The organism is Pseudomonas sp. SWRI154, from assembly GCF_014268645.1.
GTDB classification, from domain to species: domain Bacteria; phylum Pseudomonadota; class Gammaproteobacteria; order Pseudomonadales; family Pseudomonadaceae; genus Aquipseudomonas; species Aquipseudomonas marvdashtae.
Genome location: NZ_JABWQW010000005.1, coordinates 173,015 through 229,640, shown reverse-complemented (window position 1 = coordinate 229,640; position 56,626 = coordinate 173,015). Strand labels below are relative to the sequence as shown.

General features: G+C 62.6%; 52 protein-coding genes and 1 pseudogene (1 of these 53 only partly in view). 30 read left to right on the top strand and 23 right to left on the bottom strand.

What is annotated here, in order from left to right; translation table 11 throughout:
• Positions 1–355: 355 nt before the first annotated feature.
• Genes HU806_RS07135 through HU806_RS07125 form a run of 3 tightly spaced genes read left to right on the top strand, consistent with a single transcriptional unit; the run spans position 356 to position 1,787 of the window.
• Positions 356–934: a DinB family protein gene (locus tag HU806_RS07135; protein WP_186610719.1), complete on the top strand. Its 579-nt coding sequence runs from the start codon at positions 356–358 to the stop codon at positions 932–934.
• Positions 931–1,281 (top strand): DUF6152 family protein, encoded by a 351-nt coding sequence (locus tag HU806_RS07130; protein ID WP_186610718.1) that lies wholly within the window; start codon positions 931–933, stop codon positions 1,279–1,281. The genes HU806_RS07135 and HU806_RS07130 overlap by 4 nt, the downstream gene beginning before the upstream one ends.
• Entirely contained in the window at positions 1,281–1,787 is a 507-nt protein-coding gene (locus tag HU806_RS07125) for a DUF6644 family protein (protein WP_202884427.1), read from the top strand. The genes HU806_RS07130 and HU806_RS07125 overlap by 1 nt, the downstream gene beginning before the upstream one ends.
• A 64-nt stretch (positions 1,788–1,851) precedes the next feature.
• Here the strand turns inward: HU806_RS07125 and HU806_RS07120 are convergent, their stop codons facing one another.
• The 5 genes from HU806_RS07120 to HU806_RS07100 all read right to left on the bottom strand — a co-directional run bounded on the left by HU806_RS07120 (position 1,852) and on the right by HU806_RS07100 (position 7,216).
• On the bottom strand, positions 1,852–2,916 hold the full coding sequence (locus HU806_RS07120) for a 2,3-butanediol dehydrogenase (protein WP_238350131.1): 1,065 nt from the start codon (positions 2,914–2,916) through the stop codon (positions 1,852–1,854).
• Between the two features lie 84 nt (positions 2,917–3,000).
• Complete coding sequence (locus HU806_RS07115) at positions 3,001–4,113, bottom strand: acetoin dehydrogenase dihydrolipoyllysine-residue acetyltransferase subunit (protein ID WP_186610716.1); 1,113 nt, start codon at positions 4,111–4,113, stop codon at positions 3,001–3,003.
• A complete protein-coding gene (locus HU806_RS07110; RefSeq protein ID WP_186610715.1) occupies positions 4,113–5,129 on the bottom strand; it encodes an alpha-ketoacid dehydrogenase subunit beta in 1,017 nt (338 codons plus the stop codon). Before HU806_RS07110 ends, HU806_RS07115 begins: the two co-directional genes overlap by 1 nt.
• A 33-nt stretch (positions 5,130–5,162) precedes the next feature.
• On the bottom strand, positions 5,163–6,140 hold the full coding sequence (locus HU806_RS07105) for a thiamine pyrophosphate-dependent dehydrogenase E1 component subunit alpha (RefSeq protein WP_186610714.1): 978 nt from the start codon (positions 6,138–6,140) through the stop codon (positions 5,163–5,165).
• 2 nt (positions 6,141–6,142) lie between these two features.
• Positions 6,143–7,216, bottom strand: coding sequence for an ATP-NAD kinase family protein (locus tag HU806_RS07100; RefSeq protein WP_186610713.1), 1,074 nt, complete (start codon positions 7,214–7,216; stop codon positions 6,143–6,145).
• 342 nt (positions 7,217–7,558) lie between these two features.
• On the opposite strand from HU806_RS07100, the gene HU806_RS07095 reads away from it, so the two are divergent.
• Complete coding sequence (locus tag HU806_RS07095; protein ID WP_186610712.1) at positions 7,559–9,424, top strand: sigma-54-dependent Fis family transcriptional regulator; 1,866 nt, start codon at positions 7,559–7,561, stop codon at positions 9,422–9,424.
• A gap of 4 nt (positions 9,425–9,428) precedes the next feature.
• Here HU806_RS07095 and HU806_RS07090 read toward each other — a convergent pair whose 3' ends face one another.
• The 3 genes from HU806_RS07090 to HU806_RS07080 form a co-directional block, all read right to left on the bottom strand.
• A complete protein-coding gene (locus HU806_RS07090; RefSeq protein WP_186610711.1) occupies positions 9,429–9,758 on the bottom strand; it encodes a hypothetical protein in 330 nt (109 codons plus the stop codon).
• 250 nt (positions 9,759–10,008) lie between these two features.
• Positions 10,009–11,220: a cytochrome c biogenesis protein DipZ gene (locus HU806_RS07085; protein WP_186610710.1), complete on the bottom strand. Its 1,212-nt coding sequence runs from the start codon at positions 11,218–11,220 to the stop codon at positions 10,009–10,011.
• 70 nt (positions 11,221–11,290) lie between these two features.
• Positions 11,291–11,554: a DUF2790 domain-containing protein gene (locus tag HU806_RS07080; protein ID WP_186610709.1), complete on the bottom strand. Its 264-nt coding sequence runs from the start codon at positions 11,552–11,554 to the stop codon at positions 11,291–11,293.
• Between the two features lie 224 nt (positions 11,555–11,778).
• On the opposite strand from HU806_RS07080, the gene HU806_RS07075 reads away from it, so the two are divergent.
• From HU806_RS07075 to HU806_RS07045, 7 genes are all read left to right on the top strand, one after another.
• Positions 11,779–12,519, top strand: coding sequence for a response regulator (locus HU806_RS07075; RefSeq protein ID WP_186610708.1), 741 nt, complete (start codon positions 11,779–11,781; stop codon positions 12,517–12,519).
• Positions 12,516–13,838 carry an ATP-binding protein gene (locus tag HU806_RS07070; protein ID WP_186610707.1) on the top strand — a complete coding sequence of 441 codons (1,323 nt, stop codon included), beginning with the start codon at positions 12,516–12,518 and terminating at the stop codon, positions 13,836–13,838. Before HU806_RS07075 ends, HU806_RS07070 begins: the two co-directional genes overlap by 4 nt.
• A gap of 166 nt (positions 13,839–14,004) precedes the next feature.
• Complete coding sequence (locus HU806_RS07065; protein WP_186610706.1) at positions 14,005–14,643, top strand: ferric reductase-like transmembrane domain-containing protein; 639 nt, start codon at positions 14,005–14,007, stop codon at positions 14,641–14,643.
• Between the two features lie 16 nt (positions 14,644–14,659).
• Positions 14,660–15,163: an HvfX family Cu-binding RiPP maturation protein gene (locus HU806_RS07060; RefSeq protein ID WP_186610705.1), complete on the top strand. Its 504-nt coding sequence runs from the start codon at positions 14,660–14,662 to the stop codon at positions 15,161–15,163.
• 128 nt (positions 15,164–15,291) lie between these two features.
• Entirely contained in the window at positions 15,292–17,091 is a 1,800-nt protein-coding gene (locus tag HU806_RS07055) for a thiamine pyrophosphate-requiring protein (RefSeq protein ID WP_186610704.1), read from the top strand.
• Between the two features lie 2 nt (positions 17,092–17,093).
• Positions 17,094–17,768: a DUF2238 domain-containing protein gene (locus HU806_RS07050; protein ID WP_186610703.1), complete on the top strand. Its 675-nt coding sequence runs from the start codon at positions 17,094–17,096 to the stop codon at positions 17,766–17,768.
• A 128-nt stretch (positions 17,769–17,896) separates the two neighbouring features.
• Positions 17,897–20,470 carry a bifunctional diguanylate cyclase/phosphodiesterase gene (locus HU806_RS07045; protein WP_186610702.1) on the top strand — a complete coding sequence of 858 codons (2,574 nt, stop codon included), beginning with the start codon at positions 17,897–17,899 and terminating at the stop codon, positions 20,468–20,470.
• A 396-nt stretch (positions 20,471–20,866) separates the two neighbouring features.
• Here the strand turns inward: HU806_RS07045 and HU806_RS07040 are convergent, their stop codons facing one another.
• Entirely contained in the window at positions 20,867–21,307 is a 441-nt protein-coding gene (locus HU806_RS07040) for a carboxymuconolactone decarboxylase family protein (protein ID WP_186610701.1), read from the bottom strand.
• A gap of 409 nt (positions 21,308–21,716) precedes the next feature.
• Between HU806_RS07040 and pdxR the strand changes: the two genes are divergently transcribed.
• The 3 genes from pdxR to HU806_RS07025 all read left to right on the top strand — a co-directional run bounded on the left by pdxR (position 21,717) and on the right by HU806_RS07025 (position 24,101).
• Positions 21,717–23,150 (top strand): MocR-like pyridoxine biosynthesis transcription factor PdxR, encoded by a 1,434-nt coding sequence (pdxR, locus tag HU806_RS07035; protein WP_186610700.1) that lies wholly within the window; start codon positions 21,717–21,719, stop codon positions 23,148–23,150.
• Positions 23,151–23,273: 123 nt separating this feature from the next.
• Positions 23,274–23,567, top strand: a complete 294-nt coding sequence (locus HU806_RS07030) for a putative quinol monooxygenase (protein WP_186610699.1) — start codon at positions 23,274–23,276, stop codon at positions 23,565–23,567.
• A 129-nt stretch (positions 23,568–23,696) separates the two neighbouring features.
• A complete protein-coding gene (locus tag HU806_RS07025; protein WP_186610698.1) occupies positions 23,697–24,101 on the top strand; it encodes a cupin domain-containing protein in 405 nt (134 codons plus the stop codon).
• A gap of 22 nt (positions 24,102–24,123) precedes the next feature.
• Here HU806_RS07025 and HU806_RS07020 read toward each other — a convergent pair whose 3' ends face one another.
• Positions 24,124–25,125 (bottom strand): ABC transporter substrate-binding protein, encoded by a 1,002-nt coding sequence (locus tag HU806_RS07020; RefSeq protein ID WP_186610697.1) that lies wholly within the window; start codon positions 25,123–25,125, stop codon positions 24,124–24,126.
• Between the two features lie 230 nt (positions 25,126–25,355).
• On the opposite strand from HU806_RS07020, the gene HU806_RS07015 reads away from it, so the two are divergent.
• Complete coding sequence (locus HU806_RS07015; protein WP_238350129.1) at positions 25,356–26,369, top strand: GlxA family transcriptional regulator; 1,014 nt, start codon at positions 25,356–25,358, stop codon at positions 26,367–26,369.
• Positions 26,370–26,388: 19 nt separating this feature from the next.
• On the opposite strand, the gene HU806_RS07010 is transcribed toward HU806_RS07015, so the two are convergent.
• Positions 26,389–27,330 carry a LysR family transcriptional regulator gene (locus tag HU806_RS07010; RefSeq protein WP_273018673.1) on the bottom strand — a complete coding sequence of 314 codons (942 nt, stop codon included), beginning with the start codon at positions 27,328–27,330 and terminating at the stop codon, positions 26,389–26,391.
• A 404-nt stretch (positions 27,331–27,734) separates the two neighbouring features.
• On the opposite strand from HU806_RS07010, the gene HU806_RS07005 reads away from it, so the two are divergent.
• The 5 genes from HU806_RS07005 (at position 27,735) to HU806_RS06985 (ending at position 32,456) form a co-directional block, all read left to right on the top strand.
• Positions 27,735–28,808, top strand: a complete 1,074-nt coding sequence (locus HU806_RS07005; RefSeq protein WP_186610734.1) for a sensor histidine kinase — start codon at positions 27,735–27,737, stop codon at positions 28,806–28,808.
• A gap of 18 nt (positions 28,809–28,826) precedes the next feature.
• Entirely contained in the window at positions 28,827–29,477 is a 651-nt protein-coding gene (locus tag HU806_RS07000; RefSeq protein ID WP_186610696.1) for a response regulator transcription factor, read from the top strand.
• Between the two features lie 100 nt (positions 29,478–29,577).
• A complete protein-coding gene (locus HU806_RS06995) occupies positions 29,578–29,952 on the top strand; it encodes a response regulator transcription factor (protein ID WP_186610695.1) in 375 nt (124 codons plus the stop codon).
• A gap of 183 nt (positions 29,953–30,135) precedes the next feature.
• The gene (locus tag HU806_RS06990; RefSeq protein WP_186610694.1) at positions 30,136–31,338 is read left to right on the top strand and encodes an NAD(P)/FAD-dependent oxidoreductase; all 1,203 of its coding nucleotides are present in this window, start codon (positions 30,136–30,138) and stop codon (positions 31,336–31,338) included.
• Positions 31,339–31,544: 206 nt separating this feature from the next.
• Positions 31,545–32,456 (top strand): LysR family transcriptional regulator, encoded by a 912-nt coding sequence (locus tag HU806_RS06985; protein WP_186610693.1) that lies wholly within the window; start codon positions 31,545–31,547, stop codon positions 32,454–32,456.
• Between the two features lie 418 nt (positions 32,457–32,874).
• Here HU806_RS06985 and HU806_RS06980 read toward each other — a convergent pair whose 3' ends face one another.
• The 9 genes and pseudogenes from HU806_RS06980 to HU806_RS06940 form a co-directional block, all read right to left on the bottom strand.
• Entirely contained in the window at positions 32,875–33,915 is a 1,041-nt protein-coding gene (locus tag HU806_RS06980) for a gamma-aminobutyric acid-binding protein (protein WP_186610692.1), read from the bottom strand.
• A 51-nt stretch (positions 33,916–33,966) separates the two neighbouring features.
• Positions 33,967–35,349, bottom strand: coding sequence for an aspartate aminotransferase family protein (locus HU806_RS06975; RefSeq protein WP_186610691.1), 1,383 nt, complete (start codon positions 35,347–35,349; stop codon positions 33,967–33,969).
• On the bottom strand, positions 35,349–36,785 hold the full coding sequence (locus tag HU806_RS06970) for an APC family permease (protein ID WP_186610690.1): 1,437 nt from the start codon (positions 36,783–36,785) through the stop codon (positions 35,349–35,351). Before HU806_RS06970 ends, HU806_RS06975 begins: the two co-directional genes overlap by 1 nt.
• Positions 36,786–36,849: 64 nt before the next feature.
• On the bottom strand, positions 36,850–38,343 hold the full coding sequence (locus tag HU806_RS06965) for an aldehyde dehydrogenase family protein (protein WP_186610689.1): 1,494 nt from the start codon (positions 38,341–38,343) through the stop codon (positions 36,850–36,852).
• A gap of 15 nt (positions 38,344–38,358) precedes the next feature.
• Positions 38,359–39,528 carry an acetylornithine deacetylase gene (gene argE / locus HU806_RS06960; protein WP_186610688.1) on the bottom strand — a complete coding sequence of 390 codons (1,170 nt, stop codon included), beginning with the start codon at positions 39,526–39,528 and terminating at the stop codon, positions 38,359–38,361.
• Positions 39,521–40,195: a DUF1028 domain-containing protein gene (locus HU806_RS06955; RefSeq protein ID WP_186610687.1), complete on the bottom strand. Its 675-nt coding sequence runs from the start codon at positions 40,193–40,195 to the stop codon at positions 39,521–39,523. Before HU806_RS06955 ends, argE begins: the two co-directional genes overlap by 8 nt.
• Positions 40,196–40,205: 10 nt before the next feature.
• Entirely contained in the window at positions 40,206–40,616 is a 411-nt protein-coding gene (locus HU806_RS06950) for a RidA family protein (protein ID WP_003201555.1), read from the bottom strand.
• Positions 40,616–41,976: pseudogene (locus tag HU806_RS06945) on the bottom strand (flavin-containing monooxygenase). The gene HU806_RS06950 and the pseudogene HU806_RS06945 overlap by 1 nt, the downstream one beginning before the upstream one ends.
• A 307-nt stretch (positions 41,977–42,283) precedes the next feature.
• Positions 42,284–43,339 carry a LacI family DNA-binding transcriptional regulator gene (locus HU806_RS06940; protein ID WP_186610685.1) on the bottom strand — a complete coding sequence of 352 codons (1,056 nt, stop codon included), beginning with the start codon at positions 43,337–43,339 and terminating at the stop codon, positions 42,284–42,286.
• Between the two features lie 126 nt (positions 43,340–43,465).
• On the opposite strand from HU806_RS06940, the gene HU806_RS06935 reads away from it, so the two are divergent.
• From HU806_RS06935 to HU806_RS06925, 3 genes are read left to right on the top strand one after another with little or no spacing between them, the layout of a single operon-like run.
• Complete coding sequence (locus HU806_RS06935; RefSeq protein WP_186610684.1) at positions 43,466–44,389, top strand: TIM barrel protein; 924 nt, start codon at positions 43,466–43,468, stop codon at positions 44,387–44,389.
• Positions 44,390–44,409: 20 nt separating this feature from the next.
• Positions 44,410–45,579: a Gfo/Idh/MocA family protein gene (locus tag HU806_RS06930; protein WP_186610683.1), complete on the top strand. Its 1,170-nt coding sequence runs from the start codon at positions 44,410–44,412 to the stop codon at positions 45,577–45,579.
• 39 nt (positions 45,580–45,618) lie between these two features.
• On the top strand, positions 45,619–46,521 hold the full coding sequence (locus tag HU806_RS06925; RefSeq protein ID WP_186610682.1) for a sugar phosphate isomerase/epimerase family protein: 903 nt from the start codon (positions 45,619–45,621) through the stop codon (positions 46,519–46,521).
• Between the two features lie 9 nt (positions 46,522–46,530).
• Here HU806_RS06925 and HU806_RS06920 read toward each other — a convergent pair whose 3' ends face one another.
• On the bottom strand, positions 46,531–46,989 hold the full coding sequence (locus HU806_RS06920) for a metallophosphoesterase family protein (RefSeq protein WP_186610681.1): 459 nt from the start codon (positions 46,987–46,989) through the stop codon (positions 46,531–46,533).
• Between the two features lie 127 nt (positions 46,990–47,116).
• Here HU806_RS06920 and HU806_RS06915 point away from each other — a divergent pair, with 127 nt between their 5' ends.
• The 3 genes from HU806_RS06915 to HU806_RS06905 all read left to right on the top strand — a co-directional run bounded on the left by HU806_RS06915 (position 47,117) and on the right by HU806_RS06905 (position 52,735).
• On the top strand, positions 47,117–48,685 hold the full coding sequence (locus HU806_RS06915; RefSeq protein ID WP_186610680.1) for a sensor domain-containing diguanylate cyclase: 1,569 nt from the start codon (positions 47,117–47,119) through the stop codon (positions 48,683–48,685).
• Between the two features lie 119 nt (positions 48,686–48,804).
• Entirely contained in the window at positions 48,805–50,808 is a 2,004-nt protein-coding gene (locus HU806_RS06910; protein WP_186610679.1) for a peptidase U32 family protein, read from the top strand.
• Positions 50,809–50,995: 187 nt separating this feature from the next.
• On the top strand, positions 50,996–52,735 hold the full coding sequence (locus HU806_RS06905; RefSeq protein ID WP_186610678.1) for a dipeptidase: 1,740 nt from the start codon (positions 50,996–50,998) through the stop codon (positions 52,733–52,735).
• Between the two features lie 226 nt (positions 52,736–52,961).
• On the opposite strand, the gene HU806_RS06900 is transcribed toward HU806_RS06905, so the two are convergent.
• The gene (locus tag HU806_RS06900) at positions 52,962–53,198 is read right to left on the bottom strand and encodes a DUF3079 domain-containing protein (RefSeq protein ID WP_186610677.1); all 237 of its coding nucleotides are present in this window, start codon (positions 53,196–53,198) and stop codon (positions 52,962–52,964) included.
• A gap of 203 nt (positions 53,199–53,401) precedes the next feature.
• Here HU806_RS06900 and HU806_RS06895 point away from each other — a divergent pair, with 203 nt between their 5' ends.
• The 4 genes from HU806_RS06895 to HU806_RS06880 are packed head-to-tail and all read left to right on the top strand — an operon-like array spanning position 53,402 to position 56,493.
• The gene (locus HU806_RS06895) at positions 53,402–53,932 is read left to right on the top strand and encodes an iron transporter (RefSeq protein WP_186610676.1); all 531 of its coding nucleotides are present in this window, start codon (positions 53,402–53,404) and stop codon (positions 53,930–53,932) included.
• Positions 53,933–53,934: 2 nt separating this feature from the next.
• On the top strand, positions 53,935–54,264 hold the full coding sequence (locus HU806_RS06890) for a cupredoxin domain-containing protein (protein WP_186610675.1): 330 nt from the start codon (positions 53,935–53,937) through the stop codon (positions 54,262–54,264).
• A 19-nt stretch (positions 54,265–54,283) separates the two neighbouring features.
• Positions 54,284–55,138, top strand: a complete 855-nt coding sequence (locus HU806_RS06885; RefSeq protein ID WP_186610674.1) for an FTR1 family iron permease — start codon at positions 54,284–54,286, stop codon at positions 55,136–55,138.
• Positions 55,126–56,493 carry a 4Fe-4S binding protein gene (locus tag HU806_RS06880; protein ID WP_186610673.1) on the top strand — a complete coding sequence of 456 codons (1,368 nt, stop codon included), beginning with the start codon at positions 55,126–55,128 and terminating at the stop codon, positions 56,491–56,493. Before HU806_RS06885 ends, HU806_RS06880 begins: the two co-directional genes overlap by 13 nt.
• A gap of 29 nt (positions 56,494–56,522) precedes the next feature.
• Here the strand turns inward: HU806_RS06880 and HU806_RS26800 are convergent, their stop codons facing one another.
• A protein-coding gene (locus tag HU806_RS26800; protein ID WP_437179897.1) for a methyl-accepting chemotaxis protein crosses the window boundary here: on the bottom strand, positions 56,523–56,626 show its 3' portion. The gene runs 601 nt beyond the window's last position; only the last 104 of its 705 coding nucleotides appear in the window; its start codon lies beyond the right edge, outside the window; the stop codon is at positions 56,523–56,525.

The following is a 56,626-nucleotide window of genomic DNA, read 5'->3' as shown; positions in this document are numbered from 1 at the left end:
CCTAATTAAATCAACTCCACAGCATCAGGAGTCAACGTCGAGTTAATGTTCGCACTATTTTATCCATCTTCGATCAATAATAGTTTAACCAAACACTACGATAAGACAGTTATAGGGGGCGTTCTGGAATGGCCGGACATTTAGCGCTAACGAGCCGTCGTCACTTCATAAAAAATATATCAAAACAAACTTGGCACTCTTCACTTTTCAGCCCTCTCGCCCATCCACGACGCTTCTCGGCGGCCATTCACAAGCGGCCCGCTGCTTTCACCGACGCAGCCGACCAGCAACACCTCGCCATCGCCAGTCTTTGCTACGCTTTTGCCGGCGCTATGACGCGAACGGGAGGCGTTCCATGAACTATTTCCTGGCCCAGGCCCTCAACAACCGATGGGCCAACCATCGGCTGCTAGGCGCCTGCGCGCAGCTGAACACGGCGGAGTACGAGGCCTACCGGACCAGTTTCTTCCCCTCCATCCAAGCCACCTTGTGCCATATCCTCGAGGTAGACCGCTATTACCTCACCGCCCTGGAAGGCGATGTGGACGGCCAGAAGCACGACTTCTTCGAAACCTTGACCTTCGCCGAACTGAAGGCACAGCAGGAGCGAACCGATCATAGGCTGGTGGCGTTCTGCGAAGCCCTGCGAGAGACAGACCTGCCTCGCGCCATCGATCTGGTGCGCGCCGACGGCGAGGTGCGCGAACGGATCGACCGATTGCTCCTGCACCTGTTCGAACACCAGATCCATCACCGCGGCCAGGTCCACACCATGCTCAGCGCCACCCACGTTGATCCGCCACAACTCGATGAGTTTTTTCTCGATTGCGACCGGCGGTTTCGCGCGGATGAGGAACATCTGCTTCAACTCAGTGAACCGCGCGTCTGGCGCGAGTATCTGTTACCGACCCACCCAAAGGAGACCTCGCCATGAACATCACTCTTCGTTGCATTGGCTTGTCGTTGGCGCTGATGACTACGGCGGCATTCGCCCACCATGGCTGGAGCGAATACGACGCGAGTAATCCGCTGACGCTCGAAGGCACGATAAAGCAAGCTGGCTATTCCCATCCCCATGGCACCGTGCGCCTGCAAACCACCGACAAGACCTGGACCGTGGTGCTCGCGCCACCCTCGCGTATGGAAAGCCGCGGGCTGAGCAAAGACATGCTCAAGGCCGGTAACACCGCCACCGTGGTCGGCTATCCAAATCGCAATAAACCCGATGAGCTGCGCGCAGAACGCATCACCATCGGCGACAAGACCACCGAGTTGCGCTGATGCAGGACGCCGCTCCAGCCGCCGCCCCGCAAGGCTGGATGGACCAACTGGGCGACTCGTCCCTGGCGTTGGCCATGCGCAGCGAGCTATGGCTGTATCCGCTGGTGGAAGTGGTGCACATCATCGGTTTTTCGCTGCTGGTGGGCGCGGTGGTGATGTTCGATCTACGCGTTCTCGGGCTGTCGAAGGATATCGCCGTGACCTCACTGGCACGCCTTCTGCTGCGCTGGGCAGTGGCAGCGCTGTTGCTGATCGTGCCTGCGGGATTGATGATGTTCAGCGCTCATCCTCAGGACTTCGCCGGCAACGATGTATTCATTCTCAAGCTCTGCCTGATCGCGGCAGCCGGCATCAATGCCCTGTTGTTCCATGTTGGACCCCACCGCTCGGTCGAGCAGTGGAACACCGGCCACAAGGCACCCGGCCTGGCCAGAACCCAGGCGCTGGTGTCCGTGCTGCTATGGGTTGCAGTCATTCTCTGCGGTCGATTGCTGGCCTACACCTGAGCGACACCTGAAAAAAGGCGATGGCCGCTGCCGGCCATCGCCAAACCGCCCAGCTCAGGCGCCCTCAAAGCTGTGCGGGGGATACGATGATTTTCACGTTGTGCTCCTTGTTATTGACCAACTCCTCGAAGCCTTGCCCGACGATTTGCTCCAACTGGATGCGCCCCGTCACCAGCGGCGAAATGTCCAGGCGTCCGTCAGCGATGAAGGCAATCACGTCGGCAAATTCGCCGTTGTAGGCCAGCGCGCCAAGCACCTGTTTCTCGGTGGAGACCAGTTCGAAGAAGTTGAACTCGCTCGGTTCTTCGAAGATGCCCACCAACACACATTTGCCCGCCTTGCGGATCAGGTCGATGGCGAACTTGGCGGTGTGCTTGTTGCCGATGCATTCGAAGCTGACATCGGCGCCCAAGCCACCGGTCAAGCGGCGTACCTCGGCCAGGGCGTCACATTGGTTGGGATCGATGACATGGCTGGCGCCCACTTCCAGCGCCTTGGCCTTGCGCGCGCCGGACATTTCCAGGGCAATCACCTGGGCCGCACCGGCGGCCTTGGCGCACATGATGGTGCACAGGCCGATGGTGCCTGCGCCGACCACCACCACGTTCTGCCCCAGCAGGCTGCCGGCCTTCTTCACCGCGTGCATGCCCACCGCCAGCGGCTCGATCAACGCACCGGCCTCGGTGGGAAAATTGGCCGGCAGTTTATAGAGCAGATTAGCCGGGACATTGACCAGCTCGGCGAACGCGCCGTTGTTCATCAACCCGGTGAATGCCAGGTTCTCGCAGATGTTGTACAGCCCGTGGGTGCAGTAGTAACAGGTGCCGCAGTGCTGGCAGGCATCCGCCGCCACCGGCTCGCCGACGCTGAAGCCTTCGACGCCGTCGCCCAGTTCGACGATCTCGCCACAGAACTCATGGCCGAGGATGCACTGGCCCTTGATCCCGGTCAGCGGGTGCGGCGCGTCCACCGGGATGAACACCGGCCCGGCCACGTACTCGTGCAGGTCGGAGCCGCAGATGCCGCACCACTGCACGCGGATCTGCACCCAACCGGCGGGTGGCGAAACCGGCAGTGGCACGTCTTCGACGCGGATGTCATTGCGGCCATGCCAGACAGCGGCACGCATGCTGCGGGTCGGTTTGATTGAAACGTTCATGGCGTTACCTCCAGGATTTTTTTTTGGGCGACGATGCAATCGCCGCCCGCTTGATCAGTGCTGTCCGGTGAACTCAAGGATCAATCGATTGACCTGCTCGGCCGCTTCCATCTGCACCATGTGGCCCTGGCCGGGGAGTACTTCGACCTGCGCCGCCAGCCCTTCGACGTGAGCCGCCGGGATGATCGCGTCGTCGCTGCCCCAGATCACCAAGGTCGGGACGTGGCCGGCGTGCACCACCTCGCGCAGGTCCACCTGTTGGCGACCGTCGGCGAACAGCGTCGCTGACAGTTGCCGCAGGGCGGCGTCCACGCCTTCCAGGCGCTTGTACTTGAGCATGTCATCGAGCATCTGGCGGTTGACCAGCTCGGCATTGGAGAACAGTTGCACCAGTTGCGGCTTGAGAGCGTTGCGGTTGGCGGCGTCGACGAAACCCTGCAAGTAGCTACCGTTGATCTGCGCTCCCAGGCCGACACTGCCGATCACGGTCAGCGACCGTATCCGCTGGGGCATCAAGCGCGCGGCGTTCAGCGACACCGCTCCGCCCATGGAATGCCCCACCAAGTGCGCGGCATTGATGTCCAGGTGATCGAGCAAGGCCAGCACCACCCCGCTCAGCTCGTCCAGGTCGCCGCGTTGCAGGCACTTTGAAGACTCGCCATGGCCTGGCAGGTCCAAGGCAATTACTCGACGCCCCGCCGCCAGGGCTTCATGGTTGAACAACCAATTGTTCAAGTCGCCGCCAAAGCCGTGCACCAGCAGCAACGGCGTACCGCCCTCGCCGCGCTCGAAATAGCGGATCACCCGGCCGTCCAACTCGATTTTCTGCGGTTTCGGGCCACTGTCCTCATCAGCCGCGTCGCCCGGCACAAAGTTGGATTGAAACTGCTCGATGACTGCGTCGATCTCGGCGTCGCTGGCCTCGCCTTCGACGACGATGCCGAGCAAGGCGCCGACCGGCAGGGTTTCGTCCTGGCGGGCGACCTGTCGGCGCAGGACTCCGGAAAACGGCGCCTCGACGCTGCTGGATATCTTGTCCGTCTCGACGTCCATCACTTCATCGCCCTTGGCGATGGCCTGCCCCTCTTCCTTGAGCCAGGCATCGACCCGGCCCTCGGTCATCGACAGGCCCCACTTGGGCATGGTCAGGGTAAAAATCTGGCTCATCAGCGCTTGCTCCACTCGATCACGTTGAGCACGGCTTGTTCGATCTTCGCCGCGTCAGGGATGTACAGGTCTTCCAGGGCATCGGAGAACGGCACCGGGGTATGTGGCGCGGTGACCATTTCAATCGGCGCCTTGAGCGCGCCGAAGGCTTTTTGCGCGACCAGGGCCGAGATATCGGTGGCCATGGAGCAGCGCGGGTTGGCCTCGTCGATCACCACCAGGCGCCCAGTCTTCTCGACACTTTCCAGAATGCTGTCCTCATCCAGCGGGCTGGTGGTGCGCAGGTCGATCACTTCGCAGTCGATGCCGCGTCCCGCCAGGTTGCGCGCTGCGTCCATGGCGGTGTTGACCAGACGCCCGTAGGACACCAGGGTCACGTCCTTGCCGTCGCGCAGGAAGTTGGCCTCGCCGAACGGCACGGTGTAGAGCTCTTCCGGCACTTCGCCCTGCATGCTGTAGAGCAACTTGTGCTCGCAGAAAATTACCGGGTCGTTGTCGCGAATCGCCTGGATCAGTAGGCCCTTGGCGTCGTAGGGCGATGATGGGCAGACCACTTTGAGCCCCGGAATGTGCGTCCACAACGACGTGAGCATTTGCGAATGCTGGGCGGCGGCGCGCAGGCCGGCGCCGACCATGGTGCGGATCACCAGGGGCGTGGACGCCTTGCCGCCGAACATGTAGCGGAATTTGGCCGCCTGGTTGAGGATCTGGTCCAGACAGCACCCGGCGAAATCGACGAACATCAATTCGCACACCGGACGCACGCCGCAGGTGGCGGCCCCGACGGCCGCGCCGACGTAACCGATTTCCGAGAGTGGCGTATCCAGCACGCGCCCGGGGAACTGGTCGTAAAGGCCCTTGGTTACGCCGAGCACGCCGCCCCAGGCATCGTTTTCGCCGGGGGCGCCGGCACCACCGGCCACGTCTTCGCCCATGATGAATACGCTGGCGTCGCGGCGCATTTCCTGGGCCAGGGCTTCGTTGATTGCCTGCTGATAGCTGATTTTTCTCGCCATGATGAAATTCTCTGTTCTTGTTTTAGGGGGCGCTCAGGGATAGCTGACGTAGACGTCGGTCAGCAGGTCGGCAGCCGCGGGCTTGGGATCGGATTTGGCCTTGTACACGGCGTTTTCGATCAGCAGGTCCACTTCCTTATCGATTTGGTCCAACTGCTCGACGGTGAGCAAACCGGCCCGGGTCGTGCGCTCGCGGAACTGCATCAGGCAGTCCTGGTGCTCGCGAAAATGCTTGACCTCGTCCGGTGCGCGATAGGTCTGGGCATCGCCCTCGAAATGGCCGTAGTAGCGGGTCAGCTTGACCTCGATCAGCGACGGCCCCTCCCCGGCACGGGCGCGTTCGACGGCGGCTCCGGCGGCTTCATGCACGGCGAAGAAGTCGAAACCATCCACCGTCACCCCGGGCATCCCGAAGCCGGCCGCGCGGTCGGCGATGTGATCGCAGGCCACCGACCAGTTCGACGCCGTGGCTTCGGCGTAGCCATTGTTTTCCGCAATGAACAGGCACGGCAGGTTCCACACCGAGGCCATGTTCATGGCTTCGAACACCGCGCCCTCGTTGGAGCCGCCGTCGCCGAAAAACACCACGGCGACGCTGTCGCTGCCCTTGAGCCGCGCCGCCAAAGCCGCGCCGACCACCAGCGGCGCACCGGCGCCGACGATGCCGTTGGCGCCGAGCATGCCTTTCTCGAAATCGGCAATGTGCATCGAGCCGCCCTTACCTTGGCAGACGCCGGTTTTCTTACCGTAGATCTCCGCCATCATTCCGTAGACGTCCACGCCCTTGGCGATGCAATGGCCGTGGCCACGGTGGTTGGACGCGATGCAGTCGTCATCGCCGAGGTGGGCCATGACGCCGGCGGCCGAAGCTTCCTCACCGGCATACAAGTGGACGAAACCGGGGATCTCGCCGGTGGCGAACTCCACGTGCAGGCGCTCTTCAAAGGCGCGGATGGTGCGCATCACCTGGTAGGCGTGCAGCAACTGATCATGGGTGAGCGGTGTCGACATTTTTATTCTCCTGGAGTGTCTTCTTGAAGATTCAGAGGGTGTTGCGGGTGCTCGCGGCCAATGGCCAACAGGCGCTGTTGCGCGGCGTAGGTGAGCACCGCATTGACGTCGATGCTCAACGGACCGCCAGCATCGAGGGTGACCAAGGGCCGGTCATGGAGGTTGAATTCGATTTCCCGTTCGCCATCCAGGGCCAAGGTGCCGCTGGACAGTGACAAGCCATGGGCGACGCCGGGTTCCAAAGGGCCGGCGGCAAGCACCCCGCAGCCTTGCAGCAGGCCCGGGGCGAGCGGCACCAGCAGCGCCTCGGGGGATTGCGGGTCCAGGCGCATCCAGGCGCCGCCCGGGGCCTGGCGGGACACGGGGAACCACAGGCCGCACAGGGCCGACAGGCCAATGGATTGCGGCTCGGCAAAGGTCACGAAAACTTCGGCCAGGTCCTGTGCCCGGCTAATGGCCCGGGCGCCGACAAAGCGCAGCGGCGATACGGCGACGTCCACCAGGGCGACTTCGCGCATGCCGCGTCCGGCGTCGCAGACCAACAGGCGCTTGTTGCGGCGCAAACCGATCTCGTCCGGGATCCGGCCGCTGGCGTACAACCCACCGGCCAACCCGGCGCTGGTGGCCTCGCGCAGTTCGGGAAAGGCGTTGTTGGTGCCGGTGGACAGAGTCAGCAACGGGATGTCGCCGACTTCGGCGGCCACCGCCTTGTGGGTACCGTCACCGCCGAGTACGGCGATCAGCGCCACCTCGCGCTCGGCCATCAGGCGCGCGGCCCGGCGGGTGTCTTCGACGGTCTGGCGCAGGGTCAGGTCGAGGAATTCCAGGGCCGGCCAGTGGCTGCTGCGGGCCTGGCGGCTGTGGCTGTTCTTCAGCACGGCGGCGGCCATGCCGATCATGTCGGTGGGCATCAGCACTTGTTCGATGCCGGTGGCGCCGAACGCGGCCAGCAGCCGCTGGATCACCGAGACCTTGTCGGTGCTGGAAAACAGCCCGGCGTTGGCGGTCAGGCGCCGCACGTCACGGCCCGACGCGGGGTTGGCGATGATGCCGACAATCAGAGGATGGCGGTTCATCGCATCACCGCAAAATGGGCGGTCAGCGGGCTTGGCCTGCAAGTCATAGGCACCTCTTTTTTGTTGTTGGAGGCCCACCGATGTGGGTCCAAGGCCTAGAGCAAGGCCGGTGCCAGTTCCCCGCAAATCAATGGAGCGCCCCGAGACAGAGCGCTTGCGACGCTCCTTTGGGTGTTGCGCGGCGGCGCTGGGTGAGACGCCGCATGTCAGCCTGCACGGGTCGGCGGCGAGACGCTGAGACGTGGCGTCTCACCCGCCACCTGCGCGCCGTCGGGCTTGTCTGCATCCGGCGATCAGCGCTTAATGTGCCCACAACGACAAGAAGCTGAACCGGAGGCCCCTATGCTTTCCGCTCACTCCCGGGCGCATGTGGATTGCGTCAGCCGCGTGCTGAAGAACGCCGCTCAACTGCCGCAATTGCCCGTGCCGGACCTGACCCTCGATTCATGGCGCCGCTCCATGGAGCAGCATCACCTCGATCCTGGCTCGCTGCAGGGTCCGCGAATTCTTTCCAACGACGTGCTCAAGCAGTGTCGCGAACGCTCTGAACTGTTCCTCAACATCGCCAGCGATGAAGTGGCGCGCCTGCATGGCCGGGTACGCGATGCCGACTATTGCGTACTGCTGACCGATGCCCAGGGCCAGACCATCGATTACCGCGTCGAAACCACCCTTCGCAACGACTGCCGCAAGGCCGGGCTGTACCTAGGCACTTGTTGGTCGGAAGGGGAAGAAGGCACCTGCGGCGTGGCGGCGGTGCTCACCGCCAAGACGGCCGTGACCGTGCACAAGCGCGACCATTTCCGCGCGGCGTTCATTGGCCTGACCTGCTCCGCCGCGCCGGTCTTCGACCCGCAAGGAGCATTGCTCGGGGTGCTCGACGTTTCGGCGGTGCGTTCGCCGGATGACCGACGCTCCCAGCACCTGATCCGGCAGATGGTGGTGCAGAGCGCGCGGGAAATCGAACAGGCATTCTTCATGAGCAGTGCCCAGGGCTACTGGGTTTTACGCGCTCATGGCAACGCCGGGTACGTCGACAGCCAGCCGGATTTGCTGTTTGCCTGGGACGACGACGGCTGCCTGCAAGCGCTGAACCCGGCGGCCCGCCAGTATCTGCTACAACGCTACGGCCAGTTACCCCGACACATCAGCCAGGTCTTTGACCCACAACTGCTGCATCGCGCCCGCGACGAAAGCCTCTACCCCCTCGCGCCATCCTTGCACGGCCGCTTGAGCGCCCCACGCCGCCGGGCATCCTTGCGCCAGCGCGCCGCCATGACGCCGACCGAGCTCGATCCCCGCCTGGCGGACAGCCTGAACCTGGCGGTGCGGGTCAAGGACCGCAACCTGCCGGTGCTGATCCAGGGCGAAACCGGTTCCGGCAAGGAAGTCTTCGCCCGCCAACTGCACCAGGCCAGCCAGCGCCGGGATAGGCCCTTCGTCGCGTTGAACTGCGCGGCGATCCCAGAAAGCCTGATCGAGAGCGAGTTGTTCGGTTATGTAGCCGGAGCGTTTACCGGCGCCTCGACCAAGGGCATGCAGGGGCTCCTGCAACAGGCCGATGGCGGCACGTTGTTCCTCGACGAAATCGGTGACATGCCCCTGGCCTTGCAAACGCGGTTGTTGCGGGTGCTGGCCGAGGGCGAAGTGGCGCCGCTGGGCACATCGCGGCGCAAGGCCGTGGATATCCAGGTGATCTGCGCCACTCACCGCGACCTGGAAAGCCTCGTGGCGGCCGGCGAATTCCGCGAGGATTTGTATTTCCGTCTTGGCGGCGCCCGTTTCCAGTTGCCGCCATTGCGCGAGCGCACTGATCGACTGGCCTTGATCAACCGTATCCTGGACGAAGAGTCGGCGCTCTGCGGGGGCTCGGTGCAACTGAGCGGCGCGGCGTTGGAATGCCTGCTCGGCTACCACTGGCCAGGCAATGTGCGTCAGTTGCGGCACGTATTGCGTTATGCCTGCGCGGTCTGCGACACGAACGTCGTCCAGCTCAGCCATTTGCCTGAGTCACTGCACGGCACCCAAACCGCCGTTCGTAGCGAAGAACCCAGCGCCAGCCCGGAACGCCAGGCGCTGCTCGATGCCCTGGTGCGTCACCGCTGGAAACCTACCCCGACGGCCCGAGCCTTGGGCATTTCCCGGGCAACGCTGTATCGCCGGGTGCACCAGCACGGCATTGAAATGCCCGGCAGGAGCCCAGGCTGAAAACTTATCGCCGCGCCAGTTCGTGACGCACGCATTGTTCGTAATAGGTCTGCTTGACGGCAGCCGGCTTGAGCCGCGATGCGCTGTTGTAGGTTTGTTCGGTAATGCCCAGGGCAGTCATGCGCATCCAGGGCCGGGGGAACTTGCGCACTTGCAGCTTCTTGCGCGCGCCGTACAGGCTGACGCCAGACAGCTTCGACGCCTGCGCTCCCGCCGCAATGTCCGCTCCCCAGCGACACACCGACTGCTGGTTGGCGGTGAGGGCCTTGGCCTGGGCTTCGAGCGAGACAGCGGCCAAGACCATGGCCGCCGCGATCCAGATAGAAACACGCATAGGTTTGTCGTCCAACTTTCTGAAATAAAAGAAGTTTGACTTCACCTTGATGAGCAAGGGGCCAGCACTGTCGAAAAACTAGAAACGCTTGCAGATTAATCATTCAAATGATTGAAATATAAGTTATTTTTAACGACTCCTCGCGGTGGCGAGGGAGCTTGGGCCCTTTGGTCTGCCTGACACACCGAGGTGGTCAGTGCTTTCTTGGGGCTGCTGCGCAGCCCAGCGGGAGCAAGCTCCCTCGCCACGGTTACTGGGTTGCCTTGGCTTCTTGCAGCAGTTGCTGGATCACTTGTTCCTGCTCGCCGTACTGCCCTTCGCCAAAGTGGCTGTAGCGCACCTGTCCCTTGGCGTCGATGAAGTAATGAGCCGGCCAGTACTGGTTGTTGAAGGCGCGCCAGATTGCATATTGGTTGTCGATCGCGACCGGGTATTGGATGTCCAGCTTGCGGACTTGATCGCGCACGTTGGCGATGATCTTCTCGTAGCCGTACTCGGGGGTGTGCACACCGATCACCACCAGCCCGTCCTTCTCGTATTTCCTGGCCCAATCATTCACGTATGGCAGCGTGTGCTGGCAATTGATGCAGTCGTAGGTCCAGAAATCCACCAGCACCACCTTGCCCCGCAGCGCCTCGCGATCCAGCGGCGGTGAGTTCAGCCATTGCACTGCGCCGTCCAGTGAAGGCATGGCGCCCTGGGATTGGAGGTCCGGCATCGAGCTCGCACCGGCCTTGCTGACCACGTAGTCGATGGCCTTGGGCACGTTTTCCAACAGGCTTTTTTCCAGACTGGTCGATTGCTGGGACGAGGTGTTGGCGAGCAAGCGATCATCCACCCCGGTGCCAATCGCCACGGCCGCCAACAATACCAACGCCCCGGTGGCGCGGCGCAGCCAGGCCGTGATCGGCAGCGAGGGTTTCAGTCGACCGATCAAGCCGCGGCCAGCCAGGATCAGCGTGCCCAGCGACAAGGCACTGCCCAGGCCGTAGGCGAGCAGAAGCAGGCTGGTCTCGGCGCTGGCGCCTTGCAACATGGCCCCGGTCAGGATCACCCCAAGGATCGGCCCGGCGCAGGGAGCCCAGAGCAGCCCAGTGGCAATCCCGATCAACACTGACCCCGCAGGGCCGGCCATCCGTCCGGCACCGGCGTCAAGTCGATTGCCCAGGCTGACCAGCGGACGCGAGAGCCAGGTACCGACCCGGCTGAACATCAACGACAGGGCGAACAGCACCATCACCACCAGGGCGACTTGCCGACCGATGCTGCTGGCGTGGATCACCCATTCGCTGCTGACCACCGCCAGGCTGGAGACCAAGGCGAACGTCAGCATCATGCCGGCCAGCGTCAACAGCACCGAGCTGCGCGATTGATTGGCCCGAGCGAACAGGAATGGCACCACGGGCAGGATGCAGGGGCTGAGGATCGTCAGGATCCCGCCGAGAAAAGCGATCAGAAGCATGGGAACACCTATAAAGGCTGACGTAGAACCTGTGGCGAGGGAGCAAGCGCCCCGCCACAGGTAGAGAAGATCAGTTTTCGTTGCTGCAGTTATCGGAGAACTTGCGATAGTCCAGCGCCTGCTTATGGCCCATCGAGTCGAGGTAGGTCATGTGGGCGTTCACCACGCCACACGCCGGCTGCGGATCTTCGGTCAGGGACAACACTTTCTGAATGTCCAGATGGCTGCCGTAGGTGTAGGTTTGCGCCTGGACATTGCTTTCGGCCCGGGCCGACAAGGTGCAGATGTTCAGCGCGGCGAACAGGCAGGTGGCGTAGATGGCTTTGGTGTTCATGGCGGTTTCCTCGATTCAATGGATGTTTATCGCAGAGGCCGTGGTGTGCCTCGATGGATGCCATTGAACGCCGCCCAGGTATCACGCCTGTATCGAGCCAAGGGGCTTTTTGCAACGCTGTGTATCCGTCGCGCTCCAGATACACTGCAATACAAACCGGCGCGGGCCATGCCGGCCGGCGGCTGTAGACTGGCCAGCAACAACAGGCAAAGGGGCAGAACACCATGGATCATGTCGATCATGTGTTGATCGTGGATGACGATCGCGAGATCAGGGAACTGGTAGGCAACTACCTGAAAAAGAACGGCCTGCGCACCACCGTGGTCGCAGACGGCCGGCAAATGCGCACGTTCCTGGAAACCACCCCGGTGGACCTGATCGTGCTGGACCTCATGATGCCCGGCGACGACGGCCTGGTGCTGTGCCGGGAACTGCGGGCCGGCAAGCACAAGGCCACGCCGGTTTTGATGCTCACCGCCCGCAACGACGAAACCGACCGCATCATCGGCCTGGAAATGGGTGCCGACGACTACCTTGTCAAGCCCTTCGCCGCCCGCGAACTGCTCGCCCGGATCAACGCCGTGCTGCGCCGCACCCGCATGCTGCCGCCAAACCTGGTGGTCACCGAGAGCGGGCGTCTGTTGGCGTTCGGTCGCTGGCGCCTGGACACCACTGCCCGCCACCTGCTCGACGGCGACGGCACCATGGTCGCCCTGAGCGGTGCGGAATATCGCCTGCTGCGAGTGTTCCTCGACCATCCGCAACGGGTGCTCAATCGCGACCAGTTGCTGAACCTGACCCAGGGCCGCGATGCCGACCTGTTCGACCGCTCCATCGATTTGCTGGTCAGCCGGCTGCGCCAACGCCTGTTGGACGACGCCCGTGAGCCGGCCTACATCAAGACCGTGCGCAGCGAAGGCTATGTGTTCTCGCTGCCGGTGGAGATCCTCGAGGCCTCGGCATGAGTCTGCCGCTACGCTGGCCGCGTACCCTCGCCTCGCGCCTGTCGCTGATCTTCCTGATCGGTTTGGTCCTGGCCCAGGGCCTGTCGTTCGGCGTGCAGTACTACGAACGCTACGAGAGCGCCAAGAACACCATGCTCGGCAACCTGGAAACTGACGTTTCGACGTCAGTCGCCATTCTCGACCGCCTGCCGGCCGCCGAACGGCAGTCCTGGCTGCCGAAACTCGCCCGGCGCAACTATGACTACGTGCTCGACGAAGGCGAGCCAGGCATGCCGATGCTCCCCGACAATGCACCGGTATCGGTCAGCTCGATCCAGGAAGCCCTGGGTGAATCCTATGCGCTGACCTACAACCAAATCCCAGGGCCAACGATGCATTACCAGGCGCACTTGCGCCTGAAGGACGGCGAACCTTTGACGATCGACGTACGCCCGGCCATGGCGCCCCTTTCGCCCTGGCTCCCGGCGGTGTTGCTCGGTCAACTGGCGCTGCTGATCGGCTGCACCTGGCTGGCCGTGCGCATCGCCGTCAGCCCCCTCACCCGGTTGGCCCGGGCGGTGGAGACCCTCGACCCGAATGCCCACGGCGTGCGCCTGGACGAAAAAGGCCCAACCGAGGTGGTGCATGCGGCCAAGGCGTTCAATGCCATGCAAGACCGCATCGCCGCTTACCTCAAGGAGCGCATGCACCTGCTGGCAGCCATTTCCCATGATTTGCAGACGCCCATTACCCGCATGAAGCTGCGCGCCGAATTCATGGACGACGGCATTGAAAAGGACAAGTTGTCCAGCGACCTGAGCGAAATGGAGCATCTGGTGCGCGAAGGCGTGGCCTACGCCCGCAGCATCCACGGCGCCACCGAGGCCAGTTGCCGGATCAGCCTGGATGCGTTTCTCGACAGCCTGGTATTCGACTATCAGGACACCGGACAGGACGTGCAGTTGTCCGGCAAGAACGCCGCCGTCATCGATACCCGCCCTCATGCGCTGCGCCGGGTGCTGGTCAACCTGGTGGACAACGCCCTGAAATTTGGCGGCGCGGCACAAATCCAGGTCAAGCCTGCCGACGACGGCCAACTGGCGATCCAGGTACTGGACCGTGGCCCCGGAATCAGCGAGGAAGAACTGGCAGAAGTGCTCAAGCCGTTCTATCGGGTGGAAAGCTCGCGCAACCGGGAAACCGGCGGTACGGGCCTGGGTTTGGCCATCGCCCTACAACTGGCGAACGCCATGGGCGGGTCGCTGAGTTTGAGCAATCGCGACGGCGGCGGCTTGTGTGCTGAATTGCGCCTGGGCCGCAATACCACCGGCGAAGGTTAGCCAGATTCATCAGCGGGTTTGTATGCCAGTGTGTCAATGGGCACACGGCATACACAAACTTGCACAGGGCGCCTTTTCCAGACACACCCCGCATACAGCCACTTGAAAGACTCCTTGTGTCCCCGGCCAACGTGATGGCCGGGCCCCGACTTCCAAGGAGCTTCCCATGCCTACCACCACCGCAACGCCGCCTGCTTTCCGTTTCCAGGGTTGGTCGCTGTTCAGCCTGATTGCCGTCCTGGTGCTGCTGATGACCGCACTGACCGTGATGCTCAACCCAGACCTTACCGAAGGCGTGCGCAGTGCGATTCGCGCCACCGCCCGCTCCTCCTTCGTCCTGTTCCTGCTGGCCTTCACGGCCTCGGCGTTTGCCGTGTTGGTGCCCTCGCCCCTGAGCAAGTCCCTGGTGCGTGAGCGGCGCTTCATCGGGTTGGCCTTTGCCTTCTCCCATCTGGTCCACGCGGTCTTGATCTACACCTATGGCCAGCTCAACACCGAGTTCTGGCCCGGCCGGACCACCCTCGGCAACGTGCCTGGCAGCGTCGGTTATGTGTTCGTCCTCCTGCTGGCCCTGACCTCGTTCAAAAGCACCACGCGGCTGCTCGGCGCCAAAGCCTGGAAGCGCCTGCACACCACCGGCATGTGGGTACTGGCGGCGATTTTTGCCTACTCCAACTTCAAGCGCATTCCGATGAGCGACTGGTACGTGCTGCCCTTCGGCCTGATCTGCGCCGCCACCGCCATCCGCCTGGTGGGCAAACTGGCCCAGGCCAACAAGCGCCAACCCCTGCCACGCACGGCTTGAGCAAAGGAGATCGACCATGTATTGCATCGTATCGAAAGCCTTGAACGGCCTGCATCCGAGTCTCGATCAAGCCGGCTCATGGCTCGCACCGCTGGGGCTGCGCCTATTCCTGGCCTGGGAGTTTTTCGAATCCGGCCTGGAGAAATGGAACGGCCAGAACTGGTTCGCCGAGATCCAATCGGCCTTCCCCTTCCCTTTCAACCATGTGCCGGCCAGTTGGAATTGGGAGTTGTCGATGTGGGCGGAACTGGTCTGCGCCATCGCCTTGCTGGTTGGCCTGGGCACGCGTTTCTCGGCGCTGGTCCTGATGATCGTCACCGTGGTCGCCACCGCCGCCGTGCACTGGCCAGCGGATTGGTCGAGCCTGAGTGAACTGGCACAAGGGTATGCCATTACCAACAAGGGTCATGGCAACTTCAAACTGCCGTTGATTTACCTGGTAGCGCTGCTGCCGCTGCTCCTGCAAGGCGCCGGGAATCTGAGTACAGATGCGTTGCTCAAGACGTTGCGCCGTCGGTAGCGGCAACAAAAAAAATCGAAACCTTGGGCGGCTTGCGTCGGTCCAGTCCTGTATGAGCCAAAGCGCTGCGTACCGCTGCCACAGTGGTCGCAGCCGATCGAGACAGCCCATCGAGACGAGGAACAGACATGAGCATGACCGTCGGCGATTTTCTGGTTGAACGCCTTTATGAATGGGGGGTGCGTCGCATCTACGGCTACCCCGGCGATGGCATCAACGGCGTGTTTGGCGCCTTGAACCGAGCCAAGGGCAAGATCCAGTTCATCCAGGCACGCCATGAGGAAATGGCCGCGTTCATGGCCTGCGCCCACGCCAAGTTCACTGGCGAGTTGGGGGTGTGTATCGCCACGTCGGGGCCGGGGGCTTCGCATCTGGTCACCGGCCTGTATGACGCACGCATGGACCACATGCCGGTCCTGGCTATCTGCGGCCAACAAGCGCGCAACGCCCTCGGCGGGCATTATCAGCAGGAGTTGGACCTGGTCAGTCTGTTCAAGGACGTGGCCGGCGCGTTCGTCCAGCAAGCCAGCGCACCGGCCCAGGTGCGCCATCTGCTCGACCGCGCCGTGCGCACGGCGGTGGGCGAGCGCCGGGTTACGGCGTTGATCCTGCCTAACGACCTGCAAGAGCTGGAATACACCGCACCGCCGCACAAGCACGGCACGCTCCATTCCGGGGTCGGCTATCGCAAACCCAAGGTGGTGCCCTACGAGGAAGACCTGCGCCGGGCCGCCGATGTCCTCAACGCTGGCAAGAAAGTCGCCATCCTGGTGGGTGCCGGCGCGTTGCACGCCACTGATGAAGTGATCGCCATTGCCGATAAACTCGGCGCTGGCGTCGCCAAGGCCCTGCTCGGCAAAGCGGCGGTGCCCGACGACTTGCCGTGGGTCACAGGGTCCATCGGCCTGCTGGGCACCGAGCCCAGCGACAACCTTATGGCCAGCTGTGACACGCTGCTGATGATCGGTTCCGGCTTCCCCTACGCCGAGTTCCTGCCCGCCGAAGGCCAGGCACGCGGCGTGCAGATCGATCTCAAGCCGGACATGTTGAGCCTGCGCTACCCGATGGAAGTCAACCTGCAAGGCGATAGCACCGATACCCTGCGGGCCTTGCTGCCCCTGATCGACGAAAAGCCCGACCGCGCCTGGCGCAAGAAAATCGAACAGTGGCGAGCGGACTGGGACAAGACCCTGGAAAACCGAGCCCTGGTCACGGCCAAGCCGATCAATCCGCAACGGGTCACGTTCGAGCTGTCGCCGCGACTGCCGGACCGCGCCATCATCACTTGCGATTCGGGCTCCTGCGCCAACTGGTTTGCCCGGGACATCCAGATCCGTCGCGGCATGATGTGCTCGCTCTCCGGTGGCCTGGCCTCCATGGGCGCCGCGGTGCCTTACGCCATTGCCGCCAAGTTCAGCCATCCGGATCGGCCGGTCATCGCGCTGGTGGGCGATGGCGCGATGCAAATGAACAACATGGCCGAGCTGATCACCGTCGCCAAATACTGGCGCACCTGGACGAACAACGCCTGGATCTGCGCGGTGTTCAACAACCAGGACTTGAATCAAGTGACCTGGGAGCAGCGCGTCATGGAAGGCGACCCGAAATTCGAAGCGTCCCAGGACATTCCCGACGTGCCTTATCACTTGTTCGCCGAGTCCATCGGCCTCAAAGGCATCCTCGTCGATCAGGAAAAGGACGTCGCCACCGCGTGGGAACAAGCGCTCGCCGCCGAACGGCCGGTGCTCATCGAGTTTCGGACCGACCCCGACGTGCCGCCATTGCCGCCGCATATCAAGCTGGAACAGGCGAAGAAATTCGCTTCCACTCTGCTTCAGGGCGACCCGAACGAGCGCGGCATCGTCGTGGCGACCGCCAAACAGGTGTTGGGCGCGCTGCTGCCGGGCCACCGCAAGGACAAAGAGTGAACATGCGGACGAAAGCAAGCCGATATGAGCTGATCCTGTTGGGAAGCTTTGTCGCCCTATGGACATGGCTGGCCATTGCGCCGATGAAACGCAGCGACTGGCTCGCGGAGAACCTGCTGGTGTTTGCGCTGCTGATGGTCCTGGTGGCCGTCCACCGCAGGTTCAGCTTCTCCCGTTTGTCCGCCACCCTGGTGTTCGTGTTTCTCTGCATCCATGAGGTCGGCGCCCATTACACCTACGCGAAAGTCCCGTACAACCAGTGGTGGCAGGCCCTGTCGGGGGGGCTGCCGCTGGATCAACTGCTGGGTTTTGAGCGCAACCAATTCGATCGCCTGGTGCACTTCTGCTACGGCCTGCTGCTCGCTTACCCGGTACGCGAGGCGCTGCTGCGGGTCATTCCAGCCCGGGGGTTCAGCGGGTATTTCCTGGCCTGGAACCTGATCCTGTCGTCCTCGGCTATTTATGAGCTGATCGAATGGGTGGGTGGTGCCTACATGGGCGGTGATACCGCGAAGGCGTTTGTGGGTGCGCAACAGGATCCTTGGGACGCGCAAAAGGACATGGCGCTGGCGGCGCTGGCCGCGTGCATGACGCTGGTGGCCGCTGCCGCGGTCAATTATTTCCAGCAGCGCGATTTTGCCCTGGAATGGGCAATGCGCAACAAAGCCAGTACCTGATAGCCGGCGCCGGGAGAAAAAGTTGCTGCAGTTGGTCAGCATTTCCGGACTTTTATTAAGTTAATCAGTCAGTCAGCCGATACAAAGCTAGTGCGAGGTATCTCGCGTTTCGCTGATGGCTTGTTCTTATGATCGAAGATGCTGGCAATGGCTCCCCCGCGATAACCGGCGAGCGGCCGACCCGAAGTTTCACCCGCCGCACCTTCCCGGCCATCATGCTGTTGCTGTTCATCATGTCCGCACTGGCCATCGCGGTGCTGCTCAATATCACCCAGACCCAGGACCAACAGGCCCGAGAGCAAAGCCTGTTCTTCGCCCAACGGGCCATCGACGGTATCCGCACCGGTATCGGACGCGACCTGAGCGACTACTCCAAATGGAGCGACGCCTACCGGCACCTCCACGTGGAAGTCGACAAGGACTGGGCCTATGACCAGGAAAATGTCGGCAGCAGTGTGTTTTCGCTCTACGGCTATCAAGCCGTGTTTGTCATTTCCCCCACCGGCAAGACGGTCTATTCGGTCATCGATGGCGAGATGAGCGAGGTGGCGGCTGACACTTGGCTGAGCGGCGACCTGCGCGCCCTCGCCAGCAAAGCCAGCACCGAAGAGAACCGCGATGAGGTGATCGTCGAGTTGCTGCACCACGAAGACGCGCCGGCCTTCGTCGCCGTCTCGGCGATTACCATCGGCACGGACAACAGCGTCCCCGAAATTTCAGGCCCGCCCAGCCTGCTGTTATTCGTGAAAGTCCTGGACAGCGCGGCGTTGCAAGGCCTGTCGCGGGATTTTGCGCTGCCCGATGCGCATATCGCCTATACGCCGGGCCCCGAAGAGACTGCCCAGGTCTTGCTCAACGACCTGACCCGCGAAGCGCTCGCATGGCGCCCGGCGACGCCCGGCAAGGACCTGCGCAAAGTGCTGCTGCCGTTGCTGGCCTTGGCCTTGCTGTTTCTCGGGATCATGGCCTTGGCGGTATTGCGCCATGCGCTGCTGATGCTCCGCGCCCAGGAACGCCAGTACACCAGCCTCCTCGCGCACCGCAAAGCATTGGAGCGCAGCGAAGAGCGTTTCCGGGACATTGCCGAGGTATCGTCGGACTGGTTGTGGGAAGTCGATTCGGCCGGGACATTAACCTATCTGTCCGAACGCTTCGAACAAGTGACGGGGTTCAGTCCCGTCGAGTGGCTGGGCAAGCCGCTGCACCGGTTGCTTCATCCGCACAGCGGGTCGATCTCGATCGCGCATTGGCTGCTCGGTGGTGCCAACAGTGCCTCATCCGCCCCGCTGCTGTGCGAATACACTGCGCATAATCAACGTATTCGCACCTGCAAACTCTCGGTCCGGGCCATTGATGCCGGCAGCTTGGGCTTTCGCGGCACAGCCACTGACATCACCGATGAATTGCGCGCGCTGGCGCAGATCAAACACCTCTCGCTGCACGACCCGCTGACCGGGCTGGCCAACCGCAACCGCTTGTTCGATTGCCTCAGCGAACACCTGGACCGGGCGCAAGGGACGCCACTGGCGATACTGAACCTGGACATGGATCGATTCAAACCGGTCAATGACTCCCTGGGTCATGCAGTGGGCGACAAAGTGCTCAAGGAAGTGGCCCATATCCTTCAGCAAAACGTCCGCGGCACCGACCTGGTGGCCCGTCTCGGGGGCGATGAGTTTGTCATCGTCATGCCCAACCCCGGCGATGCGAACGATCTCGATCAACTGTGCGAGCGCCTGATCGATTGCATGCAACGGCCCATGCACCTGGACGGCAACACCTTGTACCTGGGGGTGAGTATCGGGGTTGCCTGGTCGCAGCCTCGCGATCAGCGCGCCGAAGAGTTGTTGCGCCAGGCCGACATCGCCCTGTATGCGGCCAAGGGCGCCGGCCGCAATACCTGGCGTGTCTATGAAGAGGCCATGGGCAATGTCGCCCGCGACCGCCGCCGCTACGAGCAGCAATTGCGCGATGCGATGCACCAGGACCAGCTTGAATTGCGTTACCTGCCGCGTTTCGACGTGAATGCCGAACAGCTGCATGGTTTTGAAGCCCAGGTCTTCTGGCACCATCCCGAGCGAGGCGAACTGGGTGGAGCCGATTTCATCCCCGTGGCCGAGGCGTCTGGCCAACTGGAGGAGCTGGGCACCTGGATGTTGATCAATGCCTGCGAGGAGGCGATGACCTGGCCCAACGCGCTCGCCCTGTCCGTCGCCGTTTCGCCGAGGTGGTTCAGCAGCAGTTTTCTCTTCAATCAAGTGCACAAGGCCTTGGAAACCAGCGGTTTGCCGGCGCAGCGCCTGACCCTTGAGGTGGCGGAAGGGGTGTTGCTGACCGATCACAAGACGCTCGCCAATACTTTGCACGCCCTCAAGGCGTTGGGCGTGCGGATCAATATCGATAAGTTCGGCACCAATATCGCTTCCCTGCGCGAGGTGCTTGACCAGCCGTTCGACGGTATCCGTTTCGATCGCAATATTTTGGCGCAGTTGGGGCTGGAGCACGATCAGGAAGGGGTGTTGGCGATGATTCGATTGAGTCGCAGTGTCGGGCTGATGGTGACGGCCGAGGGTATTGAGAATGCGCGGCAGTATGATCAGTTGCGCAGTGTGGCTTGCGATCATGTGCAGGGGCCGTACTTTGGCGCGGCGCTGGCTCGTTCGCAGATGGCTTCGTTTTTTACTACGCCTCGGTGGTTATAGCGGGTTGTTGACCGGGTACATATCCATTGCTGCGGTAACGGCTGCCAATGGTTTCGCTTTTACAGCGAGTCACTTTCGAAGGGCACGAAAGTAACCAAAGTGCCTTTGCCCCACCACTCGGCACCTCGCCTAGGCTCGGTGTGCCCGAACGCAGGCATTGCTCCGGGGGCCCGCCGCGAAGGCCCATCCATGGGCCAGCGCGGCTATCCCGGCATCCATGCCGGGATGCCCACTGCGCAATACCTGCGTTCGGCCAGCGTGGTTAACGGGGCGCCGAGATCAACGTCCGCCGCGAGGCGGCCTTATAGCCGACCTTGTTTTGGTTGGGACCGCGTTTCCTGTGCCAGCGAGCTTGCGATGGCGGCCTGACGGCCGCCGTGTATATGCCCACCCCACCTAGCCTCCCGGGCTCTGGCGAAAACTCACGGCCAGCCGGTTCCAGCTGTTGATGGTGCTGATCGCCAGGGTCAGGTCGACCAGTTCTTCTTCGCTGAAATTGGCGCGCGCCAGGTTGTAGACGTCTTCGGGCACTTGGCTTTCGGCCAATAGCGTGACGGCTTCGGTCCAGGCCAGTGCTGCCTGTTCGCGCGGGTTGAAGAATCCGCTGTCGCGCCACACCGTCACCGCGTAGAGGCGCCGCTCGGTCTCGCCCTGGCGGCGCGCGTCCATCGAGTGCATGTCGGTGCAGAAGGCGCAGCCGTTGAGCTGCGAGGCGCGGATTTTGATCAGATGAAGCAACGCCGGCTCGATGCTCAGGCGGCTGGTCAGCGCTTCAAGGCTGATCATTGCCCTCATCGCGCTAGGGGACGCACTGTAGTAATCCAGACGCGGGCTCATGGCGGTTTCCCTCTTGGTCGATGCGTCCACGGTAAAATCCCGTAGCCGCTCGCGACAGGTCCAATCCGCCGAAAAATGCCGGGACCAAGACGGTAGGCCAATGGCCGCAAGCGGTTCATCTAAGGAAAATGCCGACCCGTGGCGAGGGAGCTTGCTCCCGCTCGGCTGCGAAGCAGTCGTAAACCGACGGATGCGGTGTGTCTGATGTTCCGCATTTGGCAGGTTTTAGGGCCGCTTCGCGGCCCAGCGGGAGCAAGCTCCCTCGCCACGGGTTTGTCGATTGCCTTAAGTGAACAGCATTAGGCCAATGGCCGGGATTTTCGCCACGCAACTTCACTGCAATCGCTGGATGCGGGTAACCTTGGCTGCTTGACTCTTGCTGCAATCGATCATCCGGGAGCCCGCGGGTATGGAACTTCATGTTGTCATCAACGGCCGCAAGGACCTGCTGGGCCAGTTGTATCGACAATTGCGCAGCGCCATCGAGAGCGGTCGGCTGGCCGCTGGCACCCAACTGCCGCCCAGCCGCCTGTTGGCCGAGCAACTGGGTGTTTCGCGCAAGACCGTGTCCGATACCTATGCGCAACTGACCTACGAAAATTTTCTCACCGGCGTAATTGGCAAAGGCACCTATGTCAACGCCCGCCCGGCCATGATCGTGCGCAAGCAAAGCCACCGCGAGCTTGCCGGTGCTGATGTCGTCGAGGCTTGGCGCAACATGCCGGACTTGCTGCGACACCCTAACCCCGAGAGCGCGCTGCGTTATGACTTCATCGGCGGCGCCACCGGCAAGGGCCAGTTTCCGCTGGACGACTGGCGTCGCTGCACCGCCCACGCCTTGCGCCAGATTGCCAATGCCAAGGGTTTCTACAGCCAACCCGAAGGCCTGCCGGCGCTGCGTAACGCCATCGCCCAGCACATCGCGTTTTCCCGCGGGGTCAACTGCCAGGACGCTGACGTGGTGGTGTGCAACGGCGCGCAGCAGGCACTGGATCTGATTTCACGGGTGCTGACTCGCCCCGGCAGTCTGGTGGCGATGGAAGACCCTGGCTATCCACCGGCACGCCTTTTGTTTGGCTCACACGGCGCGACGGTGGCTGGGGTGCCGGTGGATGAGCAAGGCATGCGCGTGGATTTGATTCCCGACGGCACGCGGCTGATCTATGTGACGCCGTCCCACCAGTTTCCCCTGGGCATGCCCATGAGCCAGCCCCGGCGCGAGGCTCTGCTGGCGCGGGCCTATGAGCTGGGGGCGATTATCATCGAGGACGATTACGACAGCGAGTTTCGCTATGAAGGCCGACCCACCGACTCGCTGCAGAGCATGGACGAGCGCGGGATCGTGGCCTACGTCGGGACATTCTCCAAGACCCTGCTGCCGGAGCTGCGGCTTGGCTATGCGATCCTGCCGCCAGCGATTCTCGAAGCGGTGATCCTGGCCAAGCGCCTCACCGACCAGCACACCTCCACCCTGCCCCAATGGGCATTGGCGAAATTCATCGCCGAGGGCTGCCTGCTCAAGCACATCCGGCGCTGCCACGCGCTGTATGCCGCTCGGCGCGAGCGAATCCTGGCGCGGATGGGCGACGACCTGTCGCCCTGGTTCGAAGCGGTGCCCACCACGGCGGGCTTTCATATGGCGGTGCTGTGCAAGGTGCCGATGGACCTGGCCCTGATCATCGAACTGGCAAAAAAAGCCGAAGTCGGGATCTACAGCCTCGACGGCTTTTTCCATGTGGCAGCTGTGCGACCCGGCTTGATACTGGGCTTTGGCGGCATCGAACTCCTCGACATCGATATTGCCCTCGACCGCTTGCGCGATATTTTGCGGCAGGTCGCCTGACGATTGGACTGGACGTTTATCCGCCCATTGGCTGTTTCAGCCTCGCCTCGGCGGGCCTATTCTGCCCAGGTGTCATTGAGTGTCTGGGTAGATCCCGTGCAAGTTGATTCAGGAGCCAGGACAATGTCTCGCCAAGTGATCAATACCGTTCAGGTGCAGGCCGCCGCAGGGCGTTCGGAAGAACTGGGCCGGCAGTTGCAGCAAATCGTCGAAACCCTGCGCGCCTTGCCAGGCTGCGATGCCTACATGGTCGATCGCTGCCCCGAGAACTCGGACCGCTGGAACGTCAGCGCCCGCTGGCAGTCGGAGGCGGCCATGCAGGCTCACTTCAATTGTCCCGAGGTCCAGGGCTTCATCAGCCTGATCGAAACCCGCCTGGCCCGCAGCGTGGACTTCAATAGTTTTCCGCTGGTGTGAAATGTCCGATCGTTGCCCCATTGGTCTACCGGTCTTTTGCCGAATTGGAGGTTTTTCCACGCTGTCCAGGGGCTTAGGGTGAAGCCTTCGCCACCGCGCGAATTCACTCACCACCAAGGTCCCGCCACGATGAAAACACTCTGCCTGATCGCCGCCCTGAGCCTGCTCCCCATTGCCCCGCTCTTCGCTCACGAAGCCGGCCCCTCCGAGAAAGTCCAAGTGCTGCAAGAAAAGCAATTGAAGAACCTGCCCGGCAAGAAAGCCATGATGCTCACTGTCGACTATGCACCCGGCCAGTCGTCAATCGCCCACAAACACCAAGGCACGGCCATGGCCTATGTCCTTGAAGGCGCGATTACCTCCCAGGTCAAGGGCGAACCGGCGACCACCTATAAGGCGGGCGAGTTCTGGTATGAACCCGCCGGCTCCGAGCACCTGGTGTCGAAGAATGCCAGCGCCACCCAACCAGCGAAGCTGCTGGTGTTCATGGTGATGGGCGATAACGAGGCCGTGCTGATCCCGTTGGAAAACTGACCCCTGGCGCGAAAACGGCCGGTCAACTGCCCGCGTCACCGTGGGCCTCTTCAAAGAAGTAATCCTTCCAACTGCCGGCCTTGTTTTTCAACACGCCCAATTCATGCAGCTTTTCGGCGTAGATATAGGTGCGCTGTGGCACGACTGTGAAGTCGATTTCCGGATCGGTGACGATTTTCTCGACCAGGGGCAGCGGCAGCTTGGATTGCTCTACGCGGATGTAGGTCTGGGCGGCGGCGGGTTTGTCGGCCTTGATAATCCCCTGCGCCTCGACGAGCGCATCGTAGAACGCCCGGTAAGTCTTCGGGTTTTCGTCGTGGAATTTTTCCGTTGTGTAGAGCACGTTGAACGTCGCCGGTCCGCCCAGCACGTCATAGGAGCTGAGGACTTTATGCACATTGGCGCTTTGCAGCGCCTGATATTGGAACGGCGGGCTGGAGAAGTGCGAGTTGATCTCCGACTTGCCGGCGATGAGCGCCGCCGTAGCATCCGGGTGTGGAAGGCTGACCGAGATGTCGTCGAACTTCTTGTATTGATCATCGCCGAATACTTTTGCCGTCTCGATCTGCAGCGTGCGCGACTGGAACCCGACGCCGGCCGCGGGCACGGCGATACGATCCTTGTCGGTAAAGTCCTTGAGCGTCTTGATGTCGGGGTTGTTGGTCAGCAGGTAATTAGGCATCGAACCCAGCGAGGCGATGGCCTTGACGTTCTGCTTGCCCCGGGTCCGGTCCCAGATCGTCAGCATCGGCGGCACCCCTGCCGATACCACGTCAAGGGCACCGGTCAACAAGGCTTCGTTCATGGCAGTCGCACCGGAGATGCTGTTCCAGTCGACCTTGATGTCCAGGCCTTGGGCCTTGCCGTGTTTTTCAATGAGCTGCTGGTCGCGCACCACATCCAGGATGAGATAGCCGATGCCAAATTGCTGGGCGATGCTGATCTTGCCTTCGGCGTGGGCCAACGGTGTTATCAGCAGGCTTGCCACCAGGGTGATGAAGAGAGCGGGACGCTTAGATGCCATGGCCGGGACCTTTTGGTTATAAATTCAGGCTCCGACTTTAAAGCTATAAAAAATAAAATTTAAATACCTGTATCGCATATACATAGCACCATAACGCCCTGCGCGGCAGGCTTGACAATATTCAAGGACAGGCTTAATCACCCCAAGAATATCGAAGCGATGCGGCAAGTCGTCATCCTGCGGACATGCCACTTTCCACTGAAACTGTACCGAGCTGAGCCGACGCGACCATGAACGAAATGAACACCCACATCGCCGCCGAGTCGATGTCCCAACCGCGCGCGTTGGTATTCCTCGCCTATCCGCAGATGGGCCTGCTTGACCTGACGGGCGCCCAGACGGTTTTCTGGGCGGCCACCAAAGCCATGGCCGAGCGCGGCATGCCCGGTTATCAAATGCACACCGCGAGCCTGGACGGCGGGCTGATGCAAACCGCCGAAGGGCTGGTGGTCGACACCTGTTCCCTGCGACCATTCGACAACGCCCTCATTGACACGCTGATCGTGCCGGGGGCCCCGGACATCCGCCAGGCGATGATTGACTGCGTCGAGCTGGTGGACTGGTTGCGCGCCGCCGCGCCCAAGGCCCGGCGCACGGCGTCGGTGTGCAGTGGGACCTTTCTCATGGCCCAGGCCGGCTTGCTGGATGGGCGCCGCGCGGCCACGCACTGGGCGATGTGCGAGATGCTCAAAAGTGGCTTTCCGCTGATCGAAGTGGACCTCGACGCGATTTTTATCCAACAGGACGCGGTATGGACCTCGGCGGGTGTCAGCGCCGGCATCGACATGGCCTTGGCGTTGGTCGAAGCCGATTGCGGTCGCGACGTCGCGCTGCAGGTGGCTCGCGAGCTGGTGGTGTTCCTCAAGCGGCCCGGTGGACAGGCGCAGTTCAGCCAACTGTTGCTGTCACAGACTCGCGATAGCGCCGGTTTCGACGAGCTGCACGCCTGGATCGCTCAGCACCTGGAGGATGCCAACCTGACCATCGAGCGACTGGCCCGACAGGCCCGCATGAGCCCACGCAACTTCGCGCGGGTCTACAAGCGCCAGACTGGACGAACCCCGGCCAAGGCGGTCGAGATGTTCCGTCTTGAGGCGGCGCGACGGCTGTTGGAGGACTCCGAGCGCAACATCGATCAGATCGCCCGCTCGTGCGGCTTCGGTGACGAAGAGCGGATGCGCCATACGTTCCAGCGCCATTTATCGATCTCGCCGCGCGAATACCGCAACCGGTTCTCGCGCTGACCGGGGCGACGGCGTTCGTTCAGGCCACACGCCTGGCTTGGGCCGGTGGTTCGGCCTGCTCGGCGATGCAGGCAGAGCACCGCGAACGCAACCAACGCTCTCCCGGATCATTATGGGAAGTCCCCCGCCAGACCATCGACAGCTCATGTTCAGGCAACTGGATCGGCGCCGGCTCCGCCCGCAAGCCTGTGGTCTGTGCCATCGCCCGCGCGACATAATCGGGCACGATCGCGATCAGGTCACTGCGCGCCAGGAGCACCGGCAAGGCGCTGAATTGCGGCACCGTCAGCACCACCCGCCGCTGTTGGCCCATCAGGCCCAAAGCACGGTCCGAATCATCGATGACGTGGCCCATGGACGAAACCACCGCATGGGGCCGGCGGCAGAATTCATCCAGCGTCAGTTCGCCAGGACGCGAATCGGCCCGCAACAGCATCGGCCGAATCGGGCGCAGCGCCTTGCGCCGGGCATTGGCCGGCAGCTCCAGGGTGTGGCTGATACCCAGGGTAATCTCTCCGCAGGCCAGCAACTGGCACATCTGCCACTGATCGGCCCGGCGTACCACCAGCGTCGTGCCGGGGGCCTCGATACGCAGGCGGTGCAGCAGGTTCGGTAGCAGCGCGTATTCGACGTCGTCGGACAGACCGATATGAAACGTTGTGTCACTCGTGCAGGGGTCGAATGCCTGGCAACAACTCAACGCGGCGGCGATACCGTCCAGTGCCGGCGACAGGTTGGAAAAGATTTCCTGCGCCCGGAATGTCGGCTCCATCGCCCGGCCAGCGCGTATGAACAAAGGGTCATCGAACATCAAGCGCAAACGTGCCAGGGCGGCACTGATGGTCGGCTGGCCGAGAAACAGCTTCTCGCTCACACGCGTGACATTTCGCTCATGCATCATCGTTTCGAAGACAACCAGCAGATTGATGTCAGCACGACGCAGGTCATTTCTGTTCATCATGGTAGCCATCCCAGGCACAGCGCCTATGAGTCAGGAAGGAACATCGCGCCGGGTCGTTCCACCCGGCTCGACGACGGTGTGTTTGCAAGGTTATGCCCCTCGCTCGCCCGGCGTCTGTCGTACGAGAGGACACCCGGTTCACGCTTAGGGCAGGCTCATCGATACCTGGGTATACACAGGGTTGGCAGGAATTCAGGGTTTTATGTCCTACCCGCTGCCAGGGGCAGCTTTTAAGATTCACGACCAACGCCCCGTCTTCCCAGCCATCCGGGGCTGGACCGTAAAAACAGAAGGTCTGCAGCGTGCCCATACCCGCCACGATGTTCAGAAACGTCTATGACAGCCTTCGGTACGTCTATGACAATCTTCGGCATAACCCCTGCCAAATGACCGCGCGGCCCTCGATGGGGATCAGCGCCCACCCGCTGGTCAATGCCCTGGGGTGGGCGGTAGGCCTGGTGGTGGCCTGCGGGATTGTCATCATCAACTCCGAAACCCATTCCGACCTGGCGCCGACGTTGCTTTACATCACGTTGCTGTTGATGGCGGCCAATCTGTTTTCAATCAACCTGGTGATCACTGTTGCGCTGCTGTGCATGCTCCTGCTGACAGCGATGTTCCTCTACAACGGCGGTTACCACCGCTGGGAATCGACCACGGGTTTCTTTCGCTGCCTCACCGCCCTGTCGGCCATCGCGTTCCTGGCTCTGCGCAGCAAACAGGCTTCGGACAGCTTGCGCCGCAACCAGGCCTACCTGATCGGCGCCCAAACCCAGTTGGCCCACGTCACTCGGCTGACTTCGTTGGGTGAAATGGCCGCGTCTATCGCCCATGAAGTGAATCAGCCGCTGACGGCCATCACCAGCAGCGGCGAGGCCTGTCGCCGCTGGCTCGAACGTCCGGTTCCCGATCTCAAGGAGGCTCTCGACTCGCTGGACCGGATCGTCGCCAATGCGTGCCGCGCCAGCGAAGTCATCGCTCGCACCCGAGCGATGGCGCGCAAATGCGACCCCCTGCGCGAGCCCGAGCGCCTGGACCAAATCGTCAGCGAATCGCTGGATTTGGTGCGCCAGCAAATAGTCGATCACAACGTCAGCGTGAAGGTGAACCTGGCGGCGACGGCCAGCCAAGTCAATGCTGATCGGGTGCAGCTGCAGCAAGTCATCATCAACCTGATCACCAATGCGTGCCACGCCATGGAAACCATCAGGGTGTCCGAGCGGATCCTGTATGTACGCACCTGGACGCAAGAACACGAGGTGCTGGTGGAGGTGGCGGATCAGGGAACAGGTATTGCCGCCCAGATCCTGCCTTCGCTGTTCGAGCCGTTTTTCACCACCAAGGAAAACGGCTTGGGCATAGGCCTTTCCATCTGCCGCTCGATCATCGAGTTCCATGACGGCAGGATCTGGGCCACCAGCGAGGTGGGCCAAGGCACCTCGTTCACGTTTTCGTTGCCGCTGTTTTCCGATGCCTGACCTGTCCCGGACGCCGCCATGACCTCAAGCCACGCCATACGCCAGCCACTCGCCAACGAGCCTATTGTCTACGTGGTGGACGATGACGCATCGCTGCGCGAATCCCTGCGCAGCCTGTTGCGCTCCATCGGTCTGCACGTAGAGTTGTTCGACTCGGTGACGCAGTTCATGCAGCACCCGCGCCCCGACACCGCCAGTTGCCTGTTGCTGGACGTGCGGCTTCGCGGCATCAGCGGACTGGATTTCCAACAGCAATTGGCGAGTGCCGAGATTCATCTTCCGATCGTGTTCATGACCGGTTATGGCGACATCGCCATGACGGTGCGGGCAATGAAGGCCGGCGCGGTGGATTTCCTCACCAAGCCGTTTCGCGAACAGGACTTGATCGATGCGGTGTCCGCCGCCCATCGACGCGACCGGCTGCGCCGCGACTCCGAGCGCGGCCTGCAGGCGCTCCACGAGCGCTTTGTCACCCTGACTACCCGGGAACGCCAGGTGATGGCGCTGGCCGCGTCGGGTCTGATGAATAAGCAGATTGCCGGGCAAATCGGCTTGAGCGAGATCACCGTCAAGATTCACCGAGGCCAGGCCATGCGCAAAATGGGCGCGCGTTCGTTTGCCGACCTGGTGCGCATGGCCCAGGCCCTGGAACCGGACCGCGACCGCTGAACGTTCATACCCACGTATACTTGGCGCGGCTTTTGGACAGCGTATCTTGCAGGGACAAGGGCGCTTTTATGGCGACCTGACATTACTGCCAGGTTTCGAAATGTCTGACACCGCAATTGTTTCAGTTATCGATGATGATGAATCGGTTCGAGTTGCGCTGGATGGTTTGCTGCGCTCTCACGGTTACAGCGTCAGGACTTATGCCAGCGCCATCGATTTCTTATCTTCAGCTGAACTTGAAAACACCGCGTGCCTGCTGTCGGACATTCAAATGCCGGGCATGACAGGTGTTCAATTGCTGGACGAACTGCGCGCCCGTGGCGTTGATATCCCGCTCATTTTCATCACCGGCCTTCCCGCCGTGCCGCCGCGAGCGAGGCCGGGTGCTGGCGGTTCGGTGGCGGTCTTTGCGAAGCCGTTCAGGTGTGCCGAGCTGGTCGCTTGTATCGAATCGATACTCGGTCGCCAAGCATGATCCGTTGCCACGGTTTCTCGTCCCTCATGGGTGAACAGCATTACGAAGCAACCGTTCATACCTTCGTATATTTCCCTGAGACGAACGCATGTCCCCACTGACCCTATGTAGAAGTGCCGCAGCCCCCACCGACGCATACCATCCCTAACCTCAACGTATGGATTTCTTCTTCGGGAGCACATCATGAAACAGCACATCTTGATAGTCGGCGCCGGTTTTGGTGGCGTATGGACCGCGCTCAGCGCAGCCCGCCTGCTGGACCAGCATGATCGCAACGACGTACAGATCAGCGTCCTGGCCCCCCAACCCGAACTGCGCATCCGGCCACGCTTCTACGAGCCGGACGTCCATACCATGATGGCGCCTTTGGACGGCCTGTTCGATGCGGTCGGTGTGAACTTCGTCCAGGGTTTTGCCGACAGCATCGACGTCACCCGCAAGCAGGTCGGCTACCGTGACGCATCCGGCGGCCAGGCCACGCTAGGCTATGACCGGCTGGTGCTGGCGGCAGGCAGCAAGCTGATGCGCCCTGACCTGGAAGGCATGCTGGAGCATGCGTTCGATGTCGATGAGATCGAACAGGCAGCGCGCCTCGAAGCCCATCTCAAGTCGCTCCGGCACCTGCCGGACAGTCCCACCCGCAATACCGTGTTGGTGGCGGGCGGCGGCTTCACCGGCATCGAGACCGCCACCGAAATGCCCGCCCGCCTGCGCGCCATATTAGGTGACGATGCCAATATCCGCGTCATCGTGGTCGACCGCGGGCCGCAAATCGGCGCAGCGCTGGGTGATGGAATCAGTCCGGCGATTATCGAAGCGTCCAGCCACCTGGGCGTCGAATGGATTCTCAACGCGTCGGTCGAATCGGTGGATGCCGGCGGCGCCACCCTGTCGAATGGGCAGCGTATCGCGTCCAATACCGTGATCTGGACTGTCGGTTTTCGCGCAAGCCCGCTTACCGAGCAGGTGCCCGGCACCCATGATCGCCAGGGCCGCCTGCATGTCGATGGGCATTTGAAAGTGTTGGGGCAGAATGACATTTTTGCCGCTGGCGATGTGGCCTATGCCGCCACCGACACCCTGGGCAATTACGCTGCGATGTCCTGCCAGCACGCCATCGCCCTGGGTCGCTATGCGGGCAACAACGTCGCCGCCGATCTGCTGGGCGTCGCGCCGATGACCTACAGCCAGCCCAAGTACGTGACGTGCCTGGACCTGGGCGCCTGGGGCGCGGTGTACACCGAAGGTTGGGACCGCCAGCTCAAGTTGGTCGGCCAGGAAGCCAAGGACCTCAAGACCCAGATCAACTCGGTGTGGATCTACCCACCCGCCGCCGACCGCGCGAGCGCCCTGGCAGCCGCCGACCCTTTGATTCCGGTGGCCTGACCCGCGCTTGCTACCCGGCCAGCTCCTCCTTCTGCGCCGGTCTTTCCCAGACGCCCGCGATGTTTTCTGAGCGGGCGTTTTTTTGTTTCCGCCCAGGCAAGCCAGCCTGGATATCGCCACTGCCCAGCAAAATCCGTTGCAACGTCCGCCCCTCTCACAAGCGGCACGCGGTAAGGTAGCCAAAACCATCCGGATCGAGGTGTGTCTTGGCGTCCTATTCCTTGCGGCAGTTGAAGTACTTTGTCACCACGGTCGAATGTGGCAGCGTCGCTGAAGCTTCGCGCAAGCTCTACATTGCACAGCCGTCGATTGCCACGGCAGTCAAGGGGCTCGAGGACAGTTTCGGCGTGCAGCTGCTGATCCGACACCATGCCCAAGGTGTGTCGCTGACCCCCGCCGGTGCGCGCTTCTATCGCAAGGCCCAGGAGCTGCTGCGCATGGCCCGGGAGTTCGAGCAAAACGCGCTGGCGGACAACGATGTGGTCAGCGGACAGATCGACATTGGCTGCTTCGAGACCGTCGCCCCGCTCTATCTGCCACGGCTGATCGCCGGTTTTCGCGAGCGCTTTCCCGGGGTGGAAATCCGCGTGCAGGACGGCGAGCAGCAGGAGCTGGTACAGGGCTTGACGGGCGGGCGTTTCGACCTGGCGATTTTTTATGAGCACGACCTCGACAGTACCATCGAGACCGAGGCATTGACGGCGCCGCAACGGCCCTACGCCTTGTTGCCAGCCGGGCATCGCTTCGCCAGCCAGGCCCAGGTGTCGCTGCGCGACCTGGCGCTTGAGCCGATGATCCTGTTGGACGTGCAGCCCAGCCGGACGTATTTCGTGAGCATCTTTGAAGAGCTTGGCCTGACGCCGAACATCGTCTTCAGCTCGCCCTCCATCGAGATGGTGCGCGGCATGGTCGGCCAGGGGTTCGGTTTTGCCGTGCTGGTGACTCGCCCGCAATCGACCTGTACCTATGACGGCCAGCAGGTGGTCTGCATCGACATCGGCGAAGACGTGACAGGCTCGGCGCTGGTAGCCGGCTGGCTCAAGCGTGCCCACCTCACCAAGCCGGCCCAGTTGTTCGTGAACTACTGCAAAGAGCAATTCGGGGAATGGCTGGCGTAGGCCAGCCACCTTTTACAATACAGCCCCCGTGGCGAGGTGATTTAGCGAAACGTCGCACCGCCCCGTTGGGTTGCGCAGCAGCCCCAAGAAGCCTGACGCGGTTTGCCAGATACCCCGCAGGCTCAGAACAACGGGGCCGCTTCACAGCCCAGCGGGAGCAAGCTCCCTCGCCACAAGAGCGGTTCTATGAGAAATCTCGGGATCAGCGCATCGGGCGGGTTGATAAGCCGCACCAAAACCACCCAGCCAAACACAGTCCTGTGGCGAGGGAGCTTGCTCCCGCTGGGTTGCGCAGCAGCCCCAAAAAGCCTGACGCGGTCCACCGGATACCCCGCAGGACCTGAACAACGGGGCCGCTGCGCAGCCCAGCGGGAGCAAGCTCCCTCGCCACAAGAGCGGTTCGTTACAGGGTGGCGGGCTAGCGAGCTGCCCAGGCGTTGAAGCGTTGCTCCAGCTCTTCACCATGGTCGACCCAGAACTCGGCATCCACCGCTTGCGCCTGCGCCAGGTTGGCCTCGGCGGTAGGCAGTTGCTCGCGCACCTCGGCGGGCAGCAAGGCCAGGGTCTGGCGATGCACCGGTCCGTAAGGGATGTTTTGGGAGAAGACTTTCTGGGTTTGCGGCTGGCTGGCAAAGGCGATGAATTTCTCGGCCAGGGCCTTGTTCGGCGTGCCTTTGACCACCGCCCAGTATTCCGGGTCATACAGGCTTTGCGGCCAGACAATGCTCAGCTTCATCCCCTCCTTCTGCGCCGAGGCGATGCGACCGTTGTAGGCAGCGCTCATCGCCACGTCTCCGGCCACCAGCCACTGCGCTGGTTGCGCGCCCGCCTCCCACCATTGAATGTTCGGCTTGATCTGGTCCAACTTGGCGAATGCCCGTGAAACGCCTTCCGGCGTGTTCAGCACCTTGTATACGTCCTCAGTCTTGACGCCGTCCGCCAGCAAGGCGATTTCCAAAGTGTACTTGGCGCCCTTGCGCAAGCCGCGCTTGCCCGGGTACTCGGTCACGTTCCAGAAGTCCGCCCAAGACTTGGGCGCCTTGGCGAGTTTGGTCTGGTCATAGGCCAGGACCATCGACCAGACGTACGTGGCCACACCGCACTCAGTGAGCGCGCCCGGGACGTAATTCGCCGGATCGCCGAGGGCCGCCTGGTCAAGTTTTTCGAACAGCCCCTCCTCACAACCGCGCAGCAACTCGGGACTTTCCACCTCGACTACATCCCAACTGGTGTGCCCAGCCGAGACCATGGCCTTGATCTTCGATAACTCGCCGTTGTATTCGCCGGCGACGATGCTCCCTGCACCGCTGGCGTTGAAGGGCTGGAAGTAGGCCTTGTCCTGGGCCAACTTGGTGGCGCCGCCGAATGAAATCACGGTCAGGCTTTGTGGCGCGGCCAGGACGCTGGTGCTCAGTAGCGCCAGGGCACACGCAATGTTGCATCGCAAGGATCTGGACATGAAGCGGTTCCTCGAAAATGCCGGCTCGCCCGCACGAGCCGGCGACGGGACTCAAAGGCGACCGTAAGCGCGGGCGGTGCGGTCTACAGCTTTACGGGTCTTATCGACCAGTTCGTTGATGTCGGCATGACTGGCCACCAACGCCGGGGCCATGATCATCCGGCCCAGCGTGGAGCGGATGATCAGGCCCTCCTCGAAACCAAAGGTTCGGCATTGCCAGGCCATTTCGTTTTCGTTGGCGAAGCGCTTGCGGCTGTCCTTGTCCTCGGCCAACTGCAGGGCCGCGACCAAGCCGGCTCCCTGGATCTCGCCAATCAGCGGATGCCCGTCGAACGTTTCGCGCAGGCAGCGTTGCAGGTACGGGCCGGTGTCTTCCTTGACCTGGCTGACGATGCCCTCGTCGCGCAGGGCCTTGAGATTGGCAATCGCCACCGCCGCCGCCACCGGGTGCCCGGAATAAGTCAGGCCATGGGCAAACACGCCGCCCTGCTCCACCAGCACCTCGGCCATGCGTTTGGACAGGATCAGCCCGCCCATGGGGATGTAGCCGCTGGTCAGGCCCTTGGCGATCGACAAGGTGTCGGGCTCGAAACCGAAATACTCATGGGCAAACCACTCACCCGTACGACCAAAGCCACCGATCACTTCATCGGCGCACAACAGCACGTCGTATTGTCGGCAGATGCGCTGGATTTGCGCCCAATAGCTCTCAGGCGGGAAGATCATGCCGCCGGCGCCCTGGAAGGGTTCGGCGACGAACGCGGCGACATTGTCGGCGCCCAGTTCGAGAATTTTCTCTTCCAGTTGCCGGGCGGCGCGCAGGCCGAATTCGGCGGGCGTCAGGTTGCCTTCGTGGGCGAACCAGTACGGCTCGTCGATGTGCGCCACGTCCGGAATCACCCCGCCCATTTCGTGCATGAACTTCATGCCGCCGAGGGCCGAAGCGCCAAGCGTTGAACCGTGGTAGCCGTTCCAGCGGCCGATCATGATTTTCTTCTGCGGCTTGCCGAGGATTTGCCAGTAGCGGCGCACGGTGCGAATCAGCACCTCGTTGGCCTCGGAGCCGGAGTTGGTGTAGATGGCGTGGCTGTAGTGATCCGGCAGCAGGCTGAACAGCAGCTCGGACAGTTCCACCACCGCCGGGTGGGTGGTGTGGAAGAACATGTTGTAGTACGGCAATTGCTCCAGCTGCCGGCTGGCCGCCGCCGCGAGGTCCTGGCGGCCGTAACCCAGGTTGGTGCACCACAGGCCGGACATGCCGTCCAGGTAACGCTTGCCATCGTTGTCCCAGAGCGCCAGGCCTTCGCCACGAACGATGACTCGCGGCCCCTCGGCGTTGAGGGCCTTCTGGTCGAGAAACGCATGAATATGGTGCGCGGCATCCAGCGCCTGGTATTCACGGGTGCTGCGTGTTGGCTTGGGTGATGCGCTCATTACAGGTCTCCTTGCTTATTGAAATTGTCGGAATCGGTAGGCGCCAGTGGCTCGGGCTTGAACAGCGGCTTGCCCATCACGCACTTGACCCACACCAGCGCGATCAGCGAAACGATGGCCAGCACCGCACCGGCGCTGGCGAAGATCGGCACCGTCATTTCCGGGCTGGGAGATACATGCCAGATGGCAAAGACCATGCCGGCGATGCCGAACAGCTGGGGCAGCGGGTAGAACGGCGTGCGGAAAGGCCGATGCGCATCGGGATAACGCCGACGCAGGGCAATCACGTTGATGTGGGTGATGATGTAGGCCAGCAACCAGGCCAGCGCAGCCGCCAGCAGCAAGAGGTTGATAGCGTCGGGGCTGTCGTGCATCAGCAACAACGGCAGACCGGTGACCAGCGCCACGAACAGCACCGCGACCCACGGCGCGCCGGTGCGCTTGCCCTGGCGCTTGAAGATGCCGAACGCCTGGCCGCTGCGGGCCATGCCCAGCAACATGCGCGGGATGGCCGCAAGCGAACTGTTGAGTGTGCTGCACGTCGCGGTGATGGCGGCGGTCACCAGGAACACCTGCCCGGCTTCACCGAACACCGTGGTCGCGAACAGATAATGCGGCAGGCCGTTGCTGGCCAGCTCTGCCTGGGGAATGGTCAACAACGCGCCCAGGCAGTACAGGCAGATGATGACGAAAATCACCGTCAGGCCAATCATCATCGAGGCCGGTATGTTGCGCTCCGGGCGCCGTGTCTCCTCCACCAGAGGGCAGACGAACTCGGCCCCGACGAAGCCCCACACCGCCATCGCGGTCAGGGCGATGACACCGAGCCCCATGGGATTCCAGCCGGAACTCGCCACCAGCGTCGAGACGCTGCTGGCCCCGTCGCTTGCCAAGGCACCGAGGCCCATGACCAACAGCATGACGGTCATGACCAAGGCCAGCACGGTTTGCAGGCGCGAGAAGATGTCGATGTTGAACAGGTTGAGCACGGTGAACAGGCACAGCACCCCCAGCGCCACGCTCAGCGGCGGCATCGAATGCGGGTAGACCTTGTCGATGATGAACTCCATCAGCAGCAGTTCTGCCGACAAGGCAAACATCGCCACCACGACATAGCCGGAAAAGGTCGCCAGGATCGCCGGGAACTGGCCGATCGCGACTTCGGTGTAGCTGCTCAGGCTGCCGGCGCGAGGAATCATCAGTGCCAGTTCGGAGAACGAACAGGCGTAACTCAGGGCCAGCAGCCAGGCCAGGACCAACGGGATTACAAAACCCATGCCGGCAATTCCGGCGCCTTGCAGCATCAGCACCATGACACCCTGGGAAACCACCAGGCCCACGGCGACCGCCAACAAGGCGCTCAGGCCCAGGCGTCGACGTGGGCCGGCCAGGGATGGGGTGACGGTTTGTAGCGGCACGCTTGAGGAACTGTCCATCGGTTGCTCCGTTTTCTTGTTTTAGGAAGAACAAAACGACTGCGAGTAAAACCTTGAGCCGCGGTCAGTTGCGCAGCTGGATCCAGGTGGTCTTGAGTTGCGTGTATTTGTCGAATGCGTGCAGCGACAGATCGCGACCGAAGCCCGATTGTTTGCCGCCGCCAAACGGCACGGTGACGTCCAGGGCGTCCACGGTGTTGACCGACACCGTGCCGGCGTTCAACCGCCGCGCCACTCGGTGGGCGCGGTTCAGGTCGTCGGTCCACAACGAGGCCGCCAGCCCATAGATGTGCTCGTTGGCCATGGCGATGGCCTGTTCTTCGTCGTCGAAGACGCTGACCGCCAACACCGGCCCGAACACCTCTTCTCGGGCCAACTGCATGGGCGCAAGCACCTCGGTAAAAATCGTCGGTTCAATGAAATTGTCCGATCCGTCGATGCTCAACTGGCGACCACCGCAGACCAGCCTTGCGCCTTCGGCCTGGGCCTGCTGGATGTACTGCATGATCCGTGCGGTCTGGCGCGCATCAACGATGGCCCCGGCCCGGCTCGACGGGGCCAGGGGATTGCCGGGTTGCCACAGCAGCGCTTGATCGATCAGGCGTTCGACGAACTCGTCGTGGATTGAACGCTGCACCAGCAGCCGGGAGTTGGCCGAGCAGACTTCGCCCTGGTTGAAGAAGATGCCGAACGCGGCCTTCTGCGCCGCCAGGTCCAGGTCCTGACAGTCGGCGAACACCAGGTTCGGGCTCTTGCCACCGCACTCCAGCCAGACCTGCTTGAGGTTCGATTGGGCCGAGTACTGCATGAAGTACTTGCCGACCTCGGTCGAGCCGGTGAACACCAGCGAATCGACGTCCGGGTGCAAGCCGAGCGCCTTTCCCGCCTGCTCGCCGAGGCCCGGCACGACGTTGAGCACGCCCGGCGGCATGCCCGCTTCCAGGGCGAGTTCGGCCAGGCGCAGTGCCGAGAACGGCGATTGCTCGGCAGGCTTGAGCACTACGCTGTTGCCCGCCGCCAAGGCCGGTGCGAGCTTCCAGGCCGCCATGTCCAGGGGGAAATTCCACGGCACCACCGCCGCGATCACCCCGAGCGGAACACGGGTAATGGTGGCAAGGACGTTGGCTGCCGATGGCGCGACCTGATCGTAGAGTTTGTCGAGGCTTTCGCCATACCAGGCAAACACATGGGCGGCGCCCGGCACGTCAATGTTCCAAGCGTCCATGACCGGCTTGCCCATGCTCAGGGAGTCAAGCAGCGCCAGTTCTTCGCGATGGACCAGCATCAATTGCGACAGGCGCAACAACACCGCCTTGCGTTCGGTCGGCGCCATCCGCGCCCACGGGCCCTGCTCAAACGCCTTGCGGGCGCTGAGTACGGCGAGGTCGACCTCCGGCCCAGCGCAGGCCACCACATTGGCCAGCAACTCGCCATTGGCCGGGTTGATCACTTGCACTCGAGCGCCGTCGAGAGCCTCGCACGGTTCGCCGTCAATCAGGGCGCTGTCGCGCAGGCGCAATTGAGCGGCCCGAGCCTTCCAATCATTCAATTCGTTCACAGGTAGTTCCTTGAATCAGACGTCGTTGGCTTCGCTGAGGTAAATCGCCAGGCGATCCATCAACCGGTCGCAAGCTGTCATTTGTTCAACGCTCACGTATTCGTCGGGTTTGTGCCCCTGGTCCATGCTGCCGGGGCCGCAGACCACCGAAGGGATGCCGGCCTGGTGAAACAGCCCGCCCTCGGTGCCGAACGCCACGGTGCCGAAGGCGTCGCTGCCACATAGCCGGGCGATCAGGCGCGCGGCTTCACTGTCCGGCGACGTAGCCAAACCGGGGTAGGCAGACACGTGTTCAAAACGGATCGCGGTATCGGCATTGACCGCACGCATCCTGGGCAGCAGCGCCTGCTCGGCGTAGTCCTGCAACTCATCCACGACTCGCTGCGGGACAAAATCCGGCAGAGCGCGCACTTCAAAGTCAAAACGACAATCGGCCGGGACGATGTTCAATGCCGTGCCGCCGTGGATCACCCCGACCTGCACCGTCGAATACGCCGGGTCGAAGCGCTCGTCGTGCAGTGACGGCTCGGCCAACGCCGCGCCGATCTCCCCTAACCGGCCGATCAGGCGCGCAGCCTGTTCGATGGCGTTCACTCCGTCAGGCGCGTAGGCGGAATGGCAAGCCGCGCCTTTGACATGGCAACGCATCGCCAACTTGCCTTTGTGACCCAGCACCGGCTGCAGCTCGGTGGGCTCGCCGATCAGGCACAAGGCCGGTCGGGGAATGCGTTGCGGCAGCACTTCCAGCAGGCTGCGCACGCCGAGGCAACCGACCTCTTCGTCATAGGAAAACGCCAAGTGCAACGGACGACGCAGCGGGCTGGACAGGAACATCGGCACCGCCGCCAGCACACAAGCGAGGTAGCCCTTCATGTCCGCCGTACCACGTCCGAACAGTTTGCCGTCCGCTTCGGTGAGTCGGAACGGATCGACCGTCCAGGCCTGGCCGTCCACCGGCACCACGTCGGTGTGCCCGGACAGCACGACGCCGCCGGGCACCGCCGGACCTATGCTTGCCAGCAGGTTGGCCTTGGTGCGCTCGGCGTTGTAGATCAGCTCACTAGCGACGCCCAGCCCATCGAGGTAGTCGCGCACGAACTCGATTAACGCCAGGTTCGAGTCGCGGCTGACCGTGGCAAAACCCACCAATTCGGCCAGCAGTGCGCGACCGCGCAGCTCACTCATCGCCCGGCACTCCGTAACTCGGCGCCTGGGTCGGTTCGAGGGCGCGGGTCAGGTAATCCTGGAGCTGCGGCTGATAAGCGACCCAGAGTTTTTCCAGCTCGCCAATAGGGTTTTCCTCGGCCCAGTCCACCCGCAGATCAACGATGGGCCACGTCAGGTCGTCCACCACCGACAGCGCCGCCGAGTGCACGGCCCCGGCTTCGCCGCCCGCCGTCTGCCCAGCCTGCAGGGCATTCAGCAGGCGGGACGCGAGGCTGCCTTCGCCCTGCTCGAAAGCCGTCACCATGGCTTCGATGACACCCTCACCCGCCAACAGATTGCCGGCCGCCACGCATTGCTCACCTACTTGAGCGCCGTGGATGCCCAAGGCATGGCGGCCGCTGAAAACTGCCGTGCGTCCTTGGGCGTCGATCACCGCCACCTGGCGATACTCACCATAGCCGTTACGCGCCAAGGCCTTGTCCAACGCTGCCTGGGCGTTCGAACCGAACGATAAATCATCGAGAATCTGCGGCCCCAAGGCCGGCAGCGTGATGTTCTGGCTCGACACCGCGCCGACACCGGCTCGCAGCCACGGGCAACGGGCGCCGACGGCGATGCTGGAAGAGCTGATGGCAATGCCCAACTGGCCGGTTTCGGCGCAGCGTCCGACGATGGAAAACGTCATGTCGTGCTCCTTATTCGGGAATGACCGCAATCACGTCGATTTCCATCAGCCACTGCGGCTGGCCCAGGGCGCTGACCACCAGCCCGGTGGAAATCGGAAACACGCCTTTGAGCCATTTGCCGACTTCCTGATACACCGGCTCGCGGTAACGCGGGTCGATCAGGTAGGTGGTGGTCTTGACGATGTGGCTCAGGTCGCTGCCAGCTTCTTCCAGCAGTTGCTTGACGTTACGCATGGCCTGCTCGGCCTGGGCACGCGGATCGCCGAGGCCCACCAACTGGCCATTGAAATCGGTGCCGACCTGACCGCGCACGTAAACCGTGTTGCCGGCGCGGACGGCTTGGCACAGGTCGTTGTCCAGCGTCTGGTTCGGGTAGGTGTCTTTGGTGTTGAACATGCGGATGCGAGTGTGGGTAGGCATCAGCGGACTCCCATGAGGCTGGTTTTCGAAGGTTGCGTGCTGCCCGGCGCTGGCGATTGGGCAGCACGTTGGGAGGCGTCCCGGTAGTCGAGGTACGTGCGCTGTTTGACGATGTGCTCGGTGATATGCCGGGCGTCGTGCCACACGCCCCAGATGAACGCCGAGCCACGGCGCGACAGCCAAGGCAGGCCGACGAAATACAGGCCCGGCTCGCTGGACACGCCGCGTTGGTGCCGGGGTTTACCGCTGGCATTGAGGGCATCGACTTTCAGCCAGCTGTAATCCACCGAATACCCGGTCGCCCAGATGATGCTGCTGACGCCCGCCTCGGCCAGGTCCAGTTCCAGGATCGGCTGGGTCAGGCACGCCGGGTCCGGCAACAGGCGACGCGCCTCGGGTTCGAGCGGCAGGTCCAAACCGTTGCGCTCGATATAGGCATCGGCGGCATCCAGCAACGCCAGGTAGTTTTCATCGCCCCTGGCAATGTTTTCGGCCAGGTTCGATTCAAAACTCACCACGCTGCCGTTGAACGACCGGGTCAGGCCCACCAGCGTGATGCCTTCATGGGCCAGCCGGCGAAAATCCACCGTGTGCCCGCCGCGCGCGCCGCTCACGGCGATGGTTACGTGCTCCTTGCCCGGCTTGACCGCCTCGGCATCCCACTCGCCCAGCACCCCCAGCCACCAGCAGAAATCACGGTTGCGATACGCTCGCGGCGGCCGGTCATGGGCACCCACCGAGAGATAGACCTGCTTGCCGGCGCGCTGCAATTCATCGGCGATCTGCACCCCCGACGATCCTGCGCCCACCACCAGCACCGCGCCTTCGGCCAGCTGCGCAGGGTTGCGATATTGCGCCGAATGAATTTGCGTCACCGTGGCCATGTCAGGCGCAATCGGCGGGATCACCGGGCGCTGAAACGGCCCGGTGGCGACCACCACGTTGATGGCCTCGATCAAGCCCTCGGACGTATCGATGGTGAAGCCGGGGCGCCCGCTATTACGCTCGACGCGGCGCACGTCGACGCCGGTACGGATCGGCGCCTTGAACTTGTTGGCATAGGCTTCGAAATAATCGGCCACCTGGTCCTTGGAGGCGAAGGCATCGGGGTCGAGGCCCTCGAATTCCAGCCCTGGAAAACGGTCATGCCAGGCCGGGCCGTTGGCAACCAGCGAATCCCAGCGCGCCGTGCGCCAGGCCTCGGCAATGCGGTTGCGCTCCACCACAAGGTGCGGCACGCCTTGGCGGCTCAAATGTTCACTCATCGCCACGCCGGCCTGACCGGCACCTATAACGAGCGTATCTATGCGTACTGTTTCAACGGGCATATCGGGCACTTCCGGCAGTGGGTTTGGTTCAGGTCGGCGCGGTGCCGCCTCGAGTTCTGATTTCTTGTTGTTCTGCGGTTGCGACTATCGAGAGGAGGTGTCGAGGCGATTGTGTTGGCAGGCGGGAATTTGCGAAACGAGGCTTTATGTTCTGGCTAGGAAGGAAAAAACTGGGTGACTGCCCGGGCGACGATCGCTGGGCCGAGGCAGGTATTGTTTGCACGGGAAGGACCTGAACCCGTGGCGAGGGAGCAGCCTGGGCATTGAAGCGTTGCTCCAGCCCGTCAGCACCCAGGTCCATAGTTTGCGTGGGGGATGTGTTCCGAAAAGCCTTTTGGGCTAGACGCTCTCCGGGACATCGATCTGAAGTGGCACCACTCGCCGCGCCACAGGTCCTGGCGGCGAGGCAATCGCAGCCTCGACCAAGGCGTCGACGGCCTGCTCGGCCAGGTTCACCACCGGATGGGACAGCACCGCCTGGACCAATCCGCTCTTCAACGCGTCACGCGTCAACGGGGTCAGGTCGTGGCACACCACGACGGGCAAGCGCAGCTGTCTTTTCTTGAGGCTACTCAAGGCCTTCAGCACCCCGGCGATGCCACCGCCCGCCACGTACAGCCCCGCCAGATCGGGCTCTGCCGTGAGCAAGTCCAGGGTGTTGCCATAGGCGAACTCATCATCTTCCAGGGTCAGTCGCGAGGCGAGCAGTTCCCACTCGCTCGAATGCTCCGCCAAGTAGCTGCGAAAGCTCAGTTCACAGAGTTCCTGGCATTGGAAGCGCTGGCTGCTGAGCATGACCGCCGCAGGTCCGGGCTGCTGGGCAAGGCGACTGATGAACCAACCGGCGGTGCGCCCCGTGAGGCGATTGTCGAGGCCGGCGTAACCGGTGCCGGCAGCGCTGGACAATTCCGACAGCAGCGCCACCACCGAAACACCGGTCGCGCGCAACTGCGCGACCGCCTCGCGGACCCGTGGATGATCGACTGCCACCACGCCCAGGCCATCGACCTGATCGCGCAGGGCAAGGATGCGTTGCGCCACGTTGGCGGGGTCGAGGTCGTCCAAATAACCGATGACCACGCGAATCCGCGCCCGCGTGCAAGTGGCGGCGGCGTTTGCCAAGGCGTGGGCGAGGCCCTGGTAGAACGGCACGCCACTTTTTTGCAACAGGAAGCCCAGCCGCAAAGTCGGACGGTCGTTGAGCACCCGCTGCTCGATCACGCCCTTGGCATGGAAACCCAACCGCCCCGCCGCTGCGGCGATCCGCTGAGCCGTGTCGGCTCGCACATCCGCGCGCAGGTTGAGCACGCGGTCGACTGTCGACAGGCTGACGCCCGCTTCTCGGGCGACGTCGGCCATGGTGGGACGAAGTTTTCGGCGTGACTGTTCTGACATGTCTTGACACCTCCTCTGGGCATGATGAGGGATTTTGACATATTAAGCCATCAGCCCATGGCCCGCTCCGCGCCGACGCAATAGCATCAAGCCAGGCCATAACAACAACACAGCCGGAGTGCTTCCATGGCGATCCATATCTGTACCGCGCCCTGCTGCTGGGGCGTCGATGACGTCGCGAACCCTTTCCTGCCACCCTGGCAGCACGTGCTCGCCGAAGCCGCCGAAGCCGGCTATCGCGGCATCGAGCTGGGGCCTTATGGGTACTTGCCGCTGGACGCCGGTGTCCTCAACCCGGCCTTGTCGGACAACGCCTTGCAGGTCGTCGCCGGGACGATTTTCGACGACCTGGTGAGCCCGGCCAACCTGGCCGAGCTGCTGCGCCAGACCCACGCGATCTGCGGCTTGCTCACACAATTGCCGCCCATGGAACAGCAAGCCAGCCAGCGCTTTGCCGGGCCCTATCTGGTGATCATCGACTGGGGCCACGACGAGCGCGACTACGCCGCTGGCCACTCGGACCGCGCGCCGCGCCTGGACGATGCCCGCTGGAACGCAATGATCGCGCACATCCGAGCCATCGCCGACATCGCCTGGCACGCCTACGGCATCCGCGCCGTCATCCATCCTCACGCTGGCGGCTATATCGAATTCGCCGATGAGCTGGCGCGCCTGGTCGACGACATCCCATACGAAGTCGCCGGGTTGTGCCTCGACACCGGGCATCTCTATTACGCCGGCATGGACCCGGTCGCGTCGCTGCGCACCTACGCCCATCGCCTGGACTACCTGCACTTCAAGGACATCGACCCGGTGGTTTTCGACCAGGTGTTGAACGAGCGCATCCGTTTCTTCGCGGCGTGCGGCCGGGGCGTGATGTGTCCCATTGGGCGTGGGGTCATCGATTACCTAGCACTGCACCGCCTCGTGCACGAACTCGGTTATCAAGGTTGCATCACCGTTGAACAGGAACGTGACCCGCGCAACGCCGGGGCCAGCCTGGACGACGTGGCGGCCAGTCGTGCCTACCTCGCCCGCATCGGTTTCTGACCCGTACAAGGACTTTTCCCATGATCAACGGCAGTAAAACGCTCGCACACCCTATCCGCTGGGCCATGGTCGGCGGCGGCGAGCACAGCCAGATCGGCTACATCCACCGCTCGGCCGCCCTGCGCGATCGCAACTTCGAGCTGGTCGCCGCAGCGCTGGACATCGACCCGGACCGGGGCCGGACCTTTGGCGAACAACTGGGCATCGACCCGTCACGTTGCTACGCGGACTACCTCAGCCTGTTCGAGCTGGAAGCGCAACGGCCCGACGGCATCCAGGCGGTGTCGATCGCCACGCCCAACGGCACGCACTACGCCATCACCCGCGCCGCTCTGGAGGCCGGTTTGCATGTGGTTTGCGAGAAACCGCTGTGCTTCACCCTGGAGGAAGCCGAAACCTTGCGCACGTTGGCCAAATCGAGGGGACGCGTCGTCGGCCTCACCTATGGCTACGCCGGGCATCAGTTGATCGAACAGGCCCGGACGATGATTGCCGCCCAGGAGCTCGGGGAGATTCGCATGGTGCACATGCAGTTCGCCCATGGCTTCCACAGCGCACCGGTCGAGTCGCAGAACCCGGCGACCCAGTGGCGCGTCGACCCGCGCCAGGCCGGGCCGAGTTACGTGCTCGGAGACGTCGGCACCCATCCGTTGTACCTGTGCGAAGTGATGCTGCCCGACCTCAAGATCAGGCGCTTGATGTGCAGCCGCCAAAGCTTCGTCGCCAGCCGCGCCCCACTCGAGGACAACGCCTACACGCTGATGGAATACGAAGGCGGCGCCATGGGCATGGTCTGGTCGAGCGCGGTGAATGCCGGCTCCATGCACGGCCAGAAAATCCGCGTGATCGGCTCGCGGGCCAGCCTGGAATGGTGGGACGAGCGCCCCAACCAGCTCACTTTCGAGGTCCAGGGCCAACCGGCGCAAACCTTGGAACGCGGCATGGGTTACCTGCACGCCGGGGCCTTGATGGACGACCGCATCGGTGGCGGTCATCCCGAAGGTTTGTTCGAAGCCTGGTCCAACCTTTATCGCCGCTTCGCCCTGGCCATGGACGCCGCCGACCGTGGCGACAGCGAGGCCCTCGCCGCCCTGCGTTTCCCCGATATCGATGCTGGCGTGGAAGGCGTGCGCTGGGTCGAGCGCTGCGTTGAATCGGCCAACCAGGATTCGGCCTGGGTCGCCTACTGACCTCCCACAGTAATGACTGTTGCCCCATGGAGAACAACAATGAAAATCGCCCTTGATCCCTACATGCACCGCCACCTGAGCCTGCCGGACCTGTGCCGCAAGACCGCCGAGCTCGGCTACGAATACCTCGAGTTGTCGCCACGGGAAGACTTTTTGCCGTGGTGGGTTCGCCCGCGCGCCCACAAGGAACGCATCGCCGAATTCAAGAAAGCCCTGCGTGACCACAACCTGCAACTGGCTTCGCTGCTGCCGATGTACCGCTGGGCCAGCCCCCACGAGGACGAACGTCGGGCGGCAGTGAATTATTGGAAGGAAGCGATCCAGGTCGCCGTGGAGATGGGCTGCACGACCATGAACTCGGAGTTCGGTCGCGGGCCGTCGCCTGATCGCGGGCACAAGGTCAGTTGCTGCGGGGGCCTGCACAGCCATGAGTCCAGCGAAGCCGCCTGGTGGCAGAGCATGGAAGAACTGGTGCCGATCCTCGAATCCGAAGGCGTCACGTTGAACGTCGAGCCTCATCCGGAAGACTGGTGCGAGACGCTGCACCCGGCCCTGGACATGCTCAAGACCCTCGGTTCGGACAACGTCAAGTTCCTCTATTGCACGCCCCACACCTTCTACTTCGGCGACGACATGAAAGCCATGATCGCCGACGCAGGATCGATGATCGCCCATGTGCACATTGCCGACACCTACAACCACAAGGCCTCGTCCGGCCTGCGTTACATCGTCAATCCGCCGGGGGCGAAAGTGACCGTGCACCAGCACATGGACATGCACCAGGGCGAGATCGACTGGGACCTGTTCTTCAGCGAGTTGGCCAAGACCGGCTTCGACGGCATCGTCACCGCCTGCGTGTTCGGCTGGGAAGAACGGGCGGATGAGTCGGGGCGGTTCATGCGCCAGGAAATCCAGGCTTACGTCGACAAATACTTCCGATAACCGCGTTCGTCACGGCAACAGCGGGACGATCCGCGGCTCGACCCCCCGCTCGCTGACCTCGAGCAGCGCCAGCGTCACCGGCAGTTTGAAGCGTCGGCGGCCGGCGCTGCCGGGGTTTAGGTAAAGCCGTTCCCCGCGCCAGTCGATCAGCGGTTTGTGGGAATGGCCGGTGATCACCAGCTTTACTTGCGGGTCGAGGGCGCTGGGCACATCGGCCATATCATGGACCAGCAGCACTTGCCGTCCCGCCAGGTCGAACTGAAGGCAATCAGCGATGCCCGCCGCCCAATCGACGCCCAGGTCGTTGTTTCCCCGCACCACGTGCAGTTCGCCGATGGCAGCCAGTGCTTCGAGGATTCCAGGACTGCCAATATCACCGGCATGAATAATCCGCTCGCAACCTTGCAGCGCCACCAGCGCCTCGGGGCGCAGCAAACCGTGGGTGTCGGAAATAACGCCAACTTTCATGAAACCTTCCTCCCCAACCGTGTGTCGTCGGTTGTACCTGCCTCGTCGCAGTTAGCTAACGTGCTGAAATCGAATAGGATAGGCTGCGCGCTGAAACGCGCGAACCTGTCGTGGAAAGGATACGTCAATGCTCGGACGCAAACAGCCGGAGCCCAAGCTCGAAAACCCCAATGAAGCCTTTTCCCAGCAGGCGGTGAAGGCCGGAGCTGCATTTCGGCTGACCGTAAGTTTCATGCTCGTCGTGATCCTGGCCTTCCTGGCAGTCGAAGGCTGGCGCACATGGCGCGATTACCGCGCGGTTTTCGCGTCGGCCCGCGATTCGGTCACGAATCTGGCCCGGGCAACGGCTCAACACGCCGAAGACACCATTCGACAAGTGGACGTGGTCACCGCCGCCCTCGCCGAACGTGTGGAAGGCGATGGCCTGCAGAACATGGACATCCCGCGCATCCACAAACTGCTGGTGCAACAGGCCGCCATCATGCCGCAACTCCATGGGCTGTTTATCTATGGCCCGGACGGCCAATGGCTGGCGACGGACAAGGAAGCTGTTCCGGAAATGGCCAACAACGCCGACCGCGACTACTTCCAATACCACCGCACCCACGAAGATCGAAGCGTGCGCATCGGTGACGTGGTTCAGAGTCGATCCACCAACGACCTGATCATTCCCATCTCCCGCCGCTTGAACAATCCCGATGGTTCCTTCGCCGGCGTGCTGCTCGGAACGGTCAAGGTCAGCTATTTCGTCGATTACTACGGCGATTTCAAGATCGACGACAAAGGTGCCCTGGTCCTGGCCAAGCGCAATGGAACGATCCTGGTCCGACGGCCCTTCGTCGCTTCGGTGATCGGCAAGAGCCTGGTCAACAGTGTGATTTTCAGGGAACACCTGCCCACCTCCAACCAAGGCGTTGCCGAAGCCAGGGCCGTCGTCGACGACACCGAGCGTCTATACGGCTACCGGGCCCTGACGACGTATCCGCTGGTGGTGGAAACCGGTTTGTCCCGGGAATCGATCACCGCACCCTGGCGCCGCGACTTGCTCAAGACCAGCCTGGTGCTGGTTTTCCTCATCGCGATACTGGTGGGTTTCGGCCTTATCGTGCTGAGCCAGCTGCGCTACCGCATGACCATGGAAAAGCAGATCCGCAGCGCCCACCAGGCCATGCGGGACATGGCGCTGACCGACAGCCTGACCGGACTGGGCAATCGCAGGCGGCTGGACATCGCCCTGGCCGATGAGCTGCGCCTGGCCAAGCGCCAGGGTTCTTCCCTGGCGCTGATCATGCTGGATGTCGATTACTTCAAGCGCTTCAACGACAGATACGGCCACGCCGCCGGCGACGATTGCCTGCGGGCGATTGCAGGCGCGATCGGGCAGACCATCAAGAGACCGGGCGACCTCGCGGTCCGCTATGGCGGCGAAGAGTTCACTGTGCTGCTGCCCAACACCGACAGCGCCGGTGCCGCCAAGGTCGCACAGCAAATCCTCGAAGCCGTCAGGTCCTTGAACATTGAACATGGCGACCATCCGTTGGGCATCGTGACCATCAGCGCCGGCATTACCACCTGTCAGCCGAACAGCGAGGACGCGACGCCCGCCATGTTGATCAAGGCCGCGGACGCGTTTTTGTACCTGGCGAAGAACACCGGGCGCAATCGTTGGTGCAGTGCCGACGCATCGCAGGGCTGATGCGGTCGGCTTGACCGCATATCGGTTCATTACGCCCTGCGTAGGCTTGCGCAGGTGCCGACCGGCCGCCACGCGGCTACAATGCGCGCTTCGACCGTGACCAGCCTGAATAAAAAAACATGTCCTTGCCTAAACATCATCTGGAATTGCTCAGCCCCGCCCGCGACGTGACCATCGCCCGCGAGGCCATCCTGCATGGCGCCGATGCCGTGTACATTGGTGGCCCGAGTTTCGGCGCGCGTCACAACGCCTGCAACGAGGTGAGCGATATCGCCGGGCTGGTGGAATTTGCCCATCGCTACCACGCCCGGGTGTTCACCACGATCAACACGATCTTGCACGACAACGAACTGGAGCCGGCCCGCCAGCTGATCCACCAGTTGTACGATGCTGGCGTCGATGCGTTGATTGTCCAGGACCTCGGGGTGATGGAACTGGACATCCCGCCCATCGAACTGCACGCCAGCACCCAGACCGACATTCGCACCCTGGCCCGGGCGAAATTCCTCGACCAGGCCGGTTTCTCCCAGTTGGTCTTGGCTCGCGAGCTGAACCTGCAGGAAATCCGCGCCATCGCCGACGAGACCGATGCGGCCATCGAGTTCTTCATCCACGGCGCGTTGTGCGTGGCGTTCTCCGGCCAGTGCAACATCTCCCACGCGCAAAACGGGCGCAGCGCCAACCGTGGCGATTGCTCCCAGGCCTGTCGCCTGCCCTATACCTTGAAGGATGACCAGGGCCGGGTCGTTGCCTACGAAAAACACCTGCTGTCGATGAAAGACAACAACCAGAGCGCCAACATCCGCGCCCTGGTCGAGGCTGGCGTGCGTTCCTTCAAGATCGAAGGACGCTACAAGGACATGGGCTATGTGAAGAACATCACGGCCTACTATCGCCAGCGCCTGGACGACGTGCTCGAAGACCGCCCGGACCTGGCCCGCGCTTCCAGCGGCCGCACCGCACACTTCTTCGTGCCGGACCCGGACAAGACCTTCCACCGTGGCAGCACCGATTACTTCGTCAGTGAACGCAAGATCGACATCGGCGCCTTCGATTCGCCGACCTTCACCGGCGTACCGGTGGGCGTGGTGGAAAAAGTCGGCAAGCGCGACTTGCAGGTGGTGACCTTTGATCCGCTGTCCAACGGCGATGGCCTCAATGTGCTGGTCAAGCGCGAAGTCGTCGGTTTCCGCGCCAACATCGCCGAGCCCAAGGGCGAATTTCTCGATGAGGACGGCAAGCAGCGCTACCGCTACCGCGTCGAGCCCAACGAGATGCCGACTGGCCTGTATCAGTTGCGCCCCAACCATCCGTTGAGTCGCAACCTGGATCATAACTGGCAGCAGGCGCTGCTCAAGACCTCCGCCGAGCGCCGTGTGGGCCTGGCTTGGCTTGCAAAGTTGCGCGAAGAGCGCCTGGAGCTGACTGCCACCAGCGAAGAAGGCATCATCGCCAGCGTTGCCCTCGACGGTCCCTTCGGCCTGGCGAACAAACCGGAGCAGGCCCTGGAGCAACTGCAAGACCTGCTTGGCCAACTGGGCACCACTGAATACCACGCCACGTCGGTCAAGCTGGATGCGCCCCAGGCTTATTTCATCCCCAACTCCCAACTCAAGGCGCTGCGCCGCGAGGTCATCGAAGCCTTGACCGCCGCGCGCGTCGCGGCGCATCCACGGGGCGGGCGCAAGGCAGAAACCACCCCGCCACCGGTGTACCCGGAGTCGCACCTGTCGTTCCTGGCCAACGTCTACAACCAGAAGGCCCGCGACTTCTACCACCGCCACGGGGTCAAGCTGATCGACGCGGCGTTCGAGGCCCACGAGGAAACCGGCGAAGTGCCGGTGATGATCACCAAGCATTGCCTGCGTTTCTCGTTCAACCTCTGCCCCAAACAGGCCAAGGGCGTCACCGGCGTGCGCACCAAAGTCGCGCCGATGCAGCTGATCCACGGGGATGAAGTGCTGACACTGAAATTCGACTGCAAGCCCTGCGAGATGCACGTGGTCGGCAAGATCAAAGGGCATATCCTTGACCTGCCGCTGCCCGGCAGTACGGCGCAGCCGGTGGTCGGCTACATCAGCGCGGAAGATCTGCTCAAGACGATTCCTCGCGGAACGCATTGAGCCCGGCTCCCCATGAACGTCGTTCCCATTGAGGATGGCGTTCTGGGGAGTTTCATTTCTGCGCCGTTTTTGCTTTTACCGGCGACAGATTCTGTCAAAGGGCTCCCCCACCGCGCGTTCATGATGCTAGGTTGTAAGTGATTGTTTCATACCGTCACTTTTTCCCTGCAAAGGAATGCCTCTCATCATGAACCTCCCGTTCAAGCGTCTGGCTGTTGCCAGCCTTATCCTGTCCAGCCTCTCAGCGTTTTCGATGCCGGCCAACGCCAACATCAGCGCGCAACAGAGCGCGACCCTCGTCAAGACGTTCGCCGACACATCGGTCAGCGATTTCCGGCAGTTCCTGACCAGCGTGGCCAAGAGTGACCTGGCCAAGAGCGCCAACCTCGGCCCGGCCATCAGCGCCTTCCAGGGCAACAAAACCCTGTCGGCAGAACAGCAGAACGAAATCCATCGACTGTTGGGGATTTATGCCCGGGTGAAGTACGGCAAAGCCGCGACCGCAACCTTGCGCGAGCTGGTTGAAATCCCAACGTATCGCAAGGACGGGGTGGCCCAGCATGAAAACCCTGAGTTCCTGAAAATCGCCGACAAGATCAAAAACCTGGCTGAAGGCTTCAACCTGAACTTCCGTAACGTCGACAACCGTGTCTATGAGATTTTCCTCGAAGGCAGCGGCGACGAAGTCGTGGGCATTCACGCTCACGCCGATGTAGTGCCAGTCACGCCGCAGAACTGGGTCCTCAAGGACGGCACCAAGCTCGATCCATTCAAGGTCAGCCTGATTGGCGACCGCATGTATGGCCGGGGCACCGAGGATGACAAGAACGCCATCGTCGTAGCGCTGTATGCCATGAGGATCATCAAGGAAGAAAAACTGCCGTTGGCGAGAGATTTCAAGCTGTTGGTTGACACTACCGAGGAAACCACCGGCGACGCCATCCCCTATTATTTCGAACGCAATCCGACGCCTAACTACAACTTGGCGCTGGACGGCAGCTACCCCGTCGTGATCGCCGAGAAAGGCTACGGCACGGTCATGGCCAACTTTCCCCGGCGCGCGGCCCAAGGCAAGGGCGCGGAAGTCACTGCGCTGACCGGCGGCATGGCGACCAACCAGATTCCCTCCACCTCGGTCGCCACGTTCGTTGCCGACAAGCCTGCCGAGCTGGCCGCCAGCCTGCTCAGGGCCGGCACCGACTATGCCAAGGCCCACGGCAGCAACTTCACAGTGGCCAGCGGGGTCGTTGACAACGCGGTCAAGCTGACCTTCACCGGCGTCTCCGCCCACTCCTCCGAACCCGAATCAGGCGTCAACCCGGTCGCCCGGATGCTGGATTTCATCCACGGCCTCGACGGCAAGGTCGCGCTCAAGCACAACCACATCACCGACGCCGCCCGCTATGCCGCCGACAACTGGGGCCTGGATTACTTGGGCAAGAACCTGGGCATTGGCTTTTCCGACGCATTCATGGGCCCGCTGACCGCGTCGCTGACTTACGTCGGCATGGATGAAAAACTCTTCAAGCTGGCGGTCAACCTGCGGGTTCCCGTCGGCAAGCCGACCGAGGTGCTGAAGACTGAAATCACCGAGAAGCTGGCGGCCTGGACCGATAAATCCAAGGTTGCCGTTGCCTTCGACTTTTCCATCGACGAACCGATGTACCGCAATCCCGAAGGTGAATGGGTCAAGGCGCTGCTGGCCGTCGCCACCGAGAATCTTGGAATGGAACACACGTTCGGCACCTCGGCCGGCGCCACGTCGGTCCATGACTTGCCCAACGGCGTGCAGTTCGGCCTGGCCATGCCCAACCTCAAGTACACCGGACACAACGACAACGAGTTCAAGACGGTCGAGCAGTTCCTGCTGGATTTGCAGATCGTGACCGAGATGATGGGGCGGATCGGGCAGTTGCCGAAGCTCTGACCGGCCCTGCGCGGGACAATGATCAAGGTCTGTCGGTTTCCATCGTGGCGAGGGAGCTTGCTCCCGCTGGGTTGCGCAGCGACCCCAAAAAGGGTCGAAAACGCGGTCAACCTGACCCACCTCAGTGACTGAGCCAGGGCCTGCTGCGCAGTCCAACGGGAGCAAGCTCCCTCGCCACAAAAGCAGCGCCTGCCTATGTTCCCCAAGACAATCGAAATCCCTGTGGCTAGGGATTATCTATTCCTTCAGGGGTGGCACTTGGATCGATGAGCTTGGCTGTAATGTCGACCAGTTCCACCCCCCAATCGCCGTGCAGGTACCAATCTTCGCCGATCATCTCGGCCGGGTGCATGGTGCGGTCGGCGCCGTTGCCGCAGGCCAACGCCGTCGCTGCGCAATAGCGGTCGCAGCCCCAGCAGATGCGCTCGGGATGTTTCGGGCTGATGGGAAAGGGCTTTGCCATGACGACCCCGCTGACCAAATGGGTGTATCCCCACCTTAGCGTGTCTGCGCGCGATGCCCCTTGATTCTGATCAAGAACAGCGCCGTCGACGCCAGCCGTACGGACCGCCCAAATATTCGCACTGAAAATTGACAAGAATCATTATTATTCGCAGCGAAGCTTCCTAGACTCGGCGCCATCAGATAGCCAACCAGGAAGTCATCATGCGCGCGCTTTTTCCCCTGCCTCTCGCCCTGCTCTTTCTCGCTCCGCTGGCCCAGGCCAAGGAGTATCCGATCGGCGAACCGCAACTGTGCCCAGGGCTGGAAGTCGGCGCGGTGTATCTGCAACCGATCGAAATGGCCCCCACCGGCATGATGCGCGCGACCGCCGATTCCGACGTGCACCTGGAGGCTGACATCCGCGCCACGGCGGATAACCGGCAGGGTTTCCAGGAAGGCAGTTTCGTGCCTTACCTGAACGTATCGTTCCAGCTGAAAAAACAAGACAACGACACCCAGCTCAAGGGCGATTTCCATGCCATGGTCGCCAATGACGGGCCGCACTACGGCGACAACGTCAAGCTGCTGGGCCCCGGCAAATATCAACTGACCTTCACCGTCCTGCCGCCCGGGGGCCACGCTTCGCTCGGCCGTCACACCGACAAGGAAACCGGGGTGGCGCCGTGGTTCGAACGCTGTGAACTGCATTACGAATTCGTCTACGCAGGGATCGGGAAAAAAGGCGGGTACTGAAGATGAGTCGCCGATTCTTCTGGCTGATGTTGACCGGCCTGCTACTGCCATCGATCGCCCAGGCCGAACTGCCCACCTACGAGCTGAGTATGCGCGATGGGCATTTCACTCCGCCGCGGCTGGAAGTCCCGGCTGGCCAGCGCTTCAAGATCGTGCTGAAGAACGTCGGTCAAGGCCCGGCGGAATTTGAAAGCACGCCCCTGCGCGTCGAAAAGGTCTTGTCTCCCGGCGTGACCACGTTTGTGGTAATCCACCCGTTGCGCCCCGGCCAGTACCCGTTCTTCGATGAATTCAATCCGCAACTGCCCGAGGGCGGGATTCTCGCCCGGTAATCGTCCAGGAGGCGTTTGCATGACTCAATCGATGTTCATTGTCTGGCGCGAAAGCGTCGAGGCGCTGTTGGTGATTGGCATTCTCCAGGCGTGGGCCAGCCGCCAGCAACAGGCGGCTGGGCTGAGCCGTTATGTCTGGAGCGGCGCGGTGCTGGGGTTGTTGCTTTCCGGCGTGCTGGCCGGTTTGATCCTGCTAGCCGGCGAAGCCATGAGCGGCGCTGCCAACGAGTGGTTCCAGGCTTCATTGGCGTTGCTCGCCAGCCTGCTGATCGTGCAGATGGTCGGCTGGATGCACCGCAACGCCGGCACCCTCAGGCATGACCTGACGCGCCGCGCCGACCAGCGCCTGGGGCGTCAGGGCGGCATGGGGTTGCTGGTGCTGGCGTTATTGGCGGTCAGCCGTGAGGGCAGCGAAACCGCAGTGTTCCTGTACGGCGCCGGGACCCGTCTGCAAGGACCGTCGCTGGGTTTGTTCGCCGTTGGCGCGATAGCCGGGTTGGTGCTCTCGCTGCTCACCGTTGCTCTGCTGCACGGCAGCCGCCGATTCATCTCGTGGCCACGTTTTTTTGCCGTCAGCGAAGCGATCCTGCTGCTCTTGGGCGCGGCGCTGCTGGTCAGTGGCGTAGAGCGAATCGCCGGCCAGTTGCTGGCAATGGATTGGCCCGAGGCGGTGTATCGCGCCATTGGCGATGCGCTGTGGGACAGCAGCGCAATGCTGGATGACGGGCATGGGCTCGGCGGTTTCATCGCTGACTTCACCGGTTACCGAGCCAGCCCAAGCCTGCTGATACTGCTGGTGTGGCTCGGCTACTGGCTGGTCGTCGCCAGTTGGCTGCGGCCGCGCAAGACGGAAAACCTGCCATGCCCGACCTGAACGCGGTGCTCCAGCGCCTCGGCGATGGCATGCGCCGCCATGGCGCGGTCATTCGCGCCGTGCAGTGGACGGTGGTGCTGTTCTACGCCGTGCTGCTGGTAGTGCCGGCGATGTTGCCATTGCCTGACAGTCAGGCACGGTTGATGGACAACCTGACAGTGTTCGCACAGTTTCTGTTCTGGGGTATCTGGTGGCCGTTCGTGTTGCTGTCGATCGTCCTGTTCGGCCGGCTCTGGTGTGGCGTGCTGTGCCCCGAAGGCGCCCTCAGCGAATGGGCCAGTCGACACGGCCGTGGCCTCGGCGTGCCACGGGGATTGCGTTGGGCCGGCTGGCCGACCCTGGCGTTCTGCCTGACGACGCTCTACGGCCAACTCATCAGCGTCTACGATTACGCCCAGGCCGCACTGCTGATTCTTGGTGGATCGACCGTCGCGGCCGTCGCCGTCGGGTTGCTGTTCGCCCGGGGCAAGCGGGTGTGGTGCCGCTACCTGTGTCCGGTCAGCGGCGTCTTCGCCCTGCTCGCCCGCCTCGCCCCCGTGCACTTTCGAGTCGACGAGCAACGCTGGCTGGAAAACTCCGGGCCACGTCGCCCACCGCCCAATTGCGCGCCCTTGCTCGACATCCGTCGCCTGCGCGGCGCTGCCGATTGCCACGCCTGCGGTCGTTGCAGCGGTCAGCGCGACGCGGTGCGCCTGATCACTCGCTCCAGCAATCAGGAAATCCTTGAGTCCACGCTGACGACCGTCTCGCCTTGGGACGTTCGCTTGTTGTTTTTTGGGGTGATCGGGTTGGCGATGGGCGCATTCCAATGGACCGTCAGCCCTTGGTTCATCGCCCTTAAACAGGTACTGGCCCACTACTTGGTGGCGCATGATGTGACCTGGCCCTTGGAGGATAACGCCCCGTGGTGGTTGCTCACCCACTATCCGCAGCTCAATGACAGCTTCAGTTGGCTGGATGGGTTGTGCATCGTTCTCTATCTTGGGTCCAGCGCTTTGCTGTTAGGCACTTCGCTGATGCTCATCGTGCGCCTGGCCGCAAGACTGGCAGGTGCGCCTGCACGATATTGGCCCTTAGCCATCACTCTCGTGCCCCTCGGCGGTGCAGGGTTGTTCCTGGGTTTATCGGCCACCACGGTCAAGCTGTTGCGCTATGAAGGGATGTTGCTGGAATGGGTGCAGCCGGCCCGGGCGATCCTGCTGGTGATGGCCATCGGCTGGAGCATGCTGCTGGGCTGGAAACTGCTCGGCCGTGAAGGCGCGGCGCCGATTCGGCGGCTGCTTGCGATGGCCTGCCTGGCCCTGGCCAGCGGTTTGGTCGGGTATGGCTGGTGGTTGCAGTTCTGGGGGTGGTAAGCCCGGACCTCCAGGCTTTCCCCTAATACCTACACCTTGAATCGCGCTACCGTCTGATGCAGTGCCCCGGCCATCTGCGCCAGGTCCTGGCCAGCCGTGTCGGTGTGCCGGGCTCCCAGCAATACCTGTTCGG

Excerpts from the sequence above, each read along its gene's own strand:
- HU806_RS07125 (WP_202884427.1), top strand. The coding sequence starts at position 1,281 with ATGCAGGACGCCGCTCCAGCCGCCGCCCCGCAAGGCTGGATGGACCAA.
- HU806_RS07080 (WP_186610709.1), bottom strand. The coding sequence starts at position 11,554 with ATGAACACCAAAGCCATCTACGCCACCTGCCTGTTCGCCGCGCTGAAC.
- HU806_RS07020 (WP_186610697.1), bottom strand. The coding sequence starts at position 25,125 with ATGGCATCTAAGCGTCCCGCTCTCTTCATCACCCTGGTGGCAAGCCTG.
- HU806_RS07085 (WP_186610710.1), bottom strand. The coding sequence starts at position 11,220 with ATGCTTCTGATCGCTTTTCTCGGCGGGATCCTGACGATCCTCAGCCCC.
- HU806_RS07120 (WP_238350131.1), bottom strand. The coding sequence starts at position 2,916 with ATGCGTGCCGCTGTCTGGCATGGCCGCAATGACATCCGCGTCGAAGAC.
- HU806_RS06895 (WP_186610676.1), top strand. The coding sequence starts at position 53,402 with ATGCGCGCGCTTTTTCCCCTGCCTCTCGCCCTGCTCTTTCTCGCTCCG.
- HU806_RS07025 (WP_186610698.1), top strand. The coding sequence starts at position 23,697 with ATGAAAACACTCTGCCTGATCGCCGCCCTGAGCCTGCTCCCCATTGCC.
- HU806_RS06975 (WP_186610691.1), bottom strand. The coding sequence starts at position 35,349 with ATGAGCGCATCACCCAAGCCAACACGCAGCACCCGTGAATACCAGGCG.
- HU806_RS06970 (WP_186610690.1), bottom strand. The coding sequence starts at position 36,785 with ATGGACAGTTCCTCAAGCGTGCCGCTACAAACCGTCACCCCATCCCTG.
- HU806_RS06935 (WP_186610684.1), top strand. The coding sequence starts at position 43,466 with ATGGCGATCCATATCTGTACCGCGCCCTGCTGCTGGGGCGTCGATGAC.
- HU806_RS06930 (WP_186610683.1), top strand. The coding sequence starts at position 44,410 with ATGATCAACGGCAGTAAAACGCTCGCACACCCTATCCGCTGGGCCATG.
- HU806_RS06905 (WP_186610678.1), top strand. The coding sequence starts at position 50,996 with ATGAACCTCCCGTTCAAGCGTCTGGCTGTTGCCAGCCTTATCCTGTCC.
- HU806_RS06925 (WP_186610682.1), top strand. The coding sequence starts at position 45,619 with ATGAAAATCGCCCTTGATCCCTACATGCACCGCCACCTGAGCCTGCCG.
- HU806_RS07110 (WP_186610715.1), bottom strand. The coding sequence starts at position 5,129 with ATGGCGAGAAAAATCAGCTATCAGCAGGCAATCAACGAAGCCCTGGCC.
- HU806_RS07095 (WP_186610712.1), top strand. The coding sequence starts at position 7,559 with ATGCTTTCCGCTCACTCCCGGGCGCATGTGGATTGCGTCAGCCGCGTG.
- HU806_RS07050 (WP_186610703.1), top strand. The coding sequence starts at position 17,094 with ATGCGGACGAAAGCAAGCCGATATGAGCTGATCCTGTTGGGAAGCTTT.
- HU806_RS06940 (WP_186610685.1), bottom strand. The coding sequence starts at position 43,339 with ATGTCAGAACAGTCACGCCGAAAACTTCGTCCCACCATGGCCGACGTC.
- HU806_RS07115 (WP_186610716.1), bottom strand. The coding sequence starts at position 4,113 with ATGAGCCAGATTTTTACCCTGACCATGCCCAAGTGGGGCCTGTCGATG.
- HU806_RS06900 (WP_186610677.1), bottom strand. The coding sequence starts at position 53,198 with ATGGCAAAGCCCTTTCCCATCAGCCCGAAACATCCCGAGCGCATCTGC.
- HU806_RS06955 (WP_186610687.1), bottom strand. The coding sequence starts at position 40,195 with ATGACGTTTTCCATCGTCGGACGCTGCGCCGAAACCGGCCAGTTGGGC.
- HU806_RS07030 (WP_186610699.1), top strand. The coding sequence starts at position 23,274 with ATGTCTCGCCAAGTGATCAATACCGTTCAGGTGCAGGCCGCCGCAGGG.
- HU806_RS07045 (WP_186610702.1), top strand. The coding sequence starts at position 17,897 with ATGATCGAAGATGCTGGCAATGGCTCCCCCGCGATAACCGGCGAGCGG.
- HU806_RS07055 (WP_186610704.1), top strand. The coding sequence starts at position 15,292 with ATGAGCATGACCGTCGGCGATTTTCTGGTTGAACGCCTTTATGAATGG.
- HU806_RS06995 (WP_186610695.1), top strand. The coding sequence starts at position 29,578 with ATGTCTGACACCGCAATTGTTTCAGTTATCGATGATGATGAATCGGTT.
- HU806_RS06915 (WP_186610680.1), top strand. The coding sequence starts at position 47,117 with ATGCTCGGACGCAAACAGCCGGAGCCCAAGCTCGAAAACCCCAATGAA.
- HU806_RS07070 (WP_186610707.1), top strand. The coding sequence starts at position 12,516 with ATGAGTCTGCCGCTACGCTGGCCGCGTACCCTCGCCTCGCGCCTGTCG.
- HU806_RS06880 (WP_186610673.1), top strand. The coding sequence starts at position 55,126 with ATGCCCGACCTGAACGCGGTGCTCCAGCGCCTCGGCGATGGCATGCGC.
- HU806_RS07005 (WP_186610734.1), top strand. The coding sequence starts at position 27,735 with ATGGGGATCAGCGCCCACCCGCTGGTCAATGCCCTGGGGTGGGCGGTA.
- HU806_RS07000 (WP_186610696.1), top strand. The coding sequence starts at position 28,827 with ATGACCTCAAGCCACGCCATACGCCAGCCACTCGCCAACGAGCCTATT.
- HU806_RS07135 (WP_186610719.1), top strand. The coding sequence starts at position 356 with ATGAACTATTTCCTGGCCCAGGCCCTCAACAACCGATGGGCCAACCAT.
- pdxR (WP_186610700.1), top strand. The coding sequence starts at position 21,717 with ATGGAACTTCATGTTGTCATCAACGGCCGCAAGGACCTGCTGGGCCAG.
- HU806_RS06980 (WP_186610692.1), bottom strand. The coding sequence starts at position 33,915 with ATGTCCAGATCCTTGCGATGCAACATTGCGTGTGCCCTGGCGCTACTG.
- HU806_RS07065 (WP_186610706.1), top strand. The coding sequence starts at position 14,005 with ATGCCTACCACCACCGCAACGCCGCCTGCTTTCCGTTTCCAGGGTTGG.
- HU806_RS06910 (WP_186610679.1), top strand. The coding sequence starts at position 48,805 with ATGTCCTTGCCTAAACATCATCTGGAATTGCTCAGCCCCGCCCGCGAC.
- HU806_RS07130 (WP_186610718.1), top strand. The coding sequence starts at position 931 with ATGAACATCACTCTTCGTTGCATTGGCTTGTCGTTGGCGCTGATGACT.
- argE (WP_186610688.1), bottom strand. The coding sequence starts at position 39,528 with ATGAGTGAGCTGCGCGGTCGCGCACTGCTGGCCGAATTGGTGGGTTTT.
- HU806_RS06885 (WP_186610674.1), top strand. The coding sequence starts at position 54,284 with ATGACTCAATCGATGTTCATTGTCTGGCGCGAAAGCGTCGAGGCGCTG.
- HU806_RS06920 (WP_186610681.1), bottom strand. The coding sequence starts at position 46,989 with ATGAAAGTTGGCGTTATTTCCGACACCCACGGTTTGCTGCGCCCCGAG.
- HU806_RS06950 (WP_003201555.1), bottom strand. The coding sequence starts at position 40,616 with ATGCCTACCCACACTCGCATCCGCATGTTCAACACCAAAGACACCTAC.
- HU806_RS07075 (WP_186610708.1), top strand. The coding sequence starts at position 11,779 with ATGGATCATGTCGATCATGTGTTGATCGTGGATGACGATCGCGAGATC.
- HU806_RS07060 (WP_186610705.1), top strand. The coding sequence starts at position 14,660 with ATGTATTGCATCGTATCGAAAGCCTTGAACGGCCTGCATCCGAGTCTC.
- HU806_RS07040 (WP_186610701.1), bottom strand. The coding sequence starts at position 21,307 with ATGAGCCCGCGTCTGGATTACTACAGTGCGTCCCCTAGCGCGATGAGG.
- HU806_RS06890 (WP_186610675.1), top strand. The coding sequence starts at position 53,935 with ATGAGTCGCCGATTCTTCTGGCTGATGTTGACCGGCCTGCTACTGCCA.
- HU806_RS07105 (WP_186610714.1), bottom strand. The coding sequence starts at position 6,140 with ATGTCGACACCGCTCACCCATGATCAGTTGCTGCACGCCTACCAGGTG.
- HU806_RS07015 (WP_238350129.1), top strand. The coding sequence starts at position 25,356 with ATGAACGAAATGAACACCCACATCGCCGCCGAGTCGATGTCCCAACCG.
- HU806_RS07010 (WP_273018673.1), bottom strand. The coding sequence starts at position 27,330 with ATGATGAACAGAAATGACCTGCGTCGTGCTGACATCAATCTGCTGGTT.
- HU806_RS06990 (WP_186610694.1), top strand. The coding sequence starts at position 30,136 with ATGAAACAGCACATCTTGATAGTCGGCGCCGGTTTTGGTGGCGTATGG.
- HU806_RS07090 (WP_186610711.1), bottom strand. The coding sequence starts at position 9,758 with ATGCGTGTTTCTATCTGGATCGCGGCGGCCATGGTCTTGGCCGCTGTC.
- HU806_RS07100 (WP_186610713.1), bottom strand. The coding sequence starts at position 7,216 with ATGAACCGCCATCCTCTGATTGTCGGCATCATCGCCAACCCCGCGTCG.